The sequence below is a fragment of the Shinella sp. 20P9.1.1 genome, assembly GCF_057798995.1.
The window spans coordinates 1-57,671 of the sequence record NZ_JBYOLC010000019.1; the positions used below are offsets into that span (position 1 = coordinate 1).

Consider the following 57,671-nt stretch of genomic DNA (forward strand, 5'->3'; position numbering starts at 1 on the left):
GACCGAGGCCGCCGCAAGTGCGGCGGCCATGGCCAGCGGCCAGCCGGTCGGCAGCGGCGGCGTCTGGCGGGCTGCCCCGCCAGCCGCCGTTGCCGAAACCGGATCGCCCATGGTCTTTGCCATCGTCATTCGGTGGACCACTCCGCAATGGTGGAAACAGGCGCGCCGAGGATCGGCGCCAGCCACTTGTCCTCGATGCCCTTGAGCGAGCCGTCGGCGCGCATGTCGGCGAGGATCGCGTCAGTAGGCGCGACGTTCTTCGAGCCCTTCGGGAACAGGATCGCCACATCGCCGCCGACCGGATAACGGCCGAAAACCTTCAGCGCGCCGTTCGAGGCCGTTGCGCGGGGCAACGCCGTTTCGGTATCGGCGAGCGCGGCGTCGATCTGGTTGGCCATCAGCGCCGCCCACATGTCGTCGTTGGACTGGAAGATGCGCAGGTCCCCGGTGAGCTTCAGCTTCTCGCGCACGAACTTCTCCTGCACCGAGCCGAGCAGCACGCCGATGCGCTTGGCACCCAGCGTTTCGGCGGTGACGTCGCTGCCGGCCTTGGCGATCACGCCGGTATCGGTGAAGCGATAGCTGCCGGAGAAATCGACGGATTTCTTGCGCTCCTCGGTCGGGAACAGGTCCCAGATCGACATGTCGAAATCGGTCCCCTTGCCCGTCACCAGCGACTCGAAGGAGGCGTTCTTGACGACGATCTTGCCGAGGCCGCCGCGATTGGCGATTTCCGCGCCGAGGCAATAGAGATAGCCGCCGTCGATGGTTTCGGGCGTATTGCCCTGGTAGGCCTGCGGCGACGGCAGCGGCACGGCGATGGTCAGCACGCCCTCCTGCGCCGGCGTCAAAGCGTGTTTGGCGGCGTCGGCGTGCAATTCGCAACGGCCGAAAGCGCCGTCTGCCGCCATGGCCGGAACCGCGGCAAACAGAACCACGGAGGCCAGCAGCGTCTTGATGGATACCTTGCTCATTATTCGTTCTCCCCTCAGGATCGAGCGTTCATTCTGGTATCGATGCGCCGAACCCGGACGTCCGGATTCGGCATGGCAAATGCGTCAAACAAGCGACGCCACGACCGTCGGCACGCCGTTTTCCGGCGTGGAGGCGAAATCGCCGATGGAATATTCCGCGCCGAGGACCTCGACCACGCGCAGCCGCTCGTCGCCGGCCGCAATCGTCGCGCCGAGCGAGACGCTGCCGCGGCCGACCTTGCGTTCGGTCAGCTTGTAATCCTTGATCGTGTTGCGGCTGATGATGTCGAAGGACTGGAAGCCAGCCCCGTTGACCTCCGGCACCGCCCGCACCTGGTAATGCGGGAAGAGCTGCAGATCGGCCCAGGCCTCGCGGCTGACGGACGGGTCGAAATCGACGGCGATGTCGAACATCACGTCGTCGTAAAGAGAGGTCCGGCCGCGCATGCCGGTTTCCGTCTCTTCCATTTCGATACGGGCGAAATGCTTGGGATAGCCCCACAATTCCCGCCCGCCGGCGACGGTGGTGTGCTTGTCCTCGTATTCGAAATAATAGGTGCCGCCGACATGCTCGCCGTAGCGGATCGGCAGGATGATCGCCGCATCGAAATAGGTGCGGCCGGAATTGTTGCCGAAATCGGCGATCGACACGACGAAGCGGTCATCGGCCAGTTCGAAGGGCAGCGGCTCCAGCAGCCGTTCCATCTGTGTGCGCTCGCCGCGGCAATAGACCGAAAGCGTCTTCAGGCCGGGGCAGGCATAGGTGACGTTTCCCGGTCCGAAGCGCAGGAAATTCCAGAATTGTAGCGGGTCGTATGGTTTCATTTCGCTCACCGTCGTTCAGAACCTTGTTGCACTGACATTTCAGATCAATTTTTTACGACTGTCAAGCGCAACGCTCGCCGCAGAATTTAAGTTACCGCTCAAAGAATTGTTTTTGTTGAAATATTTTATGGCCCTTCCGATAACCCACTTGGGAGGCGGCGTTGAGACAGTCCCTCAACACCGCATCTGTTGCGGCTAAAATCGCTTGACGGACCCGAAAGCTTCGCTATCAAATTCACTTGAATGAATTTTCACATTAATATTTTCATTCGCTATCGTCTCTTCGTACAAGGCCGAGGACAGCCATGACCCGCATTCCGCTCCACAATGCCAACAACATGCCGCTCCAGGCGCCGCTGATCCCGGATCCCTTCGTGCCCTATGAGTGCCCGGGCAACCGCAGCCTCAACGCCATCTGCCAGGGCGATCCGGCAATCCTCGGCCAATATCTGGAGAACACGCCGTTCACGCTCGCCGGCGACCGGTTCCTGGTCTACGTCTCCGACTTCACCAATTGCCGGAAGGCCCCCTTCATGGATGCCGGCATCGTCATCCCGGTGCGTTTCGGCGACCGCGAGGGCGGCTATTTCCTCTTCGAATACGAGGACAATGACGCCGCCATCGCCGCCGGCCGCGATCTCTGGGGCTATCCGAAAAAATTCGGCACGATAGAACTGACCGAACGCGCGGGCGGCGCGACGGCAAGCGTCGTCCGCCATGGCATCCCGCTGATTACCATCGACTGCACCTTCGACGGCACGCAGGCCGAGCCGCTGAAGACCACGCCGCATCTCAACATCCACATCCAGCCGGCGCCCGACGGAAAAATCCTCAACAAGCGGGTGATCGCCCGCGATACCTCACCGGATTTCCAGATGACCTCCTGCCATTGGGGCTCGGCCGCGGTCTCGCTCGGCGCGCTCGCCACCGACCCACTCTCGCCGCTCGGCCCGGTGCAGGTTCTGGCCGCCAATTATGTGATCGGCGATTTCTTCGCCACCGAAGAGAACGGCTGGGGCAAGACCATCGCCGACCTGGTCACGAACGGCGTTCCGGCGGGAGGCGCTTGATATGACCGAAGTCGCGACGAAGGGCGAACTGCTTCTGGTCGGCTGCGGCAATATGGGGCGGGCAATCTTGCAAGGCTGGCTCGCGGCCGGTTTCATCCGCCCGGACGATGTGCATGTAGTCGAGCCGGCGGAGGCGCTGCGCGCCGAAGCCGACGCGCTCGGCGTGAGGACCTATGCATCGGCCGAGGCGCTGGATGCCGGGTTCAGGCCGGCGACCGTCGTTCTGGCGGTGAAGCCGCAGGTCATGGCGGCGGTGCTGCCGGCCTACCGGTCCCATGTGACGGAAAGCGTCGTCGTCAGCATCGCCGCCGGCATTCCGGTTTCAGTGCTGGAGACCGGCCTTGGCGCCGTGGCGGCGGTGCGGGCGATGCCGAACACACCGGCCGCGATCGGCAAGGGCTCCACGGTCATCTTCGCCAATGAACGCGTGAGCCATGAGCAGGCCGAACGGGTGGCAAGGCTCCTTTCCGCCGGCGGCGCGGTGCATTCCGTCGAGCGCGAAGCGCTGATCGACGCGGCCACCGCCCTGTCCGGCTCGGGTCCCGCCTATGTCTTCCACTTCATCGAGGGCCTCGCCGAGGCGGGTACGCAGCTCGGCCTGCCGCCGCAAACCGCCTTGGCCCTTGCAAGGGAAACCGTCTTCGGCGCCGGCGCGCTGGCGATGGCGACCGACACGCCCCCTGCCGAACTGCGCCGCCAGGTCACCAGCCCCGGCGGCACCACCGAAGCAGCGCTCCGCGTGCTCATGGAAAACGATGCCCTGAAAGATCTACTCGGCCTCGCGGCAACCGCAGCGCATAGTCGGGCTGTCGAGCTTGCTGGCGAGGCATGACGGTGCGTGGCCAACACACGAGCCCAGACTGCGTATCTTCATCGGACTTACACTCGTAGCCCATCAGGAATGCAGGTGCCGTCTTGTATCGAACCAGCGCATCCAATAGCGTTGTCGAACGGCTGCGACACTCCTATCGTTGCAGCATCGGTTAAGCGGGTTGCGACATTTGCTTCCGACCCGACGTCATCACGAGGAGTTTCCTTTTGCGCTACATTCGCCCGAGTTCGTTGGAGGACGCCGTTGGTCTGCTGGCCGAGGCGTCAGGCAAGGCCGCGATCCTGGCCGGCGGGAGCGATTTGCTGGTAAGAATGAAAGGCGGTTTTATCGAGCCTGACCTTATCATCGATATCAAAGCCATAGACGCCCTGGGACGCATCGTCGAAAGCGACGAAGGTTTCGCCATCGGCGCCGCGGTGCCTTGCGCAGTCCTCGGTGAGAATACAGCCCTCCGGCGCGCTTGGCCCGGCGTCGTGGAAGGAGCCAGGCTGATCGGTTCCAAGCAGGTGCAGGGACGTTGCACCATCGTCGGAAACCTCTGCAACGCGTCTCCGGCGGCGGACAGCGTGCCGGCGCTGGTGGCGGCCGGCGCCAAGGCTGTGATCAGAGGTCCGGCCGGTTCCCGCACGGTTGCCGTCGAAATGGTGCCGGTCGCTCCCGGCAAAACATCGCTTGCGCCCGGCGAGATCATCGAAGCCATTCTGCTCGACAAGCGCCGGCCATATTCCGGCGACGCCTATCAACGGTTCACCCCGCGCACCGAGATGGACATCGCCGTCGTCAGTGCCGCGGTCAATCTCACCCTCGATGATCGGGGCGTCGTCGTGTCGGCACGCGTCGCGCTCGGCGCCGCGGCACCGACGGTGCTTCTGGTCGAAGAGGCGGCCAATATCCTTGTTGGCTCCCGCGTCGACGGCAGCACGCTGGACCGCCTTGTCGAGGCCTGTTCCGGCGCCTGTCGCCCCATAGACGACAAGCGAGGCACTGTGGAATTCCGAAAGAAAGTCGCGGGCGTGCTGGCCAAGCGGGTCGCGCTGACCGCCTATCAACGTGCAGGACAAGAGTGATGGCAGGTATTGCAGTTTCGACGACAATCAATGGCGATCATGCCGAGTTCCTCTGTCACGCCGACGAGACGCTGCTTGACGTGCTGCGCGAACGCCTGGGGCTCATGGGGGTGAAGGAAGGTTGCGGTACGGGCGACTGCGGCGCCTGCAGCATCATCCTCGACGACCGCCTGGTCTGCTCCTGTCTGGTGCTCGGCGCCGAGGCGGAAGGCCGCCAGATCGCCACCGTCGAGGGCATGGCAGAGGGCGACAAGCTTCATCCTTTGCAGCAGAAGTTCCTCGAGCATGCCGCTTTGCAATGCGGCATCTGTACCCCCGGCTTTCTCATCGCGGCCAAGGATCTGCTGGCCAAGAATCCAGATCCGACCGAAGAGGAAATACGCTTCGGCCTTGCCGGAAATCTCTGTCGTTGCACCGGTTACGACAAAATCGTGCGCGCCGTTCAGGACGCCGCCAGCGTTATGAGAGGAGCATGACCATGACTTTCGATCCCAGCCACGCGGCACGCAGCTTCTCTTCCGTCGGCACGCGCCCCATCCGGCCTGATGGCGTCGACAAGGTGACGGGGCGTGCACGCTACGGTGCCGATTTCAACATGCCCGGCCAGTTGATCGGGCGGATTCTGCGCAGCCCGCACGCCCACGCTGTCATTCGCAAGATCGACACGTCGAAGGCCGAGCAACTTCCCGGCGTAAAGGCCGTGGTGACGGCGGCGGATTTGCCCGACCTCACCAACGGCGACGCGGCGATGTATGACATTCTCGACAACTGCATGGCGCGCAGGAAGGCGCTCTACGACGGGCATGCCGTCGCTGCCGTCGCGGCGATCGATGCACACACCGCCAGGCAGGCGCTCAAGCTCATCGAGGTCGAGTACGAACTCCTGCCGCACGTTACCGACGTCGACCAGGCCTTCGCTGCCGATGCTCCACTCATCAACGAGACGATCTTCACGACGGGCGTCGATCCGAAGCCGGATCGCGCTTCGAACGTTTCGATGCGCAGCCAGTTCGGGCATGGCGACGTCGATGCCGGCATGGCAAGGGCCGATTTCGTGGTCGAGCGGACGTTCAAGACCGAACAGACCCATCAGGGCTATATCGAGCCTCATGCGTGTGTGGCCAATGTCAGCTCGGACGGCACGGCGGATCTGTGGGTCTGCACGCAGGGCCACTTCGTCTATCGCCAGCATTGCGCACAATTGCTCGGCCTGGAAGCCTCCAGGCTGCGCGTGACGTCGTCTGAAATCGGCGGCGGGTTCGGCGGCAAGACGCATGTCTGGGCTGAACCGGTCGCGCTCGCGCTGTCGCGCAAGGCCGGCAGGCCGGTCAAGCTGGTCATGACGCGTGACGAGGTCTTTCGCGCAACCGGCCCGACCAGTGCCACGTCGATCGACGTGAAAATCGGCGCGCTGAAGGACGGAACGATCATCGCCGCCGATGCCACGCTTCGCTATTCGTGCGGCCCCTATGCCGGATCGTGGGCCGAGGTCGGCGCCATGACCGCCTTTGCCTGCTACAAGCTCGAGAATGTCAGGACCGTCGGCTACGAGGTGCTGGTGAATCGGCCGAAGACTGCGGCGTATCGCGCACCTTCCGCGCCGATGGCGGCGTTTGCCGTGGAAAGCGCCATCGATGAACTCGCCAAGATGCTCCGCATGGATGCCGTGGACTTCCGTATCAAGAACGCCGCACAAGAGGGGACCAAGGCCTCTTACGGTCCGGTCTATGGCCCGATCGGCATCGGCCCGACATTGGAGGCCGTGAAAAACCATCCGCACATGAAGGCGCCGCTCGGCAAGAACCAGGGGCGTGGCATGGCATGCGGCTTCTGGTTCAACTTCGGGGGCCAGACATGCACCGATCTGAATATCGGGATGGATGGCACGGTTTCACTGGCTGTCGGCACGGTGGATGTGGGTGGTTCGCGCGCGTCGCTATCCTTGGTGGCCGCAGAGGAACTCGGGATCGACTACGCGCAGGTCAGAGCGGTGATCGCCGATACATCAAGCCTCGGCTACAACGACATGACCGATGGCAGTCGCGGCACTTTCTCATCCTCGATGGCCACCATCTCCGCCGCGCGCAACGCAATCAAAATTCTCCGCGCGCGTGCGGCACAGATGTGGGACATTCCCGTCGATGACGTGACTTGGGAAAAGGGCCATGCCGTCGCCAAGGGCGAGACGCACGGAAATCTTCCGAAACTGTCTTTGAAGGAGATTGCGGCCGCATCCGGCACCACGGGTGGCCCGATTGCCGGTCATAGCGAGATCGTGGCCGACGGCGCGGGCGTGTCCTTCGCGACCCATATCTGCGACATCGAGGTCGATCCCGAAACCGGGGCCACCAAGGTCATACGCTACACCGTGGTGCAGGACGCCGGCAAAGCCGTGCATCCGACCTATGTCGAGGGTCAGTACCAAGGCGGCGCCGCGCAGGGCATCGGCTGGGCGCTCAACGAAGAATATATCTACGGCAAGGATGGCCGGCTGCAGAATGCAGGTTTCCTCGACTATCGCATTCCCGTGTGTTCGGACCTGCCCATGATAGACACGCAGATTCTGGAAATCCCCAACCCCAATCACCCCTATGGGGTGCGCGGCGTCGGGGAAACCTCCATCGTTCCCCCGCTTGCGGCCGTGGCCAATGCGGTGTCCAATGCGGTGGGCGTGCGGATGCAGCATATCCCCATGTCGCCGCCGCGGATCCTGGCGGCGCTCGAAGCATAAGGAGGCCCGATGGTCGAGGTGACGCTCTGGGGTGCGCTCGCCGCAGCGGCCGAGGGCAACAGCAAGATCGAGGTCGAGGCAAAAAACATCAGGGAACTGTTCAAGAGGTTGAGCGAACGGTTCCCTGGGCTCGCGCCGCTGATGGATCGCGGGATTGCAGTTGCGATAGACGGGACGATCTATCGCGACACATGGTCGAAGGAACTGCCGGCGGGCGCGGAAATCTATCTTTTGCCCAGGCTGGCGGGCGGGTAGTGCTGACAATAAGATCGCCGCGTCGAGGTTAAGTTGGACATCATAGCCTCAATGTCGTGGTGTCATCGCCCTCGACGCTTTGCTTAGCTCGGCGCATTTTGGGCGATTGGAAGACACATCATCACGGCTGCAGTTTCTTCAGATACGCGAATCCTCATATGCTTATTCACGAAGGCGACACCAGAACCCACGCGATCGACGTGATGCTAGCCTCCATTCTGTCACTCGTGGCAGGCAGCGTTAACAGCGCAGGCTTCATGGCGTATCACTTCTTCTCCGCCAATATGACCGGCAACATCTCGATGGCGTCCGAACTGTTGGCTGTTTCCCAGTTCGATGCGGCGATCAGCTTTCTCACCATCGTCGTGATGTTCATATTGGGCGCTTTCACTGCCTCCGTCTTGATCGAGGTCGGCAAGAGGCGGCAACGTCGCAATATCTACGCCCTGACATTGATCGTTGAAGCCGCAATCCTGGTACTCGTCGGACTAAGCACGGTCGGGACGACGGCGCTGTCGAATGGCACGGTGCTCGTAGGGCTCCTGAGCTTCACGATGGGCATGCAAAACGCCGCATCGACAAGGATCTCGGGCAGTCGTGTGCGAACGACCCACGTCTCGGGCGTGGCAACCGACATCGGTGTGGGTCTTGCCATGCTTGCAAGCGGCGAGGCGAATGAGAAAGCGGCGGTCCTGCGCCGTTTAAGCCTCCATCTCGCCACCGTTGCCGCTTTTGCGATTGGGGGCGTTTTCGGGGTGATCGGATATCAGCACTTTGGAAGCGCAACATTCGCTCTGCTTGCTGCACCGCTAATCGCCTTGAGCACGCTATACCTCAGATAGCGAGGCGAAATTCAGCTTATTGAAGGCCGAAACGACCGTAGTCGCGGTTACCTTTGGAATCTATCGCAAGGGGCGGCTGGCCTCGCGGACGCGCTCGACCCACGCCTTCATTCCTCGCTCGTCGTATCCAGCGCCTTGAACCTCTTCCCGGTCAGCGTCTTCCCCGGCCGACACTTGCCGCGAAGTTAGAGCGGCGAGAGCGGAAAACGAACTGCCATCAGTCAACCTTCCGCCGGGACCGAGCATCTCCGACAAGCCTCCTGATCATGGCTACCGGCCCGGTCTCTACAAGTCCCGGCAGCCTCTAGCCCTTGGCAGAGACCATATTGCCATAGACATAGGCTTCCTGATGCCAGGCCAGCGCCTCGAAGTGCTGGTCGACCAGGTGCGCCGATCCGTGCTCTGTCTCGAGAAACATGCCGGCGATTTTGGCGCGGACGCTCGCAGGCTCACGGTCAGCGGCCATTCGGCAGGCGCGCACCTGGCGTCTTTTCTCGCGGCGACAGGCCCGCAGGAGACGGCGAGGTCATCCCTTCCCTCTATCAGTGGGCTTATGCTCGCCAGCGGCATCTACGATCTATCTGGAATTCCAGACAGTTTTCTGCGGGACGAAGCCCAGATGACGGCGGCGGAAGCACCTACCTGGTCGCCTCTGATGTCAAACAAGCTTGCTTGCCCTCAACGGATCATCGCGTTCGGCTCAGAGGAAACTTACCCATTCCACAAGCAGGCGGCGGCCCTGCATACGCAGCTCCATGCTCAGGACAGCGCCTCCGAACTCCTTCCAGTGCCGAGCCTGAAACATACGAGCGTCGTGCTGGATCTGGCAGATCCCGCCGGCTATTTGGGCGGCCGCGTCGCGAACATGATCTCATCGCTTTGATGATTGAAAGCTTTTGTCTGAGATCAACGCTTTATAGCCAGCCTCTTCTATGATTTCGGTGACATGAAGCGAGAGGGTGGGCCTGGTGCGGCGGAAAATGGACGATGGGGCGTATGATCCAATTCAATACGGCATCGCCCTATGTGAATGCGCGCGGCCGGCTACGGAAGTGTCTGAAAGCAAGGGGTGCGTGACGGCGTCGTAGCTGAACCCTCTAGTGGCGGGTCGCCTCCTTTTCGCGGTAGCTGGCAAGCATGAAGAACACCAAGACGGCGAGGATGCCGATCACGCCGGCGGCGGTCGACAGCAATACCGAGTGGGTCGCGCTGAAGGCATCTTTCCCAGCATCGATCAACGTCGCCGCCCGTTCGACGCCAAGCCGATGGGCGACGAGATAGGTGTCGCCAATCGAGCGTGTGGCCTGCTCGGCCTCGTCCAAGGCCAGGCCCTCGGGGACTGCGATGGCATGACGATACGCTGCCGACATGAAGACGCCGAACAAGGAAATCCCCAGGCCGGTGCCGAGTTCATAGCTCGTTGCCTCGAGTGATCCAGCCGCACCACCCTTGCTGGCCTCCACCGAGCCCATGATCGCGATGGACGATGCGGTGAGGCCGATGCTGAGCATCAACCCCAGCACAGCCAGTAATACCGGAACGATCAGTCCCGGATCATGAAAATCGCTTACCGCAAGAAACCCGAGCGCGATTGCCGAGACGAGCAGCGAGAGGCTGGCCACGAGGCGCAGGCCAAAGAGGTTCGACAGATAACCCGCGACCGGCCCACCCACCGCTGCGGCCGCCATGATGGGAATCATGAAGACGCCTGCCTGAAACGGCGTCTTGTCCAGAACATATTGCAATTCCTGCGCCAGCGTCAGTTCGACGCCCGCCAGCGCCCCGCTCGCAACGACGGCAATGATCATCCCCGCCGCAATAGCCGGGCGGGAGAACAGCGACAGGTCAAGCATCGGCTCGCGGGCGTGCAACTGCTTGCGCGCAAAGAGCGCCAGCATCGCAACGCCGAAGGCGAGGACAAGGAGGACGGCGGAAAGCGGTTGTTTGGCTCCTACCCCGGCCTTGAGACTATAAACGACCGAAATCATGCCGGCGATCAGCAGGAGTGCCTGGCCGATCGCCCATTTTCCCGGGCTCGTAAGCTCGTCGCGCGGCAGAAGCAGAAAGCAGGCGGGCGCAACGACCAGCATCACCGGTACATTGATCAGGAAGACCGATCCCCACCAGAAATGCTCAAGCAAGCCCCCACCGATCAACGGGCCGACGGCAGCACCGGCCGCGCCGACCGTGCCCCAGAGGCCAAGCGCCATGGCACGCTCGCCCTCATCCTCGAAGGCGCGGCGGATGATGCCTAGAACGCAAGGCATGATCATCGACCCGCCCACTGCCAACAGCATGCGGGCCGCGATCAACATGGCTGCGTTCGGCGCGAAGGCGGCAAGTGTGGATGCCGTGCCGAAGAGAACCAGACCGATCAGCAGGATGCGACGCTGACCTATCCGGTCGGCCAGCGTGCCCATCGGCACGAGAAGGCCCGCCATCAGCAGCGGATAGATATCGATGATCCACAGAACCTGCGTACTGGAAGCACCTAATGCCTGGGTCAGCGTCGGCACGGCGACATGCAGGATCGTCATGTCGAGCACGACCGGCAGGAAGGCGAGCATGACGGCTATCAGCACCAGCCAGCGTCTCGGATCGGCGGGGGTAAAGAACATGGCTCACCTGAAATACATTGCAGGCACCGATATAAATACATACGTATGGATTTCAATATGAAAATCCTATGCGATCGGATGGAAATGGGCCGGAAACCGACAATCACCCGCCAGCAGTTGCTGGATCTCGCCGAAGAGATCGTCCGCACCGAAGGCGCCAAGGCGCTTACGATCGACGCGCTGGCCCGAGCCGGAGGGATATCGAAAGGCGGGGTGCAATATTCCTTTGCATCGAAGGATGATCTGGTGCGCGCGTTGATCGAGCGGTGGACGAGCCAGTTCGACGCGATGCTGGATACGGACGCGACATCGAGCACCACCGACCTGATCCGCAGCTATATCCGTGCCATGCGCGCCTCGCAGCCGGCGATGAACGCCAAGATGGCGGGCCTGATGAGTACCTATCTCCAGGACCCCGACAATATGCGGGAGACGCGCCAGTGGTACCTGGGAATCTTCGAGCGGATCGGCGCGGCGTCGTCGGACGCACAGGCAGCAAGGGTAGCGTTTCTGGCAGTCGAAGGGCTGTTTCTCCTGCGCATTGTCGGCATCGATGAGGACGGCACTTGGGCCGGCTTCCTGGACGACATCGAAGCCGTGCTGGACAGGCTGCTGGACCTCACTGCAGGATGAGCGCGGCAAGAGACAGGATCAGGGCCGGGGTCATCACCACGACGCCGATCTTCAGAGAGCTCCAGGCGCCAATGCGCAGTCCTTCGCGACGCATCGCCGGCACGACGGACTTGCCCATATAGACGAGAACTGGCCCGCCGCCTGCCCCTCCTTGGCACTCGACCAGAGCCGCGCCAGCAGGTAGCCGATCAGGAAGAACTTCACCGCACCCAAATACCAGAAGGACTGGAATGCATCGGCCGTGCCGGTCTTCTGAGACAGTCATTACGGCTGTCGTAGCGCAAGGGAAAACAGCAATACAAAGTTGGCCGCACCATCACCATCGATGTCATGCCATGTCAACGTTATGTCACCTATGCCGGCAGCCTTCCTCTATCCGTAGCAAGGAAGAGGCGTGCCCCATAGGAAGCACTCCCCCAAAAATAGTCTATACACGTAGATATCTTCAATACTCTTGTACGGATTTGAATACCCAAACTCCCGTTATAACTCGGCAAATTTCAGGCCGATGCGACTTTCGAGCTCGAGCGTCTCCTCATTCAATCACTACCAGAACATGGTCGCCGCCATCCAGCAGCAAACGTATCAGGTCGCCGGCGTAGGGCAACGGCGCGCCGTCCAACGTCGCGGAGGGCGGGCTGTCTGGCAGATCCGAAGCCCTCCTGACGTGGATGTCGTAGCGCGTATCCCCCATTCTGACCGTCACCTTGACCTGCGGCCATGATGCCGGCAGGCAGGGTTCCATCACGAGCACTCCGCCTTCCCGGCGCAGGCCGAGGATGCCCTCGATGCCGGCACGGTACATCCAGGCGGCGGAGCCCGTGTACCATGTCCAGCCGCCGCGCCCGATATGCGGCGCGACCGAATAGACGTCGGCGGCGACCACATAGGGCTCGACCTTGTAGCGTTCTGCCGCCTCGGCTGTGTTTGCGTGATTGATCGGATTCAGCAGGGCGAAGAGATCGTGTGCCTTATCGCCCTCCCCCAGCCGGGCGAAAGCGAGGATCGCCCACATGGCGGCGTGGCTGTACTGGCCGCCGTTTTCGCGCAGGCCCGGCGGATAGCCCTTGATGTAGCCCGGATCACGCGGGGTCGCATCGAAAGGCGGCGTGAAGAGGAGCGCGAGGCCGTCCTCTTTGCGGATCAGATGGTGCTCCAGCGACGCCATGGCGGCGGCGGCGCGGGCGGGATCGGCAGCGCCGGACAGGACCGCCCAGGATTGGGCGATGCTGTCGATCCGGCATTCGTCATTATCCTTCGATCCCAGCCATGAGCCGTCATCGAAGGTGGCGCGCCGGTACCAGGCCCCGTCCCAGATTTCCCCTTCAATGGAGGCCTTGAGCGTCTGCGCATGTGCCTTCCAGCGCGCGGCGCGCTCTGGGTCGCGGCTCTCGGCAAGCGGCGCGAACAGGTCGATCGTACGGATCAGCAGCCAGCCGAGCCAGACGCTTTCGCCCTCGCCTCCCTCGCCCACCCGGTTCATGCCGTCGTTCCAGTCGCCGGTGCCCATCAACGGCAGGCCATGCCGGCCGGTGAGCGCGACAGCCTGGTCAAGGCCGCGGGCGCAATGCTCGAAGAGAGAGGCCGTCTCGCCGGAGGGCGTCGGCTGGAAGAAGGCATCGTGTTCTCCCTCGGCGAGGACCGGCCCGTCCAGGAACGGGATGGCTTCATCGAGGATCGGCGCGTCGCCAGCCGTTCCGATATAGGTCGCGGTGGCGAAGGCGAGCCACACGCGGTCGTCGGAAATCCGCGTGCGAACACCCGCGCCGGAATGGGGCAGCCACCAATGCTGCATGTCGCCTTCGGCAAACTGCCGCCCGGCGGCGCGCAGAATGTGCCCCCGCGTCTCCTCCGGCCGGGCGAAGGCCAAAGCCATGCCGTCCTGCAACTGATCGCGGAAGCCATAGGCGCCGCTGGCCTGGTAGAAGGCCGAGCGCGCCCAGATGCGGCAGGCAAGCGTCTGGTAGAGCAGCCAGCCGTTCAGCATGATATCCGTCGCCCGGTCCGGCGTCGTGACCTGCACGGTCTGCAACAGCGTCTGCCAATGTGCGTTCACGTCGGCAAGAACCGCATCGAGATCGGCGGCGCGGTAGCGGGTGATCAGCGCGCCGGCCACCTCGGCCGAAGCGGCCTCACCAAGGAAGGAGGCGAGCTCGATGCTTTCGCCCGGGTCGAGCGCGATCGTGCATTGCAATGCGGCACATGGATCGAGACCCGCGCCGACCTTGGCGCCGAGCGGCATTCTTCTTGTAAGCGCCGCCGGTCGCGCGGAGCTGCCGCCCCGCCCGAGGAATTCCGCGCGGTCGGCGGTCCATGCGGTCTGACGGCCGCCGAGATCGGCGAAGGCGACGCGGCCGGGGAAACCCATGGCCGACCGATTGCGGGCGAAGATCGCGCCCGTCCCGGCATCGAGGGATGTGGCGATGAACGGCGCGTTTGCACCGCGCAGGGTGCCGAGCACCCACTCGGCATAGCTCGTGACCGACAGGCGGCGCGGCCGCGACGAATGGTTGGTCAGCGTCAACCGCGAAATGCGGATCGGATCGGCGAGCGGCACATAGGAGAGCAATTCGCTTTCGATCCCATGCGCCCGATGCCCGAAACGGCTGTAGCCGAAGCCGTGGCGCGCGATATACCGTCCGTTATCCCGGATCGGCTGGGCCGTCGGGCTCCAGAGCTCCAGTGTCTCCTCGTCGCGGATGTAAAGCGCCTCGCCGGAGGGATCGCCGACCGGGTCGTTCGACCATTGCGTGATCTGGTTCTCGCGGCTGTTTTCCGCCCAGCTATAGGCGCTGCCATCGCTCGACACCTGAAAGCCGAAGGCGGGATTGGCGATGACGTTGATCCAGGGCATCGGGGTCGTCGCGCCGTTTTCCAGCACGGTCACATATTCCGTGCCATTCCTGTCGAAGCCTCCCAGCCCGTTGAAGAATTCCAGATCCACCGGTGACGAGACCATCTCGGCCGGGGGCTTCGACGGAAAGCGCGGCGGCAGCGGAGCCAGGCGCTCGATGCCGGCGGAAAGGCGCGCCAGCTGATCGGCGATGAGGCCGCGATGGGCGGACAGCACGACGCGCGCGGTGGCGTTCAGCAGGTTTTTCGTCTCCTGCTTCAGGAAATCGGCGCGCAGCACATGCACCGCGCCCTGCGCCGGCATGTCGCCAAAACGCGGGCGGGACTGGCTGGAGCGCACGGCGGCTTCAACGGCGTTCTGCAAGTCCTGCACATAGGAGGCGGCACGTTCGTTGACGATCACCAGATCGACGGCGAGCCGCTTGATGCGCCAGTATTCGTGTGCGCGCAGCATCTGGCGCAACTGGGGAAGATCTTCGGTATCCTCGATGCGCAGGAGCACGATTGGCAGGTCGCCGGAAATGCCGTAGGGCCACAGGCCCGACTGCGGCCCGGCACCAGCGAGGATGGCATCCGAGGCGGGACGGAAGCGCGCGTCGGCATAGAGGATCGGCGCGGCAAGGCGCTGGAAGTCCGCCGCCTCCTCCAGATCCATGTCGAGATGGTGAAGCTGCACCTGCGCCTGGGTCCAGGCGAGCGTCTTCGCCCGCTCGAAGGCGCTCCTGTCGTGATGCTTGTCGATGCGTTCGAGGAGTTCGTCCCGCGAGCCGGCGACGACCGTCCAGAAGGCGATGCGCGCCACCTTGCCGGGAAGCACCCGCACGCTGCGGCGTAGCGCGAAGATCGGATCGAGCACGGTTCCCGCGGTGTTGGACAGCGCCTGCCCGTCATGGATAGCGGCGGCGGTGGCGATGGTGCGGCCGCGCCCAAGGAAACGGGCACGATCGGATTCGTATTGCGGATCGGCGATCGCATCGCCCTCGACCACGGCAAAGTGGGCGGCCCATATCTCGGCCTCCGAAGGCGCCCGGCGGCGGCGCGTGGCGATGAGCGCGCCGTATTCGGCCAAATGCTCGGTCTCGACGAACATCTTGGCGAAGGCGGGATGCGCGTTGTCGGTGGCCGGGGTGGCGAGCACCAGTTCGGCATAGGAGGTCAGTTCGATCTCGCGTGCCCGCCGCCCGCTGTTGGTGAGGCAGATGCGGCGCACCTCGCCGTCGTCCTCGCCGGAGACGATGACATCCATCTCCGTCGTCAGCGTCTCGTCATGGCGGATATATTGTGCGTGGTCCTCGCCGAAGACCACCGAGGCCTCGGCCCTGTCGCCCGCCGCCGGGAGGCTGGGCGAGAAGACCGTACCGGTCTGCATGTCCCTAAGAAAGATGAAGGCGCCGCAATCGTCGCGGGTCGCATCCTCGCGCCAGCGCGTAACGGCGATATCGCGCCAGCGGCTGTAGCCACCGCCCGAGGCCGTCAGCATGACCGCATAGCGCCCGTTGGACAGGAGATGCGTGACCGGCGCGCCGGCAACGGGCAGCGCCAGCCGGCGCACCGACGGCGCCGGGTTCAGCGAAATGCCGGCGGATGCCTTGACCTCCTCGGCGCGCGGACGGGCGATCGCCACGTCGCGCGGCATGCGCTCCGACAGCAGAAGCTCGCTGGCCATGATCATCGGCTCGCGGTGGAACCGCGCCCGCATGCGCCCGTCCTGCAGGAGGACGGCGATAGCGACGATAGTCATGCCCTGATGATGGGCCATGTAGCTGCGGATGATCTCGACGCGCGCGTCTTCGGGCAGGCGGGCGCGGGTGAAGTCCAGCGCCTCGTAGAAACCGTGCACGCCGCGTGCGCCGAGGGATTCGAGATGCCGGTAGTTTTCGAGCGCGGCATGGGGATCGACCATGGCGGCCAAGCCGGTGGCGTAGGGGGCGATGACCATGTTGCCCGACAGCCCGCGCTTGAGGCCGAGCCCCGGCACGCCGAAATTGGAATATTGATAGGTGAACTCGATATCGCGCGCATTGAAGGCGGATTCCGATATGCCCCAGGGCACATGCCGAGACCGGCCATAGGCCTCCTGCCGCGCCACGATCAGCCGGTTCGTGTCGTCGAGCAGGCTTCCCGCCGGTGCGCGCATCACGAGCGACGGCATGAGATATTCGAACATCGAGCCCGACCAGGAGATCAGCGCCGAGCCGCTGCCGAGCGGCGTCGCCGCCCGGCCGAGGCGGAACCAATGGCGCGTGCTGACATCGCCCTTTGCGATGGCGAAGAAGCTCGCAAGCCGGGCTTCCGAAGCAAGAAGGTCGTAGCAGTTCGGGTCGAGCCCGTTGTCGGCGAGCGAATAGCCGATCGACAACAGTTTCCTGTCGGGATCGAACAGGAAGGCGAAATCCATGTCGAGCGCCATGGTGCGGGCCGTGTCCGCAAGCGTTTGCAGCCGGGCTCGCACGGAGGCGGCATCGTCGCGGAAGACCTGCCGGTCGCGCGCGGACTGCGTGACGGATCGCCCGAGCGCCCCGATCCAGAAGGTCAGATCGGTGGCCTTACCGCCATCGGCAGGTCCTGCCTGCTCGGCCAGTTTCAAGGCCTTGTCCAGAAGCCGCGTCAATGCGGGTGTTGCAGCCTCTATGGATTGCGGGCCGCGAACGAGGGTTTCCGCCTCGTCAAGAATGGCTGCCAGGCTGGCACCGGGATTGCCGGCCGTCTCGCCAAGGGCCATGCGGGCGAGCGCCAGCGTATCGCCGAAGCCCTCGCCGTCTTCCGCTGGCGGCATCCCGGCCCACTCTTCGCAGGCATTCGCCAGCGCGATCAGATGGCCGGCGAGATTGCCGCTGTCGACGGAGGAGACATAGGGCGGAGCAAGGGTCCTCAGATCGCGCGTATCGTACCAATTGAAGAAATGTCCGTTGAACCGGTCGAGCCGCTTGAGCGTCGAAAAAGTCGCTTCCAGCCGTTCGAGCGCTTCAAGGGTTCCCACCCAGCCGAAGTCGCGCGCGGCGACCGTCGAGAGAAGATAGAGGCCGATATTGGTCGGCGAGGTGCGGTGGGCGATGGCGGGCAGCGGGGTTTCCTGGAAATTGTCCGGTGGCAGCATGTTTTCCAGCGGCGTGACGAAGGTTTCGAAGAACCGCCATGTGCGCCGCGCCACCAGCCGGAGTTCCACCGCATCGGCATCCGAAAGCGCCCTGCCCGGCCGCGCCGTCGGCGACCGGCTGACCCAGAGCGCAACGGCGGGCGCGGCCGACCAGAGGAGTGCCAGCAGCAGCGCCAGAGGCCAGGCGGCCGGCGAAAACGTGACGGCAGCGGTGAGAAGGACCAGCGCGGTCGCCGTGCCGCCCGCCATGTCGCGGTAGAAGCCGGCAAGCGTCAGCCGTGTCCGATTGCCGGATGTCGCGGCGGTCGTCCATTCCAGCAGTTTCCGACGCGTCACCAGCAGTCGGCCGGCAGTTCTGAACACGGCATCGCAATTGCGCCACGCCTGATCGGGCAGGAAGGAAAGGCCAAGCGCGGCCTGCATCGCGGCAAGCTTGATGTCGCCGGCAAGCCTGACGGCATGGCTGCTCCATTGCAGGCCGCTGCGGCGCGGCAGGATGGCGAAGGCCACCGGCAGGAAAGCGGGAAGGACGATGCAGGACGCGACCAGCAGCGCCGCGGTCACGCCCGCCTGCAACGGCATCGCGCAACAGGCCACGAGCGCCGCGAATGTCGACGGCGCGATGAGGGTGCGGCGCAGATTGTCCAGCATCTTCCAGCGGCCGAGGGCGGGAAGTGCCCGCCGCCCGAAGATCCACGGCAGCAGCTGCCAGTCACCGCGCGTCCAGCGGTGCTGGCGCCGGGCGGCGACGTCGTAACGCGACGGAAAATCGTCGACCACCTCGACATCGGAGGCAAGCCCCGCCCGCGCGAACGTGCCCTCGAAAAGGTCGTGGCTGAGAAGGGTATTCTCGGGTATGCGCCCGGCCAGCGCCGCCTCGAAGGCATCGACGTCATAGATGCCCTTGCCGGTATAGGAACCCTCGCCGAACAGGTCCTGATAGACGTCGGAAACGGCCGCCGCATAGGGGTCCATGCCGCCGGGCGCGGAAAAGACCCGTTGGTAGAGCGAGCCTTCGCGACCGATGGGAAGCGACGGGGTGACGCGCGGCTGGATGATCGCATAGCCGTCGACGACCCGCTGCTGCACGGTATCGAAACGCGGCCGGTTGAGGGGATGCGCCATCTTGCCGATCAGCCGCAGGACCGTGTCGCGCGGCAGTTTCGTATCCGCGTCGAGGGTGATGACATAGCGCACGTCCGGCGGGACAGACGGCGGCTTTCCGCCGAGCGCCATAAAGCTGGTGTCGGTGGCGCCGCGCAGCAGGCGGTTGAGTTCGTGCAGCTTGCCGCGCTTGCGCTCCCAGCCCATCCAGAGGGTCTCGCCGGCATTGAACCGGCGCTTGCGGTGCAAAAGCAGGAAGCGGTCGCCGGAAGGACCCGGCCCGTGCCGGTGATTGAGGTCGGCAATGGTCTCGACGGCGAGCGCCAAAAGCGCGCCATCGCCCTCGACGGTCTCCTGTGAGGCATCCTTTCCGTCGGTCAGCAAAGCGAAGCTCAGGTCGCCGCCCGCGCCCGAGAGATGATGGACCTCCAGCCGCTCGATCTGCTCCAGCAGGTCGGCACGATTGCTCAGGAGCGTCGGCACGACGACCAGCGTGCGTGACGACGATGGGACGCCCTGCGCGAGTTCCAGTCCCGGCAGACCGGTCGCGCCGTGGCTCCAGCTCACGAAGCGGTTGACGAGCGCCGTCGCGATATCGCTTGCCGGCAACAGCGCCAGCACCGCGAAGACGATCAAGCCGGGCGCCGAGAGACCGGCGATGGACAGCAGCCATAGCGCAAGCGCCAGAAGCATCGCCGTCACGAGCCCGATCGCCCCGACATAACCGGCAATGCCCGTGCGCGCCGCCAGCCGCCCGGCGATCAGATGCCGGGGCGGGCGGAACCCGATCGTGCGCTCGAAGGCCGGCCGCCCTTCCGCGATCAGATGGTAGCCCGGATCGCCGATACGTTCGGCCTGCGAGGTGGTGTCGCCCGTGACCGGTGCCGCCCGTGCCGCTTTCACCGCCTGCCCTGCAATGTCGAGTTCCGACAGGTCCGAGCCGCGGGCGAGGTCTTCGATGGCGCTGCGATAGAGGTTGCGCGTGGCAAAATCCATGCGGGCGAAGCTGCCATCGGACGACAGGCGGGCGTCGACGAGGCTGACCTTTTCAAAGAGATCGGCCCAGTCGACATCGCTGATCAGCCGCATGCTGGTGATGATGTTCCTGATCGTGACATTCGACGCGCCCTGGCGCTGCTGGGCATGCCGCACCACGGCATCCACCGAGCTGTCCTGCCTTGCCAGCCGCGCCTCCAGCCAGCCATGCGCCGGCGTCGTGCTGGGGTCCTGGTCGCGCAGCCGTTTGGCAAGCTGGGCCGCGAAGAGCTCGGGCAGGGGGTCGGCGGAGACCTTTTCAAGCGCGCTGCCGCGACCCTCGTTCGCCAATAGCCGGTCGGCCAGCGCATCCGCCTCGGCACGCATGCGGCGCCCGGCGGTAATCTGGTCGGCAAGCCTGCGCAGGTTCTCGACGAGCACGATGCGCAGAGTGATCGCCACGGCCCACAACTCGCCGATCGTCAGCGGCTGAACCTTCTGATAGGCGGCGATGAAGCGGACGAGCGTCTCTGGATCGAAATGGCTGTCGGTGTGCGCGACGAAGGCCCAGGCAATGCCGAAGACGCGTGGATATCCGGCGAAGGGCCCCTCGGCGAGTTTTGGCAGCTGCCTGTAATAGTTGGGCGGCAGGTCGTCATGGATCTCGCGGATCTGCTCCTCGACCAGATGGTAATTGTCCAGCAGCCATTCGGCCGCCGGCACGACGCCGCGCTCGTTCTCCACCTCCAGGGCGCTGGCACGATAGGCGGCAAGCAGGACCGCCGCGTTGCTCTTCAGGCGCTTGTGCAGCGACTGGACGGACGGCGGCCGCTTCGTTACCGGCTGGGCAAGCGCAAGCGTTGCCGCGTGCTGCTCAAGCCGTTCGATGCCGAACAGTTCCTCCCGTACCGGCACGGGATCGTTCCACGGCCCGCCCGGCGTGCGGCGGAAACCGAAGCCGGACGACGGACGGTCGCCGTCGCCTTTCCCGTCCGCAACCGCTTGCGGCTCCGGCGGCGGTTTGGAACCCGCCTCGGGGTGGAGGATTTGTTCGGCCACGGTTCTTTCGACAACAGCGGTTTCCGAGTTGCCGATGCCTTCCACGCCACGCTCTTGGCCTCTGGCCATAATCATTCCTTTGCCCGGATGCGGCCAGGCAGCCGGCCGGGCGAAACCGGCAATCGTTCTGGGGATGTGAAGGGTCGCCGAAGCTCTGCTCCGGTGTTCGGCGCTCTCAGCCGAAATCGGCGCGCGTCAGGACGTAGGCCGGCTTGCGGGCGGCGGAATAAGCGCGGCGGGCGGCATTGTAGACGGAGACGCGGGCATCGTCGAAAGCCCTGAGATAACCGGCTTCGGATGTCACTCCCGGGAATAGGTCCGACCCGGCGAAGAACGGAATCTCGAACATGCCATCATGACCAATGAAGCGGATACGCTTGCCAGCCTCTTCATAGCTTCGGCTTTGGTTTGGAAAACTGAGACTCATGACAACTCCTTGCGATATGTGAATTGCGCGCCTCTCCGACACGGAGATTTCGACCCCGATCTGCGAGAAGCTTCGCCATGTCAAAAAAATAAAAAACTACGAATCGCCGTTAAAAACGGCATATTCTTCTGAAATCGAGAGAAAAACAAAGCTCGTAATTGCAAATTTCCATCGAAATTGCGCACACTTGGAGCTCTAAATTTAAAATCACTATAGCACAGAAATGCGAATGCTGGCTTGTATTTTTAAATAAAAAAATATCTCTGGATTTCATCTATGGTTTCGCTTCCAATCGAAGCACCAAGGCGAAAACAAATCCGTATGGATTTTCATTAACTTAGCAAGATGACCGCGTCACCGGACCGCAACAGTCTCAACGGATGCCACCAAACGAACGCAATTGATTCCTTGCTAATAAAGAGGAGGCAGCTCACTGTGATTGTTCCAGCAGCCATCTTACGGGCGCTGCTGTTTAAGGGTTGATTGCCCTGGCCCCAATGCGAGGAGGACATCATGTCTTCCATCTTCCGCCAGCAGAACAAGCATCGTTTCGCCGACCTCATCGGATACGCTCTCTCCGCCGCAAGTCTTGCGATGATACTCTATATCCTGATCGAGGGATGGGTATGGTGATCCTTGTCTTCAAAGGCGCCTTGACCGATGCAAACCGCCAGCGAACCGCTTTGCCGCAAATCCTCAAGGACGCAAACTATGAGACCCGGAACCTTCCCGCCAAGTCTGGCGTAGAGAATAGAGAAGCCCGTCATCTGGTTCGCCTGATACAAGGGGCGATGATCTGCACCGATAGATATCCTCTTTCGCAGGCATCCCTGCACAAGAACCGCAACAACGGTCTCGACGTCTGGGAAAATGAGGGCGGATCGGCGAACCCAAATCGCCTGGAATAGGCGCCTGCTTATGCGGGTCTTCACGCACATATCCCCGCCAGAACCCGGCAGATCGCTTGTTCCAGGTTCGGCTCAAATTGGAAATCAACGGAAATGACCGAAAGAACCACAGAAACCGAAATTACTTTCATGCACCCGTTCAACCTAAATTCCCTGGTTGAACCGCTGGAAGCCGGCACCTACCGTCTCGTCGTGGACGAGGAGTTGATCGAAGGCCTGAGCTTCGCGTCTTACCGGCGAGTGGGTACCCACCTTGAGATTCCCGCAATCGCGGTGAAGATTGCCAAGCGGCAGTTCTTGCAGGTGTCGGCGGCGGAAATTGATGAGGCATTGGCGCGCGATGTTGAAATCCCGAAGTCCGGCGCACCCGCCACCCCATAAATCGCCGGCCGTTATGACGGCGAACTCTTTCACCAGATGCCAGCCGCTCCAGCAACCCAGTCGCCAAACAGGCGCTCCGCCACGAACACTCGAGATCGACATCTGCTAGGGCGACTGCTCTGCGATGACAGGGGCCGCAGCCTGCTACTTTCCGAGACGCAGAACCACGGTTGTCTTTATCGTTATTACGCGTCGCCCCCTAACGAGGCAGACGTCAAGGGCATCCGGTAGCGGCTATCTTCAAACACGATCGAGCCGATCATTAAACAGCAGCTTCACGGCCTTCTGAACGACAAACTGCAACTATACACGGTGGTGCGAGTATCGTTGTGATGCAAAGCCACTCCTTCTCTTACATCGAAGACCGAGCGAACAGACGGCAGAAACTTTCTTTAAAAATGCAGGGCAGACGAATACTCTATTCGCTCCGCGACCGCTTTCCCGCCCGCAAAACTACAAGCCAATCTTCAACATCCGACGCATTCGACAATGCAGGAACCACCACTCGTCGCAAATCGGCTTCGGGCTCCGACCGTAGCTTAGCTCCGGTCGAGGGATCGTACCATTCGATGGTCCCAGCCGGTGCGGTAAGAACCGACGGATCAAGGTCGATCGCGGCGGCACCGTCGATGTAAGCGACCGCGAAGGTTCCGTCGCCCGCAACGGCCGTTATGGCGGTAGCGGATGCCGCACCTTCGACACGACGCACGAACCGCCCGTCGTCGGGCTTCAGCTTCCACCAGTCGAAGCGTGCGAACAGGCTCGCCATATGGCCGATGCTCTCAGCCCCCCGGCTGGCAAGCGCCTCACGCCACCCCGCGGGCGTGTCGTAGAGCGCGGGCCCGCCGAAATGCCAGACAGGATTGTTGCCGAAGACCTGGCCGCTCGCGCCCGACAGGAGGGCGCCATAGGCGATCTTGCGGATCTCGGCCGCCTCCACCCCATGCTCGCCTTCGTAGCGCGCTTCGATCAGGAAGAAGGGCCGATGCGGGCCGGCGCGGTAGCGTGCCTGCACGGCGGTGGCGACGTCCTCGTAGGTATAGACCGTATCGAGCGCGAGCCATCCGGCACCGGGCCAATAGGCGGCGGTCGCCGTGTCGCGGTTGCCGTGCACAGTCTGCATCGCACCGGGAGCGCCCTCCGCGATGCCCGCTGCCAGAGCCTCAACCAGCGCGCGGTCCGGCGGGTCATAGTCGCCGCCCTGCACCCAGACGATGTTGGGAAAGCGGGCATAGCGTTTGCCGACATAGCGCCCGTAGGCGCGCAGCGCATCGGGACCGGCGGCCGCCATCTCACCATACCAGCCCTGCGATCCGCCATTCGCGCCGGCATAGGCGGGCGCCAGCAGGACCAGCATGCCGGCCCGGAATGCGGCGTCGAGCACATGTTCGGCATCGGAGAAATAGCGGTCGTTCGGTTGCGTAAAATCGCCGGGCACCAGGAACGGGGGGATATCAGCGGCATTGTTCGGCGCGTTGCGGGCGAATTCATGCTCGATCAGCGAGACCAGGATGGTGTTGAAGCCGCGCGCCTTGCGATCGGCGATGTAGAGATCCGCATCTTCCGCCGGCAGGTCCGAGATCAGCGACCAGGCCGCATCGCCGGTGATGAGGAAGGGCTTTCCGGCCGCGTCCTCCAGATAGGTGCCTGCGGCGGCGATGCGCAGCGGAAAGCGTACCTCGGCGCTGGCGGGCGCGGCAGGGCCGGCCAGCAAGGCAAGCAGCACGAGGCAGAGCCGCATGGAAAAGGCAATGGTTCGCATCGTATCCGCTCCTTTGGCCGGCACCGCGGTTCAAAGCCGCTCCCGAACGCCCCGCAGCCAATTCTTCAGGGGCCGTGGCAGGAAGGTGCGCAGGCCGGCCCGCAGGCCGCGCGGCATCGACCAACCGTCCAGCGCAAGGGGGGCCGCGAGCGGCGGCGGGTTTGCCGCGATATCGCGCAGCACCGCAGCATACTGCGCCGCCATGCGCTCCACCGTGAAGGCACCCGCGACCTTGCGGCGCGCGCCGAGCGAAAGGCCGTGAAGCTGCGCGCGGTCCTTGTCCAGGGCGCGGACGATGGCGGCGGCCCTCGCCGTGTCGCCGACCGGAAAGAGCAGCCCGTCGCGTCCATTCTCCACGATCATATCCGTGACGCCGCGAAGCGCCGAGGCGACAGGCACGCATCCGGCGGCCATGGCCTCCACCAGTGCCATCGGCAGGCCCTCGTAACGGGACGGCATGAGGAAGATGTCGTGGGCCGCCAGCAACGCTGGCACGGCATCCGCCGCGACGGCCCCGGCATAGACGACGCGCGGCGTCACCCCCGGCATGGCGGCCTTCAGCCGCTTGAGATCCGGTCCGTCTCCGGCGATCGTCAATGTCGACGACGCAGGCAGCCGCTTCAGGATATCGGGCAGCCACAGGACCCCTTTCGAGGCATCCTCGATCCGCCCGAGGAACAAGAGGCGAAGCCCTTGCCCGACCGGCCGCGGCGGCCGGTCGGTTGCGGGAAAGGCCTCCAGGGAAACGGCGTTCGCAATGACGAAGGTGCGCCCGGCGGGGAAATGATGGCGTTTTACGAGGTCGTCGCGGCAGCGCTGCGAGACGCAGACCGTCGCATGCACATAGGGCCGGATCGCCGCCGCCGCCGCATAGGTTCCCGGCGTGATGTTGTGCACGACCATAAGGCGCAGGAGATAGGGGGGAAGATAGCGCACGATATTGGTCTGCACACGGTCGCTGAGCACGTTGACGACGACGCCGTCGAAGCCGCCGGCCAGGATTGCCCGCTCCATCAGGCGGGCGGTGCTCTTGCCATCGTCCGAAGCGGTTGCCTCGACGAGCGTGCCGAACGCGGCTTCCCGCTCCATTCCGGCGGGAAGGCCTTGCCCGGCGGGCGTCAGGCCGAGCCAGCAAAGCTCGATGCCATCAGGCGCCAGGCCGGCGCGCAGGTGCCGGAACACGGTATAGGTGCCGCCGAGATGCGGCAGGACGAAATAGGCGATCTTCATGGGCGGCCCTCTGCCTCCCTTGTCCAACCGGATGCGCCGTCGCGGAAGCTGGGCCTTGGAGGGCGCAAGCGGCCCTTCGCAGGAGGCGGTCGGTTCCCTACCGCTTTCGGCGGATGCCTGGTCGCCGAATATCCGCGTTTTCCGCACCGCGTCACGGCGCGATAGTGCGGCCGCTTTGGCAATCCCTTCAGATCCCAATCGACAGCGGTGGACATTCCATGAAGATCGCCTTGCTCGGGCAGTTCGGGTCCGGAAACTCGGGAAATGACGGCTCGCTGGAAGCGATGCTCGTCTTCCTGCGCCGTGCGTGCCCCGATGCGGCCCTGCTGTGCATCTGCTCCAATCCCGTGGCGATCGGCGAGCGCTTCGCGCTTGAGGTGACCGGCCTTCGCGGCGCGGCCTTCGTCCACCCGTTTCTGCGCTGGTTCGATGGGAGGCTAGGGCGGATCCATGGGCGGCTCGCCAGCCTCGTGTCGATCCTGCGGGTGCTCGGCGGCGTGGACGTGATGGTCATCCCCGGGACGGGCATCCTCGACGACTTCCAGGAAACGCCGTTCGGCTGGCCGTTCATCATCTATTGGTGGTGCCTTGCCGCGCGGCTGCGCGGCGCCCGCATCGCCTTCGTCAGCATCGGCGCCGGCCCGATCCGTGGCGCGCTCAGCCGATGGTTCCTCACATCCGCGGCGCGAATGGCCAGCTACCGCTCCTACCGCGACGACTTTTCCCTCCGGTACGTCCAGGGTCTGGGCATCGATACCGCTTCGGACCACCGCTTCCCCGACCTCGCCTTCGGATTGCGCGAGCCCGTCCGCTCCGACGACAAGCTGCGCCGGCAAAAACCCGCGACGATCGGCATCGGCGTCATGCGCTATCGGGGTTGGGAGCGCGACCATGCGAACGGCGACGATATATACCGCACCTATGTGGACAAGATCGCGGCGATCGCCCGCCGGCTGCTCGACGACGGACATGACGTGCGCCTCTTCATGGGCGATACATCCGACGAGCAGGCTCTTGACGACATCCTTGCCGCCCTCCTGGAAAACGGGGCCCACGGCCACCTTTCGGTTGCCCGCACCATCTCGCTGCATGCGGTCATGGATGAGATCCTGAAGGTCGATCTCGCCATCGTCTCGCGCTTTCACAACCTGCTCTGCACCCTCAAGCTCGACCGGCCGGCGCTGTCGCTCGGCTATGCGGAAAAGAACGACGAACTCATGACCGAATTCGGCCGGGCCGATTTCTGCCACCACATCGAGAGCTTCGACGCCGGGCAAGTCCTGCTGCAGGTGGACACCGTGCTCGCCGACCTTGCCGCCGCCGAAAACGCAATTGCCCGGCGCAACGCGGCGATCCGCTCGGAGCTTGTCCGGCAGCAGGATCTGCTTCTCGCACAGGTGCTGGTCGCTCGCCGCGCGAAAACCCTACCCCTTGCACAGGATGCCCTACGCTGAATGGACAAGTGGCCACCGTCCCCCATGCGCCTATCCTCGTTGCAACCGGCGGAGTGAAGCCCATGCCCCAGAAACCAGAAGCCCCCAGCCCTTTCCGGAAAGCGTGAGCAGCATGGTCCGACGCGCTTATGTTATGGCATCGCTGGAGCAGTATTTCGCGCTCCTCATCAATTTCACGGTGCTGGTGATCATGGCCCGCATCCTGACGCCGGGCGAAATCGGCGAGGCGGTGACGGGTCTGGCAATCGCCGTCGTCGCCTTCTCCGCCCGCGAATTCGTCACGCCGGAATTCCTCATCCAGCGCAACACCGTCGATGCCGAGGCGCTGCGCACCGCGCTGACGCTTCAGGTCGCCGTCAGCGCGGTGATCGCGGCCGCCCTCGTCGCCCTGTCGGGCCTCGTCGCCCGCTTCTATGCCGCGCCGGACCTCTCCTTCTTCCTTTTGCTCGCAGCGGCGGCGGGGCTCGCCGAGTCCCTCGCCCAGCCCGTCATCGCCCTGCTCCGGCGCGAGATGGGTTTTGGCGCACTCGCCTGCATCCGCACGGCGGTTTCGCTGACGACCGCGCTTGCCACGATCGCGCTCGCCATCCTCGGCTTCGGTCCCGTCAGTTTCGCATGGGGCATGCTTGCGGGGTCGCTCACGCTCGCGGTGCTGGCCGTTGCCTGTTCGCCGTTCCCCGCAGCGGCGATCTTCCGCCCCGGCCTTGCGCGCTGGCGCGAGGTGCTGGCCTTCGGCCTGTTCAAGGGGGCCGCACTCGTGGTGGAGCGCATCCACGAGACCGTGCCGCAGCTGATCCTCGGCCGCATCGCCTCGATGACATCGGTCGCGCTCTACAACCGATCGAATGCCCTGTGCGGCATACCCGACCGCATCATCATGTCGGCCTTCCACAGCATGGCCTTTCCGGCGCTGGCAAGCCGCGTGCGGGAGGGGCGCGACATCGAGAAGACCTATCTCGGCGTGCTCGCCTATCTGTCGGTTCTTTACTGGCCGGGTGCGGCGCTGATCTCGCTTCTCGCGCCGTCGATCGTGGGCATCGTGCTCGGCCCGCAATGGGCGCAGGCCGTGCCGGTCGTGCGCATTCTGGCGCTTGCCGCCGTCTTCTGGCTGCCCGTCATCGTGACGGGGCCGCTTCTCCTGGCGCTCGGCCGGAACCGGGACGCGTTCCTCGCAAGCCTTGTCTCGCGCTGCTTTGCCGCCGGCATCCTTTGCGCCGCCAGCCTCTACGGTGTGATGGCAATGGCGCTCAGCCAGTTCGTCTCGCTTCCCCTCCAGATGCTGGTCGCGCTCGTCTTCGTGCATCGCCACGTTCGCTTTTCCCTGCTTGGCCTTCTCACGGCGCTGATGCCGAGCGCCGTCGTCACCGGTTTCTCGCTGGCAGGGCCGGTCGTGCTGCTGGCACTGCCCGGACATCCAGACGCGGGCCTGCCTGGCTTTTGCGCCGCGATCCTCCTTGCCGGCGTCGGCTGGCTGATCGGGCTGCTCGCCACGCGCCACCCGTTCCTCGTCGAACTGCATATCCTGCTCGCCGCCGGCCGCGACCATGCCCGCCGCCTGCGCCGGTTTCTCGTTGCATCGGGAGCCTGAGCCATGCCGAGCGTCGATGTCGTCATTCCGAACTACAATTACGGTCGCTATCTCGAAGCCTGTGTGAAAAGCGTGCTCTCGCAGGACATGCACGATGTACGCGTCCTGATCGTCGACAATGCCTCGACGGACGACAGCGTCGCGGTCGCCGAGCGGCTTGCCTTTTGCGACCCGCGGGTGGAGCTGCTGCTGCGGTCGGAAAATCTCGGACCGCATGCCTCCTTCAATGCGGGGATCGACTGGGCGCGGGCCGATTACTTTCTCCTGCTCTTCGCCGACGATTTCCTGGTGCCGGGCGCGCTGCGCCGGGCGACATCCGTCATGGAACGGGACCGCGGCATCGCCTTCTCCTACGGCCGCGACGTGGCGATCCGGGGCGACGTGCCGATCCCCGACATCGAAGCGCAGCCCGGAGACCCGCCGGTCACGCTGATGACGGGGCGGGCCTTCATCGAGCGTTTCTGCCGCCTCGGCGTCTTCCAGATTCCCGGACCGTCCATCGTCGTGCGCACGAGCGTGCAGAAACGCGCCGGCCACTATCGGCCGGCCCTGCCGCACAGCGATGACTACGAACTCTGGCTGCGGCTTGCCCTGCACGGAACCGTCGCTGAACTGGATTGCATCCAGGCCGGCATCCGCTCCCACGACGCGAACCGGTCGACGGACCTGTGGGCGCACCAGATCCTGCACATCCGCCATACGGCGGATGCGGCCGAGAGTTTCTTCTACCATGAGGGACGGTGGCTCGACGGGGCGGAGACGTTGCGCCGCCGCGCCCGGCGCGGCATTGCCGAGCGCGCCTACTGGTCGGCGGTGTCACATGCGCTGCGGGGAAACAGGCAGGCGTGGAAGCTGCTGATGCTCGCCTTCCGCATGGCGCCGGCCACCGCCGTGCTGCCGCCGCTCGGCTATCTGCTGCACCGGCCCGATACGGTGCCGCGCATGCGCTCCCTTCTCTCCAAGGTCCTGCGATAGACCTCAGCGCGCTGCAACGTCGCCTTCATCAAGGACAAGGCTCACCCGCAGGATGTCGCCGGCGCGCACCGGGTCGGTCTGGCCGACCGTGACTTCGCTGTACTTTCCATCCATCATCCGCACGGCGGAGAAGCGGTAGGCCGCCTGTCGCGTTCCGTCCTTCTTATCAAAGGCGATGCCAGCCTCGGCCATCGCCTGCAGGCTGTAGGTCATCTTGCGGCGAAGACGCAGGATATCGATGTTCAATTCGCGAAGCTCCGCCGCCACCTCGCCGCGGCGCTGCCCGCGCAGCGACTTGAGACGGCCATCGATCACCGTCAGGTTCTGTCGGGCGCGGGCGAGGAAGGAGCCGAATTCCAGCACGTCGCGGTTGGTCGCCGATATCTCCCGCTGCTTGTCACGCAGCTGCGTCTTCGGCGTCAAACCGCGCTCCACCATGCTCTGGGCGAGCTTCACGTCCTCGTCCAGCAAGGTGAGTTCGCCATCGCGCAGCTTGCCGCTCTTCTCCAGCGTGTCGATTTCGTCGAGATAGCCGACCTTCTGCTGCTCCAGGCTTTTGAGCTCGGCGTCGAGCGTCGCGCGGCGAAGCTCGAACAGCGTGCGCTCGGCGTCCACGACCTGGCGGACGATGCGCGGGTCCGGGGTGCCGATCTCCTCACTCGGCAGATAGGTGAAGGGCTGGCCGTTCAGCTCCGCCTCGAGGCGAACCCGTTTCACGTCCTGCCCGAGAAGCTGCACGCCGAGATCGGCATAATCCTGCCGCAGTCCGGCAAGCCGCACGCCGGCATTGTCGCCCTGCGCCAGCACCTCCTTCTGCCCGCCGCCCAGCGCGAAAAGCTCGAGCGCGATCATGCCGGGACGGAACTCGTAGCGCCCGGGCTTCTGGACTTCGCCCACGACGAAGACCGGCGCATAGGCTTCCACGACGACCGCGACCGACAGGTTGGCGATATGCTCCTTCAGCCCGGCATCGATGGCTTGTCGAACCTCGTCGACGCCCTTGCCTGTTACGGCGACGTTGCCGAGCAGCGGATAGCCGATCGTACCGTCCGTGCCGATGGGAAAGGACCCGCTCAATCCCGGATCGCCATAGACCGTGACGCGCAACACGTCGCCGCTGGCCACCGTGTAGCCCTGGTTCTGGGCGCTTGCCGGCGCAACCGAAGCCGCCAGGAGCAGGAGGCAGGCAAAAACGGCTGGGCGTAGAATACGCCGTTGGGCCAGATGATTGGCTTGGATGCGTGCCATGGTGCTTTTACCTTACATCCCGACGATAGAGGGCCTGTCGACAGGCGTTTCCATACGTTTCCTGACCTCGGACGCCGGGCCGGGATAGTCGGCGATGAAGGGACGACGTTCCGGCATTCCAAGATCGTGCGGGACGACGGCACGGCTTTCGCCCGGATGGGGACGGCGCTGGAAGCTGGCGCGCAATTCGAGAAGCAGCGCCGCAACCGCACCGGCCGCGAGGCCGAACACCAGCCCGCCTATGAGCCAGGCGGAGGCGCTTGGGCTGGATGGCGATCCGGACGGCACCGCGCGCGAGATGATGCGCGCCTCCGCCATCGCGATGCCGTCCTGCTCGATCGTCTGCTTGTAGCGCGTGAGATAGCTCTCGTAGATCGCCCGGTTTGCACTGGCCTCGCGGTCGAGCTGGTCGGCCTGCACGATCGCCTCGTTGGCGTTCGACATCTCCGCCTGCAACTGTTTCAAGCTCGCCTCGAGACCGGTCTTCTGGCGTCGCGTGATCTCGATTTCCGTGCGCAGGCTATCGACGATCTGTTCTACCTCCGCGCCGATCTGCGCCTGGATCGTCTCCAGCTGCGAGGTCAGTTCCGGAATTTGCGGGTTCTTGACCGCGCCGCTTTCGCTGATCGCGGCAAGCTGGCGCTTGAGACGGGCTTCCTCGGTACGCAACTGCTGGATCGCCGCTGAATTCAGCACCTCCGGAAGGGCAAGGCCGGTTTTTCCATCCGACATGTCGACGGCCGTCGCGAGACGCGCGACCGATCCCGCAAGCTGGGCCCTCAGCCGTGCCAGCTCGGTGTTCAGGCCGGCGATCTGCTGGGACAGCAGGGTCGTGCCGTTCGACTTGGCGATACCGGAGTTCTCGCGGAACAAAGTCGCCGCATGTTCCGAGCGCTCCAGTTCGCTGCGCAGGCTGACGAGGCGCGTTCCGAGCCAGTCGCTGACCCGCCGCGTCGCCGTCGTCTGCACATCGACCTGATAGTTGATATAGGCCTCAGCATAGGCATTGGCGACCGCGGCGGTAAATTCGGGCTCCATGCCGCTGAAGGCGACATAGATCGTGTAGGAACGGCCGTCATTGGTGACGCGGACGCCAGAGATGAGGCTGTCGAGAAGGACACGCCGATCGGTGCCGGCACGGTTCATACGGTCGGACAGCGCCGCCTGGCCGGCCCCGTTTTCCGTCGTCAGGCCAAAACCCTTGGCGGCATCGATACCCTCCGCCTGCAGATCGGCCAGAACCCTCTCGGCCATGGAGCGGGAGCTGATGATATCGACCTCGGTGCGCAGCACCGGGCTTTCCTGCGGCAGCGGCGAAACGACGGATTCCGTCGGCAAGGCCTGGAACTTGCGCATGTCCAGTGCCAGCACCGCCTCGGCACCGTAGCGCGACGGCTGGTCGAGATAGCCGATGGCCGCAATCGCTACACCCGCGACAAGACAGGCCAGAATGGGCCACCGGCGTTCGACAATGACGGTAAGGACCCGGGGAAGGACGAACTCCTCCGGGGCGGCCGGTTTCTCTGACCAGATCATGACTGAATTCCTGTTGTGGGAGCCGGGTCACGCCCGGCTGTTCTGATAGATCTCGTCGGACATGATCTCGCTGACCTTGCAGGCGACCTCCGTGCGGTTGGTCGCGCCGAGCTTCTTCATGATGTTGCGGATGTGAACCTTCACCGTGCTTTCACAGAGGTTGAGTTCGCGGGCGATGATCTTGTTCGCCTTGCCGCGGCGCAGCGCCTCGGCGACCGCGGCCTGGCGCACCGTGAACGCGGATCGGCCGCAGACCTTTTGCGGATAGCTGCCGAGAAGGCCGCGCATCGCAAGCACGCTGCTGGCCGGCACGAACTGCCCGCCGGCAATGGCAAGCCCGATCGCCTCGATGCAGATATCGATATCGACGGAACTTGGGATGAAGCCGTGGACGCCGAGGTCGATGACCTCGAGAACATGGTCGAGCGTTTGGTTGTCGGACAGCACCACCACCGGCACCGGCTCCAGCGTCGTCAGGAGCTGCGTGATTTCATCCCTGAGATCGGGCTCGGAGACATTCCTGCTGCCGATGTTGACGAGGCTGGCGCGAAGGGTGCCGAGGTTGGCCTTGCCCTGCTGCCAGGCGGCAAGCCCTGAAAAGGTGAAGACGCTGATACCGATGCGATGCGAATGCAGGCTGTTGGCGAGACATTCCCGGTCGAGATTCCGCTTGTCGAAGATCGCGACATAGTCGCTTGCGGCATATTGCTGAGGCTGCTGCCGGTCGATGTACTCCCTGGACTCGGCGCGCGGGTCGCTGGCGACCGAATTCCTTGTCCGGAAAATATCGATCGACTCTTCGTTGAAATCCGCTTCGTCGTCTCTCGCCATGGTACCCCTCACTAATTTCCTGGTCAGAATTACGAGTCTGGGTCTGCGTCGATCCGTGCTGTCTGCCCTATGCGAGGGCCATCTTGCGCACCGTGAAAGCCTCCGCGAAAAGCGAGGGCGATCGGCACTCCATGCCGCGCATGCGGGCTAATCCCCGGAAGACATCCGCGTGGAACCAGTCCTTGGACCGTTGCGTCGCAAAATGCTCCATGAGCAGATCGATCTTGCGATCGATGACACCCGGGGGCAGAGGCACGTAGGCATTGCGCTCCGTGATGTCTCCATCCCATTTCGGGATTTCATATTCTAGGACGAAGTGGTCCCGGAATATATTCGTTGTGAGCTTATTGAGCTCCCGATGATCCTGATGGGCATCGCGGCGGCTGTGGGTGAAAATGACGTCCGGCTCGACCCTATCACGCAATGCCAGCATGAAAGTCTTTATCTCCCGGCTCTGGCTGGGAAAGTAGCTGTCCTCGAAGCCGCAGACCTCTACGGTGGTGGAAGCCGCGCCTGCGAGGAAAGCGGCGGCAGCCTGGCGCGTCTCGGCAGCCCGCTCCTGGGACGCGCTCATAACGCACCAATGGACCTCCAGTTCCACGCCGGCCGCGATCAGGCCAAGGATCGTGCCGCCCGCGCCGATCTCGATATCGTCGGCATGCGCGCCGAGGCAGAGGATCCGCAACCGATGCCCGGCGGAAGCAAGGGGCAGCGTCTTCATGGCCGGCCGACCCTGCGCAGCCTGGATATGCGCTCTCCCTCCGTCTGGCGGACCCACGGCATCTCGCCGCGCTCGACCATTTCCTCCAGCATCTGCCAGTCGCGCAGCGTGTCCATGGAGCGCCAGAAGCCCTCGTGCTTGTAGGCCATCAGCATGTCGTCCTTGATCAGCCGCTCGAAGGGTTCGAGCACCAGCTCCTCGCCCTCGAGCATGTAGTCGAAGATCTCGTTGCGCATCAGGAAATAGCCGCCGTTGATCCAGATCTCCGACGTGTCCGACGAGCGGAATTCCCGCACCCGTCCCGCATCGTCGATATCGGCGAGGTGATAGGTGAGCGGCGGCCGGACCGCGAGGAAACAGGCGAGCTTGCCGCTCGCCTCGAAGCGGGCGACCATGTCGTCGAGGTCGACGTCGGTCAGGCCGTCGCTGTAATTGGCCAGGAAGATGCGCTCCCCCCGCACCTGTTCCCGCACGGCCCACAGCCGTTCGCCGATATTGCGCCAGATGCCGGTATCGATCAGCGCGATGCGCCAATGCTCCTGCGCCTCGCCGAGCAGCTCGACCCGCCCCTCGCCGGAGACGATGCAATCCGAGAACGTCTGCGGCCGGCAGTTCAGGAAGAAGTCCTTGATGACATTGGCCTTGTAGCCAAGGCAGAGCGTGAAGTCGTCGTGGCCGTAGGAGGCGTAGTACTGCATGACATGCCGCAGGATCGGCTGCGCGCCGAGCGGGATCATGGGCTTGGGCACGGCTTCCGAATATTCGCGGATGCGCGTTCCCCGCCCGCCGCAGAAGAGCACGACCTTCATGACAAATCCTCCAGCGGATCGAGGATGGCGACCTCGGGAATGGGAACGACGAACTTGGCACCCCATTCGCCGACATGGCGCATCTGGGCGACGATCTCGGCCTTGAGGTTCCAGGGCAGGATCAGGATGTAATCCGGCCGGTGGCGATCGATCGCCTCGACGGGCAGGATTGGAATGTGCATGCCCGGCGTGAACCGGCCGTGCTTGTAGGGATTGCGGTCGACGGTGAAATCGAGGAAATCCGTGCCGATCCCGCAATAGTTCAAAAGCGTGTTGCCCTTGCCGGGCGCGCCGTAGCCGCAGATGCTCGCCCCCCTCTCCTTCACGCTGATGAGGAAATAGAGGAGGTTGCGCTTGGCTTGGCGGGCGCGCGCGGCAAACGACGTATAGGCCTCCACGCCATGCAGACCGGACCGGCGTTCCCGTTCCAGGAGCGCCGCGACATCAGGGCTGATCACGCCCGAGCGGCCGGCATGGCCGAGATAGACACGCAGCGACCCGCCGTGGGTCGGCAGTTCCTCGACGTCGAAGATCTCCAGGCCGTGCAGCCGGGCGGCGACCTGCACCGTGAACAGGGAAAAATACGAGAAGTGCTCGTGGTAGATGGTATCGAACTGGTTCTGCGCGATCAGCGTCGCGACATGGGGGAACTCCAGCGTCACGACACCCTCGGGCTTGAGGATGCGCTTCATGCCGCCGACGAAATCATTGAGGTCGGGGACCTGCGCCAGCACGTTGTTGGCGACGATCAGGTCGGCCTTCTGGCCGGCTGCCGCCATGTCGCCGGCAATTCGCTTGCCGAAGAAGGCGGTCTTCGTCGGGATGTTGCGGGCAATCGCCACCTCGGCGACATTGATCGCCGGCTCGATACCGAGCACGGGAATTCCCCGCGCCACAAAATGCTGCAGGAGATAGCCGTCATTGCTGGCGATCTCGACCACGAAGCTGTGTGCGTGGAGGGCAAAGCGATCGATCATGCGGTCGCAATAGCGCTCCGCATGCGCCACCCAGCTCGTGGAGTAGGAGGAGAAGTAGGCATACTCCTCAAAGATGCTCTCCCGGCTGACATATTCCTCCAGCTGCACCAGCAAACATTCCTCACACACGCGCACATGCAATGGATAATATGCCTCCATCAGGCCGAGTTCGCTTTCCTGGCGAAAGCTTTCGCACGGCGGCGACATGCCGAGATCGACGACGGTGTGCTTCAAGGTTCTGCCGCACAGCCGGCAGGCCGGCCTGAGCGACAGGCTGTGAGATTGCGAAAGTGAATGGCTGGCCTGAAAACTCATGGCAACGCCTCCAAGGAGATACTCGGTCCAGACCGAAGGAGGAGGCGATCGAAGATAGCCTATCCGTAAAGGGACCGTTTCTCGACGTGGGTGCCAGATTAGGCGCGGAATACGAAGCCTGCCATACTACTTTGCGAACACCGAACCTGTCCGAAAGGCGTAGCACTATGAAACGCGCGTAAGCGAACGTTCACCATCCTACCGCCCGGGCCTTTGCAATACGCCGGAAACCGCACTTGGCAGACGGGTTGCATCCGTCAGGATCGGGGGAAGGCAGGAAAGGACAAACCGATGCTGTTCAGCAGGACCGATCTCGACGGCGTGTGGCTGATCGAAGCGTCGCCGATAACAGACGAGCGGGGCTCCTTCGCCAGGACCTTCTGTATCGACGAAATGGAAGCGCTGGCCCTCGAACATCGTTTCGTCCAGCACAGCCTTTCCCGTTCGGTCAAGAAGCACACGCTTCGCGGCCTGCATTTCCAGCGCGCACCGCACCAGGAGGTCAAGCTGGTGTCCTGCCTGAAGGGGGCGATCTGGGACGTGGCCGTCGATCTGCGCCCGCAATCGCGCAGCTATTGCCGCTGGACGGCGGCGGAACTCAGCGCCGACAACATGCGCCAGCTCTATATTCCGGAAGGCTTCGCCCACGGCTTCCTGTCGCTGACTGAGGATGCCGTCGTCGGCTACCTCATATCCGCGCGTTACGAGCCGGCGGCCGCGGCCGGTGTGCGCCATGACGATCCCGCCCTTGCGATAGACTGGCCGGCAAAACCGGCCGTGATGTCGGAAAAGGATGGGAACTGGCCGCTCCTTGCGGAATCCGACCATTATGCCTGAGCGTCACCCAGCAGCCCGCACTCCTCAAGCCGCGTGGCGGCGGCGGCAATAGCCGAGAACGGCAAACCAGAGCGGCAGGCGATATCGAGCAGGGAATGGCTACCGTCGGCAAGGTTCAGCACCCAGAGATAGGCCATGGTGATATCGGGCGTCGTCTTGTGGCCGCCCGTCGCCGAATAGAGCGCCCGCCGCCCGAGCTGCGGCTCCCCCTTCGGCGAGAGATTTAAGGGTACCCGGTCGGTTTCAATTACATCGATGATGTCCATGATCATGCGAAAGGAGGAGGCAAGATGCTCCGGCCGCACGAAATCGAGATTATCCGCCGAGGTATGGTATTCGGGAAAGGTTCCGAAGGCGCTGCGCTGGAGCAGGCCGACCGGCAGGTCGAAGCCCGGCGAGCAGAATTGCCGCTCGTCATAGCCGAAGGGGCTGAAATCGAGCATCGTCACCGTCCGGCCGTCACACCGCACGGCCTCCATGGCTCGGTCGATCATCGCATTACCGCGGCGGCTGCGCTTATAGACCGGTCCGCCGCCGTCGCCGACGCAGGAGACGACGAGGCCGTGATCGATGCGCGAAAGCCGCTCTTCGTTGCCGGCAAGCCAGCAGAGCGCGCCGATCGTGCCCGGCGCGAAGAGGAAACGGTAGCCGAACCGGTTGCGGCGCCGGCCAAGCGCCCTGGCGACGAGCGCGAGCACCGCAAGGCCGGAGCAATTGTCGTTGGCGAGCGACGGGTGGCAGATATGGGCGGTCAGCAGCACCTCGCGCTCGGTTTCTCCCGGCAGGAAGGCCTCGCCATAGCTGAGCGCGCCGGCGGCGAGCGTGGTGTCGATGAAGACGTCGTAGTCCCCTTCCTCCAGTGCCAGATAGTCGCGATGCGTCATGCAGATGCCCCAGCTCCGGCTGTAGTAGCTGGTCCGGTAGGGAATGAGGTCCGGCTGGTCCGGCAGCGTATGGATATGGCTGCGAAGCTCGGAAAGCGGCATGCGGCGCGCCACCGGCTCGCTGTAGCCGACGAGATGCAGGTTGGATACGGCAAGATCGACCACGACCTTGCCATTCGCCGCGCGGACATAGGCGTCGCGCACCGTCCACTCCTGCGGCACCGTCCAGTCGAAGACCTCCGTGCCCGTAGGCACCTCGCGGACCGCGAGGTCGATATGATCCGACAGGATCGCGAGCGTGCGGCGCACGCCCTCGCCCGTGATGCTGCGGCCGATCGGAAAGAGCCGGGAGACGAGCGCATGGAGTTCGTCGCCGATATCGGCCGCGCCGTCCACCGATGGGGAAATCCGGGCCGCCTCGTTCATTGCCATCCCTCAGGCGCGCGCCGCCAGCATGTCCGCCGGGGCCTTGGCCACCGGCCGCCACCTGAGGTGCCGGTCGATCGTGTTGCTGGCGAGAAGCGCGCGAATATGGCCGATGCGCTGATAGCGCGGGCCTTCGAATTCCTGAAGCGTGAGGCCGGCGCCGCGATAGGCGTCATGGAGCTGCTCGGCCCCGGCCAACACGTCCCATTTCGGGCGGAAGGCCGGGAGGGTCCGCGCGATCTTGCCGAAATCGACGCGGTAGGAGCGCGAATCCGGCCCGGCCTCGCTGGCATATTCCAGCCGGCAGCCCGGTACGGTACGCGCCACCACGTCGGCGATGTCGCGGACCTGATAGTTGTGTTCCGTCCTGCCGACATTGAACGCTTCGGCAAAGACTGCTTCCGCGGGCGCTTCGAGGGCTGCCAGGAAGGCGCCGGAAATATCCTCGACATGGACGATCGGCCGCCAGGGCGTGCCGTCCGACTTCAAGAGGATGACGCCCCGCGTGACAGCCCAGGCGACAAGATTGTTCAGCACGATGTCGAAGCGCAGCATAGGCGACAGGCCGTAGGCCGTCGCTGGCCGCAGAAATACCGGGCAGAAGCCGGCATCCGCAAGCCCGGCAATATCGGCCTCCGCCATCACCTTGGAGCGGCCATAAGCCGACACGGGATTGAGCGGCGCGTTCTCGGCAACGAGGTCCTCACCGGCGAGACCGTAGTTACTGCAGGAGGAGGCGAAGAGGAAGCGAGCGACGCCCGCCTCCTTGGCCGCCCGCGCGACGCGCACGCTGCCCTTGTGGTTGATGTCGTAGGTGACGTCGGGATCGAGATTGCTCAGCGGGTCGTTCGACAGCGCCGCGAGATGGATGACGGCATCGAAGCCTTCGAGATCCTGGGGCGTGATGTCCCTGACATCTTTCAGGATTGAGGGAACCTCGGTCATCGGCCCGCCCGGCGCATAGGCGCAGCGCCGATAAAGCTTGCTGTCGTAACCGTGCACCTCATGCCCAGCCCGAAGGAGGATCGGCACCATCACGGCGCCGATATAACCCTGGTGTCCCGTCACAAGCACCTTCATGTCCGCATCTCCCGGCTTCGTTGCTGAAAGAGATGCTACGGCGCGGCAGGGCGGACCACGATTGACGACAAAGACGGCGGCACTTACCCGAAAGGCGTATCGACAGCCCGCCCTACCGCTTTCGGACAGGTCAGGCGGTCTTCGCCTTCGCCACCGGCTCGCCGGTGCAAGGCTCGGGCGCGGTGTTGTAGCGGCGGAAGACGACGCCGGAGGGGCGTCCGACCAGGTAGGTCTCGATGCCGTGGTCGAGGGCGAGGCGATAGACGCCGAGCGCGCCGTCGAAAGCTTCCACTGTCTGGTCGATCTCGTCGTTGCCGTGCGTGTAGCTCACCACCAGCGACGGCGCGAGCACGCCACGTCGGATGGTTTCCTGCAACAGGAGCGTCCGGAACGCCTGCGAGGGCAAGCCGGTCCTGTCCTTGGTGAAATAGGACAGGCAGGCGGGATGGCCGGTGACACCGACGAAGCGCTGGAGGCCGTGCCGGGCAATCGCCTGCTCGATGCCGGCCTTGAGCCTCAGTCCCTGAGTACGAAGATGCGGGATCACCGGCTCCTGCGCATAGACATGCATGGTCGCGATCGCCGCCGCCATCGCATGGGTTTCAGCGCCGTGGGTGGTCGACAATAGGAAGACGCGCGGCCTCTCGGTCTGTTCGATGCCGCCGAGCGCCATGAATTCGCGCTTGCCGGCGAGCGCCGAGATGGCGAAGCCGTTGCCGAGCGCCTTGCCGAAGCAGGAGAGATCCGGCCGCAGCCCGTAATAGTCCTGCGCGCCGCCGCGCGCCCAGCGGAAGCCGGTGATCATCTCGTCGAGAATGAACAGCGCGCCGTTACGGTGGCAAAGCGCCTGCAGATCCTGCAGATAGCCCTCTGCCGGCTCGTCGCCGCGCGAGGCCTCGAGAATGAGGGCGGCGATCCTGCCCGGATGACGGGCGAACAGATCGCGCGCGTCGTCGAGGTCGTTGTAGCGGAAGCCGAGCGTCAGGTCGCGGACGGCCTCGGGAATGCCCGCATTCATCTCGGTCGTGCCAATGAACCAGTCGTCGGTAGAAAAAAACGGATGATCCCGGCAGCGCGCGACAAGGTCCCTGCCCGTCGCCGCCCGCGCAAGACGCACCGCCGCCGAGGTCGCATCCGAGCCGTCCTTGCAGAACTTGACCATGTCGGCGCCCGGAACCATCTGCAGGAAGGTCGCGGCGCATTCGATCTCGATGCGCGCGGGCCGCGTGAAGTTGCAGCCGAATTCCAGCTGGCGCGCCACGGCCTCCACGACATGACGATAGGCGTGGCCGAGACCGACCGCACGGTTGCCCATGCCGTATTCGATATAGGCATTGCCGTCGACGTCCCACACGTGACAGCCGTAGCCGTTGACGATGAAGCCCGGCGACAGGACCGGATACTGGTCGTCGCCCTTGGCATAGGTATGCGCGCCGCCCGGGATGATCTGGTGCGCGCGCCGGCGAAGCCGGTCCGAATTCTCGAAGTCCTGAATGAAGGCGTCCATCGCAATCTCCTCTGCGTTCCGGCCCTTTCGGGCACTATCGGCCCCTCCGCGGCAGGCGCATCGGCGCTCTTGGTGGATGGGGTACGACCGATAGGCGTAGGGGGTCAGTCGTAGAGGTCGTTGAGCTTGAAGATCACTTCCGTCCGGTTGCGGACCTTGAGCTTCTTCATGATGTTGCGGATGTGAACCTTGACCGTGCTCTCGCGCAGGTCGAGCTCGTAAGCGATGATCTTGTTGGCCTTGCCGAGCTTGAGCATCGCGATGACGTCCTCTTCGCGGCAGGTGAAGATTTCGGCCCGCTTGCGCTCCTGCTGGTCGGCGGCCGATATCAGCCTGCGCAGTTCGGGCAAGCTCTCGGTGGAGATGAAAACGCCGCCCGAAAGTGCAAGCGAGATCGCCTTCACGCAGACTGAAATGCCCACGGCCGAGGGAATGAACCCTCTGACGCCGAGATCGAGCGCCGTCATGACCTGTCGCAGGTCATGGTTGTCGGAAAGGATGATGACCGGCAGATCCGGGAACCGCGAAACGAGCATGCGGAGGTCGTTTTCGATGCGCGGCTCGGTGCAGTCGCGGCTGCCGACATTGATCAGCACGCCGCTCGATGCCTCGGCATATTTCGACATCCAGGCTTCGATGGAGTTGAAGAGCACGATCGTCATGTCGAGACCGTGCGAGACAAGACTTTGGGAAAGACACTCGCGATCAAGTGTCCGTTCGTCGATCATGTCCAGTATCCGCGTATTTGCCAAAGCAGACTTTGCCGGATTGACGGGCTTGAAAGCTGGCAGCCGCGCGATCCCGTTCAAGACCCTCCCGCGGCTCAACCCGTTTATTCCTCTGACCTCGACCACAGCAGGAGCCCCTAGAATTAACGGTTAACAACAGGAAACCTTATTTCCGTCACAACGAATAATTCCGCATAAAATACTTCACATCGTGGTGTCGTTTGTAGAGATGTCCAAAACAACAGCCATTTTTTTATCGATACTTTTTTGCAATCGTAAATCTATATCAAAAAATTTGCCCGCGAACAGACTCGGAAAATACGTACAGCCGAGGGTATGCAATCATGACAGGGATGCCTATACTGTGCCAGAACCCGCACATGCATATTGACCGCTCAAAATGTGTGCAGAATCCCTGAGATTGCATCCATGACTTCGAGCCATCCCTTTTCGCGCGCTTCGTCGGGTTTTGATAATAGCTCCGGCAGCGCTGTCGGTCGCGTCATTGCGATCGGCGCGTCGGCAGGCGGGCTCGATGCCTGCCGCGCCCTTCTCGAGGCCATGCCGTCGGGCGGCGGCAACATTTTCATCCTCGTCCAGCATCTCGATCCTGTTCATGAGAGCCTGCTGGCCGAACTCCTCTCCAGCCACACGACCATGACGGTCGTGCAGGCCGAGGACGGCCGACGACTGGAGCCGGATCACCTCTTCATCATTCCGCCCGGCTGCTACATCGCGGTGCAGGACGACACGATCCGCCTCACCGTGCCGCCCGTCCGCCATGGCATGCGCATGCCCTATGATTTCCTCCTGAGCTCGCTCGCCGCGGAGTACGGCGCGCGCGCGACGGCCGTCGTCTTGTCCGGCACCGGGACCGATGGAAGCATCGGCATCCGGCTTATCCGCGAGGCGGGCGGCCGGGTCTATGTGCAGGATCCCGATGAAGCCGACTATGACGGGATGCCAAAGAGCGCGATCGATTCAGGAATGGCCGAACATGTCATGCCGCTCGCGGCCATCGCGCAGGCCCTGCACAGGCCGCCGTCCGCAACTGGCGATGCCGGCCCGCTCTCGAAACAGGCGATCGTGGACAGGATCCTGACCATGCTGCGCGTATCGGCAGGCAAGGATTTCGCCCTCTACAAGCAGGGAACCCTCCATCGCCGGCTGGAACGGCGTATGGCCATGGCCGGCATCGCCTCCTCCGACACGGGCCGCTATCTCAGCTTTCTCGAGGAAAATCCGCTGGAACTGTCTCAGCTTGCGGCAGATATCCTGATCAACGTCACGAACTTCTTCCGCGACCCCGAGGTCTTCGAGCGGTTGCGCACGAAAATCGTGCCGGACCTCGTCGCGAACCATCCGTCCGGGCGCACGCTGCGCTTGTGGGTCGCGGGATGCAGCACCGGCGAGGAAGCCTATTCGTTGGGCATGCTCGTCCAGGAATGTATTTCGCAAACCAGGCGCGATATCCGGATGCAGATCTTCGCATCCGATGCGGATGAGGAAGCGGTCGCGTTTGCGCGCGACGGCGTCTATCCGCTGACGATCAAGACGGACGTGTTGCCCGAGCGACTACAACGCTTCTTCACCCAGGAAGAGCACGGCTACCGGATTGCCTCGGAGCTTCGGTCGTCGATCATCTTCGCGGTCCAGAACGTGCTCGGCGATCCGCCCTTCTCCAATATCGATCTCATCTCGTGCCGCAACCTCCTGATCTACCTCGGGCCGGAGGCGCAGGCGAAGGTCATCGGGCTTTTCCATTTCGCTCTCAACGACAACGGTATCCTGCTGCTGGGCAATACGGAAACGGTGGGAGCGGCAACCAACCGCTTCGACGTGATCGACAAGTCCGCGCGAATCTTCCGCCGCAAGGGCCAGCGCGGCCGCTACGGCTTTGCCGTCAATGCATCGGAAAATGTCCGGGTGCCGGCGCAGCAAGGGCAAGTCCCAGGACGCCAGGCCGCGCTCGCCGAGCTCAGCCGCCGGACGATCCTGGACGGCTACGCCCCGGCCACGGTGCTGATCAACCGGAAATACGAATATCTTTATTCGCTCGGTCCCGTGCAGCGCTACCTGCGCATCGCGCCCGGCTATCCGACGCAGGACCTCTTCACGATGACGCCGCGCAGCGTGCACACCAAGCTCCGCTCGGCGCTCCACCGCGCCCAGCAGGAGAAGGTCCGCACCGTGGCGATCGGTCTCTACCACGATGCAGCCGATACCCTGTCGCGCTACGAGATCGCGGTGCAGCCGGTCACGAGCGAAGGCGAGGAGCTGTTTCTCGTCAGCTTCCTCGACGTCGCCCAGCCCACCCAAGCGGGCGATCCCCCGGAGCCCAGCCAGGACGACCGGTCGGGCACGCTGGAGCGGGAGTTGGCAGCCACCCGCACGGAACTCCAGGCCGCCATCCGGGACCTGGAGAATGCAGCGGAAGAGCAAAAGACGATCAATGCGGAGACGCTGTCACTCAACGAGGAATATCAATCCGCCAACGAGGAGCTGCTGACCTCCAAGGAAGAGCTTCAATCGCTGAACGAGGAGCTGACCGCGCTCAACGCCCAGCTTCAGGAGGCGCTGGAACGTCAGCGCGCGACGGCGAACGATCTCGAGAACGTGCTGTACAGCACCGATGTCGCCACGATCTTCCTCGATCCGGGATTGAACATCCGCTATTTCACACCGGCGACCCGCTCGATCTTCAACGTCATCATGGGCGATATCGGCAGGCCGCTGGCGGACCTCAATGCGCGCGTGCCCGATCCGACGCTGCTCGGCGACGCCGCCGCCGTCCTGAAAGGCAGCACCACCAAGGAGCGGGAAGTCAGGACCGGGAACGGCACCTGGTACATGCGCCGCGTCATGCCCTACCGAACCCAGGAGGGCGGCACGGAGGGCGTGGTCATCACCTTTGCCGACGTGTCCACCCAGCACCGTGCCCATGAAGCGCTCGACCGGGCGAAACGGGCAGCCGAACGCGCCAATGCCGCAAAATCCCGCTTCCTCGCCACGGCAAGCCACGATCTGCGCCAGCCCCTGCAATCGCTGGTGCTGCTCCAGGGCCTGCTGGAGAAATCGGTGGACGGCGAGAAGCCCCAGAAGCTGGTCAGGAGCTTCCGCGATACGCTCGGCTCGATGTCCGAAATGCTCAATGCCCTCCTCGATATCAACCAGATAGAGGCGGGCACGGTCTATCCGCGCATCGTGACGTGCAAAGTCAATGATGTGCTGCAACGCCTGAACGACGAGTTCGGCTACAGCGCCTTGGAGAAAGGCCTTTCTCTCCGCTTCGTGCCGTCCAGTCTGCTGGTGCGGACCGATCCGAGCCTTCTGGAACAGATGGTTCGAAACCTTCTGGCGAATGCGCTCAAATACACGCGAGAAGGCAAGATCCTGCTCGGCTGCCGACGGCACAAGGATGCGCTCACCATCGAGGTCTGGGATAGTGGCGTCGGCATCGCAACCCACGAACTCCAGGCTATTTTCGACGAATACCATCAAGCGACCAATGACGGGGCCGAGGCCGAACTCGGCCTTGGCCTCGGCCTGTCCATCGTCAAACGCCTCAGCGCATTGCTCGGACACCGGATCCAGGTCCGCTCGGTCCCCGGCAAAGGTTCGGTTTTCTCGATCCATGTGGCGCTTGGCAAGGAGGATCCTCAGCAGGACCGGGCGCCGATCGAGAAAAACCCGGAGGTGGCGCCAGTGCGCGGCACCGTGCTCGTCGTGGAGGACGACCAGAAGATCCGCAACCTGATCGAGATCGCGCTGCGTGACGAACAGCATCTGGTCTATGCCGCGGACAATGGCACGGCCGCGATCGACCTAGTGTCCGGCGGCGGCGTGGTCCCCACGCTCATCCTCGCCGACTACAACCTCCCAAATGACACCAACGGCATCGATGTCACCAGGGAGCTTCGCGCGATCCTCGGTCGCAACATCCCCGCGATCATCCTGACGGGCGACATCACAGCGGAGACGCTGCGCATCCTCTCGGCCGAGGATTGCCTGCACATACCCAAGCCCGTGAGCCTCGCCGATCTCTTGAGGGCAATCCAGCTCCTGCTGCACACCAGCAAGATCGAGCCTGAAGGCGCGCGCCAGGAGCCGCAGGCATTGCTATCCGCCGAGCCGGCGATCTTCATCATCGACGACGACCCCGCGATCCGCGAAGCCTTGCAGGAGACCTTCGAGGCCGACGGGCGCCGGGTGCAGGCGTTTTCCGACGGTGAGACCTTTCTCGCCACCTTTGACGACACCTCACTCGGATGCCTCGTCATGGACGTCAAGTTGCCGGGAATAAGCGGCCTGGACGTGCTGCTAACCCTGCGCAGACGCGGGGTCAGGCTGCCCATCGTCATGATCACGGGCGCCGGCGATGTCGCGACGGCCGTCCTGGCGATGAAGGCGGGCGCATCCGATTTCATCGAGAAACCGATCGGGCCGTCCGATCTGCTGGCGAGCGTTTCGAACGCGCTGGCGCGCAACCATAACACGGGCATGCAGGACACGCGGCAGCGGGAGGCAAGGGCGCGGCTGGCGCGCCTGACGGGACGCCAGCGGGAAATCCTCGACCGTGTTCTTGCCGGCCAGCCCAGCAAGGTGATCGCGCAGGATCTTGATGTCAGCCAACGCACGGTAGAAGCGCATCGGGCCGCGATCATGCGGCGGATGCAGGTCGGCTCCCTGCCGGCGCTCGCGCGGCTGGTGGTGCTGGCGGAAAGCGATCAAGCAGACGTTCAGGGATAATCCTGCTGCCCGGTCGGCTTGCGGTCGCTATCCCGCCAGCGATGATACAGGTCCCGGATTCCCGTGCGAAGCTCGGTCTCGTGCGACCACCCGAGTGCGCGCAGACGGGAACTGTCCAAGAGCTTGCGGGGCGTGCCGTCCGGCTTGAAGGCGTCAAAGACGATATGGCCGCGAAAATCGACGATATCGGCGATCAGGAAGGCGAGCTCGCCGATGGAGATCTCCTCCCCCGAGCCGACATTGATCGGTTTGGGGCTCTCATATTCCTTCATCAGGAACACGCAGGCGTCGGCAAGATCATCGACATGCAGGAATTCCCGTTTCGGCGTGCCCGTTCCCCAGACGACGACGCTGTCGCGATGCGTGACCCTTGCATCATGCATCTTGCGGATCAGGGCCGGGATGACATGGGAATGGTCTAGGTCGAAATTGTCGTTCTGCCCGTAGAGGTTCGTCGGCATGACGGAGATGAAGCGGCAACCGTGCTGCTCCGCATAGGCGGCGGCGAGCTTGATCCCGGCGATTTTGGCGAGCGCGTAGGCTTCGTTGGTCGGCTCCAGGCTGCCCGTCAGCAGGGCGTCCTCATGGATGGGCTGGTCGGCATGCTTGGGATAGATGCAGCTCGATCCCAGGCACATCAGCTTCTCGACACCGAGTTCCGACGCGGTCTTGATGACATTGACGAGGATCAGCATGTTTTCGGACAGGAATTCCGCCGGATAGCGCGCATTCGCTCCGATGCCGCCGACCCGCGCGGCGGCGATGAAGATCGCCTCCGGCCGCGCCTTGCGCATCCAGTTTTCCGTATCGAACTGGCGCGTCAGATCCACCTCCCCGTGCGATATCGTCTGTATGTCACAACGCTCCCGTTTCAGCCGGCGCAGCAGCGCCGAACCGACCATGCCCGAATGTCCGGCGACCCAGACGCGCTTGCCGCGCAGGTCGTACGATATCGTGGCCTTTTCAGCCGTGGAGATCATTGCGGCCTTCCTCCCTCGTGATGACGCGCAGGTCCGATTCCACCATTTCCGAGATGAGGTCCTCGAAGGATACGGTCTGGCGCCAGCCGAGCCGGTCCCGCGCCTTGCGCGCGTCGCCCAGCAGAATGTCCACCTCCGCCGGTCGGAAATAGCGCGGATCGATCTGGATCAGCGCGCGGCCGCTCTTGCGCTCGTAGCCGATCTCGTCGACGCCCGTACCGTCCCATTCGATGGACTTGCCGACGACCTCGAAGGCGCGCTCGACGAATTCCCGGACGGTATGGGCCTCGCCCGTGGCGAGCACATAGTCGTCCGGCACCTCCTGCTGGAGGATCCGCCACATGCCCTCGACATAATCGCGCGCATGCCCCCAGTCGCGCCGGGCGTCGAGATTGCCGAGATAGAGCTTGTCCTGAAGTCCCCATTCGATCGCCGCGACGGCCCGCGTGATCTTGCGCGTGACGAAGGTTTCCCCCCGCCGCGGGCTTTCGTGGTTGAAGAGGATGCCGTTGGAGGCGTGGAAGCCGTAGGCCTCGCGATAGTTGACCGTCATCCAGTAGGCATAGAGCTTGGCGGCGGCGTAGGGGCTGCGCGGATGGAAGGGCGTTTCCTCCCGCTGCGGCGTCTCGCCGATGCCGCCGAACAGTTCCGAGGTCGACGCCTGGTAGAAACGGCAGCGATCGCCCACCTTCAGGAGACGCATAGCCTCCAGCAGTCGCAACGTGCCGAGCGCGTCGGTATTGGCGGTATATTCCGGCGTCTCGAAGCTCACCTGCACATGGCTCTGGGCGCCGAGATTGTAGATCTCGTCCGGGCAGACCTCCTGGATCACCCGGCAGAGGTTCGTGCCATCCGTCAAGTCGCCGAAATGCATGTGGAACCGCACATCCGGCGAACGCGGATCGACATAGAGGTGGTCGACGCGGGCGGTGTTGAAGGATGACGAGCGCCGCTTGAGGCCATGCACCCGGTATCCCTTGGCGAGCAGCAGCTCCGTCAGGTAGGAGCCATCCTGGCCCGTCACGCCGATGATCAAGGCAGTTTTCTCAGACATGGGTCCGCTTTCGCACGAGGAGACGCCGGGCACGACGCTTCGTACCCCGTCGGCCCGAGAGTTAGCGATGGGAGGAGCCGACCGGCAAGGTGGCCGTTCGGGGGACGGGAGGCGATCCGCCGCCGGCCGGCTGGGCGACGCCGTCGTCCCCTACGCCGAAGGTCCATGCCGTTCGGGCGGAAGGCGTAGGCAGGGTGGTGAGGCGGCATTCCTCCTAGCGCCTTTGGAGAGCTTGCCGCCCGCCCGCCGGCTGGCAGGATCGCACGTTGAAGACCAACGATGCGGGGCGGCTCCATGAGGACGATCTTCGTCAACCGGTATTTCCATCCCGACCAGTCGGCGACGAGCCGCATGGTGGCGGCGCTGGCCTTCGGCCTCGCCCGGCAGGGCGGCGCGGTCACGGTCCTTGCCAGCCGCGCCTTCCATGACTGCCGCGACGCCCCGCTCGCCGGCCGCGAAACCTGTTCCGGCGTGGAGGTCGTGCGGCTTTCCACCTCGCGTTTCGGCCGCGGCACCCTGCCCGGCCGCGCCGCCGATTACCTGTCCTTCCATCTTGCGGCTTTTGGCTGGCTCTCCCGGAACATTCGGCCCGGCGATGTCGTCGTCGTGTGTACCGACCCTCCGCTGATCTCGCTTTCCTGCGCGCTGCCGATCCGGCTGCGCGGCGGACGGATGGTCAACTGGATCATGGATCTGTTTCCTGAAACCGCCGTCGAGCTCGGGTTCCTCGGCAAGGCGCCGTTTCTCGGGCGGCTTGCCGCGTGGTTGCGCGACCGGTCGATCGCACGGTCGCGGCTGACCGTCTGCCCGACGGAGCGGATGGCGGATTATCTGCTGGCGCGGGGCGTTCCGGCGGAACGCATGCGCGTGCTGCATCACTGGTCCGACGCCGCCGAGATCCACCCCATCCCAAAGGACGACAACCACCTGCGCACCGACTGGGGCTATTCGGGCAAGTTCGTCGTCGGCTATTCCGGCAATTTCGGCCGCGCCCACGAATTCGCCACGCTGATCGAGGCGGCAACGCTCTTGAAGGACCACCCGAACATCCGCTTCCTCATGGTCGGAGGCGGCTACAAGCTTCAATCGGTCAAAAGCGCGGTGCAGGAGCGCGGGCTTACCAACGTCGTCTTCAAACCGCTGCAACCGGCAAGGAACCTTGCCGAAAGCCTCGGCGTGCCGGACGTGCACGTCGTCTCCCTGCTGCCCTGTCTCGAACACTGCATCATCCCGAGCAAGTTCTACGGCATCCTCGCCGCCGGCAAGCCCACGCTTTTCATCGGCGATCCCAAAGGCAGCGTCGCGACGGTCGTTACCGCCGAGCAATGCGGCGTGACCATCGAGATCGGGCAAGCGGAGACGCTTGCCCGCACGGTATCGAATCTCGCCGCCGCTCCCGAACGGGTCGCGGCGATGGGGGTGGCCGCAAGGGCGGTGCTCGAAGCCGACTATGCCTATGACCGTGCGCTCGCCACCTGGAGCACCCTTCTCGCCGAGCTTGCCGAACGCGACCGCGTTCCCTCAGGCGCCGTTCTGCTGGAGCAACGACCGTCATGAGCAATACCGTCGTCGTCAGCCAGCTCGGCGCCCGCATGCACTACGCCGTCGCCCGAATCCTGGCGAAGGAAGGAAGGCTCGGCCATTTCTTCACCGATATCTGCGGCACGAAGAGCTGGCCCGCGCTGCTGCGCAAGCTGCCCCCCACCCTGCTGCCGCGTCCGGTGCAGCGGCTGGTCGGGCGGGTTCCGAGCGGCGTGCCGCCGGAACTGATCACGGATTTTCCGCTTTTCGGCGTGCGTTCCGCCATCCGTCGCCTGCGCATCGAGGATGCCGCAGAAGAGACGTCTCACGCCGTCTGGGCCGGCAGCCGGTTCTCGACGCTCGTCGCCGCACACGGCTTCCACAACGCCGCCGGCCTCTATGCCTATAGCGGCGATGCCCTGGAGCAGATGCGGGCAGCCAAGCGGCAGGGCCTGTGGGTCGCCGTCGAGCAGATGATCGCGCCGCGCACCGTCGTGGAGAGCATTCTCGCCGAGGAAATGCGGCACTTTCCGGAATGGGCCGGCCCGCCGTTGCCGAATCCCCACGCCGGGATTTTCGCGGACCGAGAGCGCGCCGAATGGGCATTGGCCGACTGCATCGTCTGCCCGTCCGAATTCGTGCGCGACCATGTCGTCGCGGAAGGCGGGCCGGCGGAGCGTTGCGTCGTCGTCCCCTACGGCGTCGATGCGAAGGACCGCTCCGGCGCGACGCTGCGCGCACCGGGTCCGCTGCGCATCTTGACGATCGGCGAGATCGGCCTGCGCAAGGGCTCGCCCTATGTGCTGCAGGCCGCCGAACGCCTCGGCACCGCCGTTCGCATGCGTATGGCCGGCCCCGACCGGCTTCCACCGTCGGTCCATCGGCGGCTGAGCCGCTCGATCGAGCTTCGGGGCATCGTGCCGCGCGCGGCCATTGCCGAGGAATACCGCTGGGCGGATGTCTTCCTGCTGCCGTCGCTCTGCGAGGGATCGGCGACCGTCGTTTATGAAGCACTGGCCTCGGGACTTCCGGTCATCACCACCTACAGCACGGGAAGCGTCGTGCGCGACGGCGTGGAAGGCCTGATCGTGCCGGAGCGCGATCCGCAGGCGATCGTCGATGCGGTGCGCTACCTTGCCGAAAACGAATACCTGCGCGCGACCATGGCGGCGAATGCCCGGCTTCGGGCCAGGGAATACACCGTCGACAAATATGGCGCCCGCCTGCTCGGCGTTCTCTCGGGGCTGCATGGATCCCCCCCATGAAGATCGTCCACGTCATCACCTCGATCGATCCGGACAGCGGCGGGCCGCAGGCCGTGGTCATGCGGCTCGCCGCCGCACAGGCGAACCTTGGCCACGATGTCCGCGTGGTGAGCCAGGCCGACGACCGCACACTCGCCCGCGTCGCCCGGCTCGGCGCGGCGATCCCCGGTTTTGCGCAGGTCGTCTGGCACATCCTGCCGCCGCCGGGCGTCGTCGAGGCCATGCTGTGCCTCAAGGCACGCCCGTTCCTGACGCGGATTCTCGCCGACACCCAGCATGTGCATCTGCACGGCGTGTGGGAACCGATCCTCGCCTGCGCGGCGGCCATCGCCGCGCGCAGCGGCGTGCCCTATTGCGTCTGCCCCGCCGGCATGCTGGACACCTGGAGCCTTGCGCAAAAGCCCTGGAAAAAGCGCCTCGCGCTGGCCTTGGGCTGCCGCCGGATGCTCGACGGCGCGGCCTTCCTCCATGCGCTCAACCACGACGAGGTGAAGCTGATGCGCCCGCTTCACCTGAAGGCGCCGGCCGAGATCATCCCCAACGGCATCTTCGTCGAGGAATTCGAACGCCTTCCGTCCACCGCGGATTTTCCCGCGCTGATCGGCCTGCCGGTGGAGCGGCGCTTCGTGCTCTTCCTGTCGCGGCTGCACTACAAGAAGGGGCTCGATCTTCTGGCGAACGCCTTCCAGCTGGTGGCACGGCAATGCCCCGACGTCGATCTCGTCGTCGCGGGGCCGGATGGCGGCGCGGAGGACGATTTCCGCGATCTCGTGCGCCGCTTCGGCCTCGAAAGGCGGGTCTTCATGGTCGGGCCGATCTATGGCGAGACCAAGCTGCAGGCCTTTGTGGCCGCCGCCTGCTTCTGCCTGCCCAGCCGGCAGGAAGGGTTCAGCATCGCCATCACCGAGGCGCTTGCCTGCGGCACGCCCGTCGTCATCAGCGATGCGTGCCATTTTCCGGAAGTCGCGACCGCCGGCGCGGGCGCGGTCGTAAGCCTCGATCCGATGGACATCGCCACGGCCATGATCGATGTGCTTCTGCATCCTCTCGCAGCCACGGCCATGGGATATAACGGCCGCCGGCTGGTGTTCGAGAACTACACCTGGCCGCGCATCGCCCATCTGACGGTCGGCCTCTACGAGGCCTATCGGCCGGCGACGGCGAGCATCAGCCTGACCGCCGCCAACGATAGCTGCCCCTGAACCCGTCAGGTGTCGCCCGACCTTCGGCTGGCGACGGCACGCGCCGGATTGCCGGCATAGACCGTCCAGGGCTCCAGCGCCTTGACCGCCACGCCACGCGCGCCGAGCACCGCGCCCTCGCCCACCTCCGTTCCCGGCCCGACGAAGGCTTCCGCCGCGACCCAGGCCTTGCGGCGCAGCACGATCGGCCGCGCCACCAGCGGGAAGGATGCCTGCTGGATATCATGCGTGCCGGTGCACAGATGCGCGCGCTGCGAGACGATTGCCAGAGCTTCGAGCGTCACCGGCGCCACATTGTAGCAGATCACGCCCGGCCCCATCGAGGCGTTGCGTCCCATCACGAGATTGCCCGGCCACCAGATGAGGGTGCTGCCATGCACGATGGCGGTCGGATCGAGTTTCGCACCGAACAGGCGCAGCAGGAGGTTTCGCCAGGGATGGAAGGGCGACGGCGTCCAGGCTGCAAGGCACCGCCAGGTGATGAGCCAGGCGAGCCGCATCAGCCGGAACCGCAGCGCGAAGGTCGGACCGCCAAGCAGCGGCGTCGCCAGGCCGGCGGCATTGAAAGCGGGATCGTCATAGCGCGATTTCATGGATGGACGAGCCTCCCTGGCGCAAGCGGATCGGCATGGGCGCCCGGCTCGCGCCTGACGGGGACGACCGCAAGCGCCAGCGACGGCACGAGGAACAGCACCATATGCACCCAGGCCATGATCACCCAGTCGGTCTGGTGCGAAACGACATGCATCGCCGGCACGACGGACAGCATATAGACGAGCTGGCCCGCCGCCTGCCCTTCCTTGGCACTGGCCCAGAGCCGCGCCAGCAGATAGGCGATCAGGAAAAACTTCACCGCGCCGAAATACCAGAAGGACTGGAACGCGTCGGCCATGCCGGTCTCCGTCGTCCCGGTGAGCGCGTTATAGTCGCGCGCCATGGGCGGCGTCTTCAGCATCAGGGAGCGCTTTGCCGCCTCGCCGACCAGCTGGGAGGGCACATAGTTGAACACCAGCCGGTTCCAGTGGAACTTGCCGTAGTCGAATTCCAGCGAGGTCGCGGCATGGTCGATGCGCAGGATCGCATTGCGCACTTCCAGCCCGCCCTCCTGCAAGGTCGCCCGGAAATTCGCGGAGACGTCGATCTGGCCGATGTCCTGCCAGATCGGGCCGGAATTCGCCCGCGTGATCGCCCGGTAGTCGCCCATGCTGTTCATGAGGAAGGTCCCCAGCAGCACGCCGGCAAGCGCGATCGTCCGCGGCGCCAGCCATCCCCTATGGAACCAGAAGGCGACGGCGAAGATCGCCACGAGCTCGATGGCTTCCGCCCGCTTGCCGGTGACGACGATGCGGTCGAGATAGAAGACGAGATCGAAGGCGACGATGGAGAAGGCGAAGAGCGACGTCCGCCTCGCGAGGCAGAGAACGCCGAGCGCGAGTCCATAGGTCATGAGCCGCGCGACGAAAAGGTAGATCACCGGCACACCGCTCATCTGCACGCCCACGACCATGTCGCCCGGCAGGCGGCTCAGCTTGAAATAGAAATAGGCGCCGATGACCGACAGCACGGCGGAGACGATCAGCAGGCGCCGTTCGCCGAAATTTCGGCGCAGGAAGGCGACCGGCTTTTGCGTGGAGGACCAACCGAGCCAGGCCGCCGCAAGGCACAGGATCGTGAACGCCGCCATCCGCTCATAGGCGCCGCGCGGCAGGAACCGGTCGTCCATCAGGCCGGGCAACTGGGGCAGGAGAAAGCTCACGGCCATGACGCCGATGAGGAAGGGAAGCTGGTAGATCCGCCCCGGCGCCAGCATGCCCCACAGCAAGAGGAGCGCGACCGTCAGGCAGAGGAGGCAGGTCAACAGCAGGTTCACGGGCGGGCCTCCTTTCCGAAAGCGGGTGCGCGAAAAGATCAACCGCCGGAAGGGGAAGCCTCGTGTCTCCCCGCTCCCGACGGCGGTCGCAGGAAGGCAAGTGCCGCCCGCGACGAACGATCAGACCGGCAAGCCTTCCTCGCGGCGGCGCAGCTCCTCGGTCTTGATGACGATCATGTATTCGTAGGCCGCAAGCAGCCGGCAGTAATGGTAGCCTTCCTTCCCGTCGAGGAAGCCGCCGCGCAGCAAATACATGTAGAGGAAGCGGGCGGCCGGCCGGAACGGCAGGCGCATGGACAGTTCCTTCAGCGCCCGCCGGCGCACCTCCGGCACGCCGCTCAGGACGTCGCGCCACGGCACGCGCTTCTCGCGCAGGCTGATCACCGTCTCGCGCGCCTCCGACGAGGAGTAGCGGTTGTGCTTGTCGTACCAGGCGTTCATGCCCTTGTTGAAGCTGTAGTGGATGAAATGCGCGTCAAGCCGCCCTTCCGGGCCTTCGGTCAGGCAGCGCGAATGGGCGTCGCGCTCGTAGCGCACGCGATCGGGCCGCACCAGCCGCGTGATCCAGGTCGGGTAGAGACTGCTGTGCTTGATCCAGCGCCCCATGAACATGTTCTTGTAGCGGATGCGGAAGGCACTTTCGGGCCGCGTGTGATCGCGGGCGATCGCCAGCATCTCGTCGCGCAGGTCCGGCGGCGTCACCTCGTCGGCATCGGGTGTATAGACCCAGGCGTATTTGTACTCGATCTCCTTCAGCCCGTAGGTGCGCTGGTGCGATTCCGTGTCGTGCACCCGCTGGTAGACGCGCGCGCCAGCAGCCCGCGCGATCTCGACCGTCGCGTCGGTGGAATAGGAATCGAGCACCACGATATCGTCGCACCAGTCCAGCGAGGCAAGGCAGGCGGGAAGGTTCTTCTCCTCGTTCAACGTCATGATCAGCACGGAAATCGACATCGCGGTCCTCCCTACACCTGCAGCTTGACGGACGGACGTGCAGCCCGATGGCCCCGCCGGTGCGTGGCGCTTTCAACGGCAAGCACGAAGGCGCTGTGAACGGCCGCGACGAGCAGCAGGCCGACCACCATCACCGGCGCCGGCACGTCGAACAGCAGCCCGAGATAGCCGATGCCGCCGCACAGGAAGGAAATGAGGACGATGACGTAGCTGGTGGCCGCCGGCGAGAGGCCGGCATCGATCAGCAGATGGTGCAGGTGCCGGCGATCCGCCGACATGGGGCTGCGATGATCGAGCAGGCGGCGCACCATGAGGCTCAACGTATCGATCACCGGGAGGATCACCAGCCAGAGCAGGGAGGGGAAAGGCAGGCCCTCTGCGCCATCCGACAGGCGCAGGATCAGATAGGCGATGATCGCGCCCAGCGCCGTGCTGCCGGCATCGCCGAGATAGACGGAGGCGCGGGCGCGCCAGGGGCTGCGCAGGTTGAAGAGGAGGAAGCCGCCGACCGCCGCCAGCAGTGCGGCAACCGGAAAGACCAGCCCGTCCTCGCCGGCATGCAGCACCAGGAGAAGAATCCAGACGAGCGTGGCCGCAGCACTGCCGCCGGCAAGGCCGTCGACGCCGTCAACCATGTTCCAGGCGTTGATCAGCCCGACGACGAAGGCGACGGAGACGACGAGGAGGACCGCATGGCCGCCGAAGCCCGCGACCGGCAGCATGTCGCCGAGCGAAATCTGCCCCAGGCCTTCCGCGGCGATCAGCGCCACGGCGATCAGCACCTGGGCGGCGAACCGGAAGCGCGCGGGCAGGGCAAAGCGATCGTCGACGACCCCGAGCGTGACGACGAGCAGCGTCGCCGACCAGAAGCCCGGTCCGACATCCATCGCGTTCGCGGTGAGCAGGCTTACGCCGGAAAAGGCCAGGAAGATGGCGATCCCGCCGCACAGCGGAACGGCGCCCTCATGGATCTTCCGGTGGTCCGGCAGATCGAGGAGATGAAGCGGCACCGACAGCCAGCGCAACAGGACGACGAAAAAGGCGCTCAGCGCGAGAGACGCCGAACTTTCGAGCAGCAAGAAGATCATTAGACGCCCCTGCAATCGCGCCGATGCCCTTACCGTCAGCGGTCAGGTTGCATGGGCGACGATGCAAGCATAGCGTTTGATTCGCCGCTCCGACCATTTGGGCAAAAGGCTCAAGCGACTGGCGCGAAAGGCGAATTTCATCGGACTGCTCACCCTCGTCTACCCCCTTTCCACCCCCCTCTCCTCCCTTTGGCCGAAGGTGGCAACGTGGCTTTCGGTACACGAAAAGGTTACCGTCATCCTCCTCGCGCAGAGCGCCCAATAGCGGCAACCAGAGTTCGGCATGATTTACGACCATTGCGTCATCGGCGGCGGTATCGTGGGCCTGGCAACGGCCATGCGGCTGCTCGAAACCTATCCCGGCAGCAGCCTCCTCCTCCTCGAAAAGGAAGACGCGCTCGGCCGGCACCAGACCGGCCACAACAGCGGCGTCATCCATGCCGGCATCTACTATCCGCCCGGCAGCCTGAAGGCGGAGCTATGCCGCAAGGGCGCGCAAGCCACCAAGGCGTTCTGCGCGGAAAACGGCATCCGCTTCGAGGTCTGCGGCAAGCTGCTCGTCGCCACGTCCGATCTTGAGATGCAGCGCATGGATGCCCTCTACGAACGCTCCAAGCAGAACACGATCGAGGTTCATCGCATCGGCGAGGGAGAGTTGAAGGAGCGGGAGCCGAACATCCGCGGCCGCGGCGCGCTCTTCGTCCCGTCCACCGGAATCGTCAGCTATGCGGAGGTCTGCCAGGCCATGGGGCGGCGCGTCGCGGCGCTCGGCGGCGAGATCCGCCTCTCGACGCGCGTCACCGGCCTTCGCGAAACGGTCGATACCGTCGACATCGCGACAGACGGTGATAGTTGGCAGGCGAAAAAGCTGGTGGCCTGCGCCGGGCTGCAATCGGACCGGCTGGCGCTCCTTGCCGGCCTTGCGATCGAGCATCGCATCGTCCCCTTCCGCGGCGAATATTACCGCCTGCCGGCGGACAAGAACGAAATCGTCCGCCACCTCATCTACCCGATCCCCGACCCCGACCTGCCCTTCCTCGGCGTTCACCTGACGCGTATGATCGACGGCAGCGTGACGGTGGGCCCGAACGCCGTGATCGGCTTTGCCCGCGAGGGCTATCCCCGGCTCTCCGTCAATCTGTCCGACATGGCCGACTATGCCCGGTTTCCCGGCTTCTGGAAAACCGTCCTCGCCCACCGCAAATCCGCCATGACCGAGCTCAGAAACTCGCTCTGGAAACGCGGCTACCTAGAGGAATGCCGGAAATACTGCCCAAGCCTCACCCTTTCCGACCTTCTGCCGCACGAGGCAGGCATCCGCGCCCAGGCCGTCCACCGCGACGGCACCCTCATCCACGATTTCCTCTTCGCCCAAACCGACCGCATGCTCCACGTCTGCAACGCGCCTTCCCCCGCGGCCACGTCGGCG

44 protein-coding genes and 2 pseudogenes (1 of these 46 running past the window's edge) are annotated in these 57,671 nt (G+C 64.3%); 22 read left to right on the forward strand and 24 right to left on the reverse strand.

Annotation, left to right across the window (positions count from 1 at the left end):
* Positions 1-125: 125 nt before the first annotated feature.
* Both AC27VQ_RS23695 and AC27VQ_RS23700 read right to left on the reverse strand, forming a co-directional pair.
* Positions 126-974 (reverse strand): ABC transporter substrate-binding protein, encoded by an 849-nt coding sequence (locus AC27VQ_RS23695; protein WP_488718249.1) that lies wholly within the window; start codon positions 972-974, stop codon positions 126-128.
* Positions 975-1,058: 84 nt separating this feature from the next.
* Positions 1,059-1,799 (reverse strand): acetoacetate decarboxylase family protein, encoded by a 741-nt coding sequence (locus AC27VQ_RS23700; protein ID WP_313531457.1) that lies wholly within the window; start codon positions 1,797-1,799, stop codon positions 1,059-1,061.
* 305 nt (positions 1,800-2,104) lie between these two features.
* Here AC27VQ_RS23700 and AC27VQ_RS23705 point away from each other — a divergent pair, with 305 nt between their 5' ends.
* The 10 genes and pseudogenes from AC27VQ_RS23705 to AC27VQ_RS23750 form a co-directional block, all read left to right on the forward strand.
* Positions 2,105-2,869: an acetoacetate decarboxylase family protein gene (locus tag AC27VQ_RS23705; protein WP_488718250.1), complete on the forward strand. Its 765-nt coding sequence runs from the start codon at positions 2,105-2,107 to the stop codon at positions 2,867-2,869.
* 1 nt (position 2,870) lies between these two features.
* Positions 2,871-3,701, forward strand: coding sequence for a pyrroline-5-carboxylate reductase (proC, locus tag AC27VQ_RS23710; RefSeq protein WP_488718251.1), 831 nt, complete (start codon positions 2,871-2,873; stop codon positions 3,699-3,701).
* 206 nt (positions 3,702-3,907) lie between these two features.
* On the forward strand, positions 3,908-4,768 hold the full coding sequence (locus tag AC27VQ_RS23715; protein WP_488718252.1) for an FAD binding domain-containing protein: 861 nt from the start codon (positions 3,908-3,910) through the stop codon (positions 4,766-4,768).
* Complete coding sequence (locus AC27VQ_RS23720; RefSeq protein WP_488718253.1) at positions 4,768-5,244, forward strand: (2Fe-2S)-binding protein; 477 nt, start codon at positions 4,768-4,770, stop codon at positions 5,242-5,244. Before AC27VQ_RS23715 ends, AC27VQ_RS23720 begins: the two co-directional genes overlap by 1 nt.
* A gap of 2 nt (positions 5,245-5,246) precedes the next feature.
* A complete protein-coding gene (locus AC27VQ_RS23725; RefSeq protein ID WP_488718254.1) occupies positions 5,247-7,499 on the forward strand; it encodes a xanthine dehydrogenase family protein molybdopterin-binding subunit in 2,253 nt (750 codons plus the stop codon).
* Positions 7,500-7,508: 9 nt separating this feature from the next.
* Positions 7,509-7,754: a MoaD/ThiS family protein gene (locus AC27VQ_RS23730; protein ID WP_488718255.1), complete on the forward strand. Its 246-nt coding sequence runs from the start codon at positions 7,509-7,511 to the stop codon at positions 7,752-7,754.
* A 158-nt stretch (positions 7,755-7,912) separates the two neighbouring features.
* Positions 7,913-8,596 carry a YoaK family protein gene (locus AC27VQ_RS23735; protein ID WP_488718256.1) on the forward strand — a complete coding sequence of 228 codons (684 nt, stop codon included), beginning with the start codon at positions 7,913-7,915 and terminating at the stop codon, positions 8,594-8,596.
* 397 nt (positions 8,597-8,993) lie between these two features.
* Positions 8,994-9,131, forward strand: a pseudogene (locus AC27VQ_RS23740) (alpha/beta hydrolase); the annotation flags it as partial.
* An 18-nt stretch (positions 9,132-9,149) separates the two neighbouring features.
* Positions 9,150-9,479 (forward strand): hypothetical protein, encoded by a 330-nt coding sequence (locus AC27VQ_RS23745; protein WP_488718296.1) that lies wholly within the window; start codon positions 9,150-9,152, stop codon positions 9,477-9,479.
* Between the two features lie 80 nt (positions 9,480-9,559).
* A pseudogene (locus AC27VQ_RS23750) lies at positions 9,560-9,673 on the forward strand (ClbS/DfsB family four-helix bundle protein); the annotation flags it as partial.
* 20 nt (positions 9,674-9,693) lie between these two features.
* Here the strand turns inward: AC27VQ_RS23750 and AC27VQ_RS23755 are convergent.
* Entirely contained in the window at positions 9,694-11,214 is a 1,521-nt protein-coding gene (locus AC27VQ_RS23755) for an MFS transporter (protein ID WP_488718257.1), read from the reverse strand.
* A gap of 45 nt (positions 11,215-11,259) precedes the next feature.
* Between AC27VQ_RS23755 and AC27VQ_RS23760 the strand changes: the two genes are divergently transcribed.
* Positions 11,260-11,847, forward strand: a complete 588-nt coding sequence (locus AC27VQ_RS23760; protein ID WP_488718258.1) for a TetR/AcrR family transcriptional regulator — start codon at positions 11,260-11,262, stop codon at positions 11,845-11,847.
* On the opposite strand, the gene AC27VQ_RS23765 is transcribed toward AC27VQ_RS23760, so the two are convergent.
* The 3 genes from AC27VQ_RS23765 to AC27VQ_RS23775 form a co-directional block, all read right to left on the reverse strand.
* The gene (locus tag AC27VQ_RS23765) at positions 11,834-11,965 is read right to left on the reverse strand and encodes a hypothetical protein (protein ID WP_488718259.1); all 132 of its coding nucleotides are present in this window, start codon (positions 11,963-11,965) and stop codon (positions 11,834-11,836) included. The two genes, AC27VQ_RS23760 and AC27VQ_RS23765, sit on opposite strands and share 14 nt — an antisense overlap.
* Positions 11,966-12,382: 417 nt before the next feature.
* The gene (locus AC27VQ_RS23770; RefSeq protein ID WP_488718260.1) at positions 12,383-21,004 is read right to left on the reverse strand and encodes a GH36-type glycosyl hydrolase domain-containing protein; all 8,622 of its coding nucleotides are present in this window, start codon (positions 21,002-21,004) and stop codon (positions 12,383-12,385) included.
* A 106-nt stretch (positions 21,005-21,110) separates the two neighbouring features.
* Positions 21,111-21,362 (reverse strand): DUF1488 family protein, encoded by a 252-nt coding sequence (locus tag AC27VQ_RS23775; RefSeq protein WP_313532573.1) that lies wholly within the window; start codon positions 21,360-21,362, stop codon positions 21,111-21,113.
* A 626-nt stretch (positions 21,363-21,988) separates the two neighbouring features.
* Here AC27VQ_RS23775 and AC27VQ_RS23780 point away from each other — a divergent pair.
* Positions 21,989-22,270, forward strand: a complete 282-nt coding sequence (locus AC27VQ_RS23780) for a hypothetical protein (RefSeq protein WP_488718261.1) — start codon at positions 21,989-21,991, stop codon at positions 22,268-22,270.
* A 93-nt stretch (positions 22,271-22,363) separates the two neighbouring features.
* The gene (locus AC27VQ_RS23785; RefSeq protein WP_313532575.1) at positions 22,364-22,651 is read left to right on the forward strand and encodes a hypothetical protein; all 288 of its coding nucleotides are present in this window, start codon (positions 22,364-22,366) and stop codon (positions 22,649-22,651) included.
* Positions 22,652-23,069: 418 nt separating this feature from the next.
* Here AC27VQ_RS23785 and AC27VQ_RS23790 read toward each other — a convergent pair whose 3' ends face one another.
* Both AC27VQ_RS23790 and AC27VQ_RS23795 read right to left on the reverse strand, forming a co-directional pair.
* Positions 23,070-24,413, reverse strand: coding sequence for a glycoside hydrolase family 140 protein (locus tag AC27VQ_RS23790; protein ID WP_488718262.1), 1,344 nt, complete (start codon positions 24,411-24,413; stop codon positions 23,070-23,072).
* A 30-nt stretch (positions 24,414-24,443) separates the two neighbouring features.
* Positions 24,444-25,643, reverse strand: coding sequence for a glycosyltransferase family 4 protein (locus AC27VQ_RS23795; protein WP_488718263.1), 1,200 nt, complete (start codon positions 25,641-25,643; stop codon positions 24,444-24,446).
* Between the two features lie 218 nt (positions 25,644-25,861).
* Here AC27VQ_RS23795 and AC27VQ_RS23800 point away from each other — a divergent pair, with 218 nt between their 5' ends.
* The 3 genes from AC27VQ_RS23800 to AC27VQ_RS23810 all read left to right on the forward strand — a co-directional run bounded on the left by AC27VQ_RS23800 (position 25,862) and on the right by AC27VQ_RS23810 (position 29,660).
* Entirely contained in the window at positions 25,862-27,097 is a 1,236-nt protein-coding gene (locus AC27VQ_RS23800) for a polysaccharide pyruvyl transferase family protein (RefSeq protein ID WP_488718264.1), read from the forward strand.
* A gap of 112 nt (positions 27,098-27,209) precedes the next feature.
* The gene (locus AC27VQ_RS23805) at positions 27,210-28,685 is read left to right on the forward strand and encodes an oligosaccharide flippase family protein (protein WP_488718265.1); all 1,476 of its coding nucleotides are present in this window, start codon (positions 27,210-27,212) and stop codon (positions 28,683-28,685) included.
* 3 nt (positions 28,686-28,688) lie between these two features.
* The gene (locus AC27VQ_RS23810; protein ID WP_488718266.1) at positions 28,689-29,660 is read left to right on the forward strand and encodes a glycosyltransferase family 2 protein; all 972 of its coding nucleotides are present in this window, start codon (positions 28,689-28,691) and stop codon (positions 29,658-29,660) included.
* Positions 29,661-29,663: 3 nt separating this feature from the next.
* Here the strand turns inward: AC27VQ_RS23810 and AC27VQ_RS23815 are convergent, their stop codons facing one another.
* The 6 genes from AC27VQ_RS23815 to AC27VQ_RS23840 all read right to left on the reverse strand — a co-directional run bounded on the left by AC27VQ_RS23815 (position 29,664) and on the right by AC27VQ_RS23840 (position 36,097).
* On the reverse strand, positions 29,664-30,908 hold the full coding sequence (locus AC27VQ_RS23815) for a polysaccharide biosynthesis/export family protein (RefSeq protein WP_488718267.1): 1,245 nt from the start codon (positions 30,906-30,908) through the stop codon (positions 29,664-29,666).
* A gap of 12 nt (positions 30,909-30,920) precedes the next feature.
* Complete coding sequence (locus AC27VQ_RS23820; protein ID WP_488718268.1) at positions 30,921-32,444, reverse strand: GumC family protein; 1,524 nt, start codon at positions 32,442-32,444, stop codon at positions 30,921-30,923.
* Positions 32,445-32,471: 27 nt separating this feature from the next.
* Entirely contained in the window at positions 32,472-33,275 is an 804-nt protein-coding gene (locus AC27VQ_RS23825; protein ID WP_488718269.1) for a helix-turn-helix transcriptional regulator, read from the reverse strand.
* A gap of 67 nt (positions 33,276-33,342) precedes the next feature.
* Positions 33,343-33,996: a PIG-L deacetylase family protein gene (locus AC27VQ_RS23830; RefSeq protein ID WP_488718270.1), complete on the reverse strand. Its 654-nt coding sequence runs from the start codon at positions 33,994-33,996 to the stop codon at positions 33,343-33,345.
* Positions 33,993-34,805 carry a glucose-1-phosphate cytidylyltransferase gene (locus AC27VQ_RS23835; RefSeq protein ID WP_488718271.1) on the reverse strand — a complete coding sequence of 271 codons (813 nt, stop codon included), beginning with the start codon at positions 34,803-34,805 and terminating at the stop codon, positions 33,993-33,995. The genes AC27VQ_RS23830 and AC27VQ_RS23835 overlap by 4 nt, the downstream gene beginning before the upstream one ends.
* Positions 34,802-36,097 carry a methyltransferase domain-containing protein gene (locus AC27VQ_RS23840; protein WP_421590706.1) on the reverse strand — a complete coding sequence of 432 codons (1,296 nt, stop codon included), beginning with the start codon at positions 36,095-36,097 and terminating at the stop codon, positions 34,802-34,804. Before AC27VQ_RS23840 ends, AC27VQ_RS23835 begins: the two co-directional genes overlap by 4 nt.
* 291 nt (positions 36,098-36,388) lie before the next feature.
* On the opposite strand from AC27VQ_RS23840, the gene rfbC reads away from it, so the two are divergent.
* The gene (rfbC, locus tag AC27VQ_RS23845; protein ID WP_421590704.1) at positions 36,389-36,934 is read left to right on the forward strand and encodes a dTDP-4-dehydrorhamnose 3,5-epimerase; all 546 of its coding nucleotides are present in this window, start codon (positions 36,389-36,391) and stop codon (positions 36,932-36,934) included.
* Here the strand turns inward: rfbC and AC27VQ_RS23850 are convergent.
* From AC27VQ_RS23850 to AC27VQ_RS23865, 4 genes are all read right to left on the reverse strand, one after another.
* A complete protein-coding gene (locus AC27VQ_RS23850; protein WP_488718272.1) occupies positions 36,925-38,244 on the reverse strand; it encodes a DUF4910 domain-containing protein in 1,320 nt (439 codons plus the stop codon). The two genes, rfbC and AC27VQ_RS23850, sit on opposite strands and share 10 nt — an antisense overlap.
* Before the next feature lie 9 nt (positions 38,245-38,253).
* Entirely contained in the window at positions 38,254-39,324 is a 1,071-nt protein-coding gene (locus tag AC27VQ_RS23855) for an NAD-dependent epimerase/dehydratase family protein (RefSeq protein WP_488718273.1), read from the reverse strand.
* Positions 39,325-39,454: 130 nt separating this feature from the next.
* Positions 39,455-40,831, reverse strand: coding sequence for a glutamate-1-semialdehyde 2,1-aminomutase (locus tag AC27VQ_RS23860; protein WP_488718274.1), 1,377 nt, complete (start codon positions 40,829-40,831; stop codon positions 39,455-39,457).
* A gap of 104 nt (positions 40,832-40,935) precedes the next feature.
* The gene (locus tag AC27VQ_RS23865; protein WP_488718275.1) at positions 40,936-41,559 is read right to left on the reverse strand and encodes a LuxR C-terminal-related transcriptional regulator; all 624 of its coding nucleotides are present in this window, start codon (positions 41,557-41,559) and stop codon (positions 40,936-40,938) included.
* A gap of 429 nt (positions 41,560-41,988) precedes the next feature.
* On the opposite strand from AC27VQ_RS23865, the gene AC27VQ_RS23870 reads away from it, so the two are divergent.
* Positions 41,989-46,308 carry a chemotaxis protein CheB gene (locus AC27VQ_RS23870; protein ID WP_488718276.1) on the forward strand — a complete coding sequence of 1,440 codons (4,320 nt, stop codon included), beginning with the start codon at positions 41,989-41,991 and terminating at the stop codon, positions 46,306-46,308.
* Here AC27VQ_RS23870 and AC27VQ_RS23875 read toward each other — a convergent pair.
* Both AC27VQ_RS23875 and gmd read right to left on the reverse strand, forming a co-directional pair.
* Positions 46,299-47,288, reverse strand: coding sequence for a GDP-L-fucose synthase family protein (locus tag AC27VQ_RS23875; RefSeq protein ID WP_421590697.1), 990 nt, complete (start codon positions 47,286-47,288; stop codon positions 46,299-46,301). The genes AC27VQ_RS23870 and AC27VQ_RS23875 overlap by 10 nt on opposite strands.
* A complete protein-coding gene (gene gmd / locus AC27VQ_RS23880) occupies positions 47,272-48,342 on the reverse strand; it encodes a GDP-mannose 4,6-dehydratase (RefSeq protein WP_488718277.1) in 1,071 nt (356 codons plus the stop codon). Before gmd ends, AC27VQ_RS23875 begins: the two co-directional genes overlap by 17 nt.
* Positions 48,343-48,636: 294 nt before the next feature.
* On the opposite strand from gmd, the gene AC27VQ_RS23885 reads away from it, so the two are divergent.
* The 3 genes from AC27VQ_RS23885 to AC27VQ_RS23895 are packed head-to-tail and all read left to right on the forward strand — an operon-like array spanning position 48,637 to position 52,330.
* Complete coding sequence (locus AC27VQ_RS23885) at positions 48,637-49,899, forward strand: glycosyltransferase family 4 protein (RefSeq protein ID WP_488718278.1); 1,263 nt, start codon at positions 48,637-48,639, stop codon at positions 49,897-49,899.
* Positions 49,896-51,128 carry a glycosyltransferase family 4 protein gene (locus tag AC27VQ_RS23890; RefSeq protein ID WP_488718279.1) on the forward strand — a complete coding sequence of 411 codons (1,233 nt, stop codon included), beginning with the start codon at positions 49,896-49,898 and terminating at the stop codon, positions 51,126-51,128. The genes AC27VQ_RS23885 and AC27VQ_RS23890 overlap by 4 nt, the downstream gene beginning before the upstream one ends.
* The gene (locus AC27VQ_RS23895) at positions 51,125-52,330 is read left to right on the forward strand and encodes a glycosyltransferase (RefSeq protein ID WP_488718280.1); all 1,206 of its coding nucleotides are present in this window, start codon (positions 51,125-51,127) and stop codon (positions 52,328-52,330) included. Before AC27VQ_RS23890 ends, AC27VQ_RS23895 begins: the two co-directional genes overlap by 4 nt.
* 5 nt (positions 52,331-52,335) lie before the next feature.
* Here AC27VQ_RS23895 and AC27VQ_RS23900 read toward each other — a convergent pair whose 3' ends face one another.
* From AC27VQ_RS23900 to AC27VQ_RS23915, 4 genes are all read right to left on the reverse strand, one after another.
* Positions 52,336-52,923, reverse strand: coding sequence for a putative colanic acid biosynthesis acetyltransferase (locus AC27VQ_RS23900; RefSeq protein WP_488718281.1), 588 nt, complete (start codon positions 52,921-52,923; stop codon positions 52,336-52,338).
* The gene (locus tag AC27VQ_RS23905) at positions 52,920-54,200 is read right to left on the reverse strand and encodes a hypothetical protein (protein WP_488718282.1); all 1,281 of its coding nucleotides are present in this window, start codon (positions 54,198-54,200) and stop codon (positions 52,920-52,922) included. The genes AC27VQ_RS23900 and AC27VQ_RS23905 overlap by 4 nt, the downstream gene beginning before the upstream one ends.
* 120 nt (positions 54,201-54,320) lie before the next feature.
* The gene (locus tag AC27VQ_RS23910) at positions 54,321-55,154 is read right to left on the reverse strand and encodes a glycosyltransferase family 2 protein (protein WP_488718283.1); all 834 of its coding nucleotides are present in this window, start codon (positions 55,152-55,154) and stop codon (positions 54,321-54,323) included.
* An 11-nt stretch (positions 55,155-55,165) separates the two neighbouring features.
* On the reverse strand, positions 55,166-56,242 hold the full coding sequence (locus AC27VQ_RS23915; RefSeq protein WP_421590688.1) for an MraY family glycosyltransferase: 1,077 nt from the start codon (positions 56,240-56,242) through the stop codon (positions 55,166-55,168).
* Between the two features lie 286 nt (positions 56,243-56,528).
* Between AC27VQ_RS23915 and lhgO the strand changes: the two genes are divergently transcribed.
* Positions 56,529-57,671, forward strand: partial view of an L-2-hydroxyglutarate oxidase gene (gene lhgO / locus AC27VQ_RS23920; RefSeq protein ID WP_488718295.1) — the 5' portion only. It continues 63 nt past the right edge of the window; the window shows 1,143 of its 1,206 coding nt (coding positions 1-1,143); its start codon is at positions 56,529-56,531; the stop codon falls past the right edge of the window.

What these genes read in the sequence shown, in the direction of transcription:
- AC27VQ_RS23875 (WP_421590697.1), bottom strand. Translation starts at nt 47,288, where the DNA reads ATGATCTCCACGGCTGAAAAGGCCACGATATCGTACGACCTGCGCGGC.
- AC27VQ_RS23705 (WP_488718250.1), top strand. Translation starts at nt 2,105, where the DNA reads ATGACCCGCATTCCGCTCCACAATGCCAACAACATGCCGCTCCAGGCG.
- AC27VQ_RS23780 (WP_488718261.1), top strand. Translation starts at nt 21,989, where the DNA reads ATGGTGATCCTTGTCTTCAAAGGCGCCTTGACCGATGCAAACCGCCAG.
- AC27VQ_RS23825 (WP_488718269.1), bottom strand. Translation starts at nt 33,275, where the DNA reads ATGGCGAGAGACGACGAAGCGGATTTCAACGAAGAGTCGATCGATATT.
- AC27VQ_RS23860 (WP_488718274.1), bottom strand. Translation starts at nt 40,831, where the DNA reads ATGGACGCCTTCATTCAGGACTTCGAGAATTCGGACCGGCTTCGCCGG.
- AC27VQ_RS23790 (WP_488718262.1), bottom strand. Translation starts at nt 24,413, where the DNA reads ATGCGAACCATTGCCTTTTCCATGCGGCTCTGCCTCGTGCTGCTTGCC.
- proC (WP_488718251.1), top strand. Translation starts at nt 2,871, where the DNA reads ATGACCGAAGTCGCGACGAAGGGCGAACTGCTTCTGGTCGGCTGCGGC.
- AC27VQ_RS23695 (WP_488718249.1), bottom strand. Translation starts at nt 974, where the DNA reads ATGAGCAAGGTATCCATCAAGACGCTGCTGGCCTCCGTGGTTCTGTTT.
- AC27VQ_RS23865 (WP_488718275.1), bottom strand. Translation starts at nt 41,559, where the DNA reads ATGATCGACGAACGGACACTTGATCGCGAGTGTCTTTCCCAAAGTCTT.
- AC27VQ_RS23840 (WP_421590706.1), bottom strand. Translation starts at nt 36,097, where the DNA reads ATGAGTTTTCAGGCCAGCCATTCACTTTCGCAATCTCACAGCCTGTCG.
- AC27VQ_RS23915 (WP_421590688.1), bottom strand. Translation starts at nt 56,242, where the DNA reads ATGATCTTCTTGCTGCTCGAAAGTTCGGCGTCTCTCGCGCTGAGCGCC.
- AC27VQ_RS23850 (WP_488718272.1), bottom strand. Translation starts at nt 38,244, where the DNA reads ATGAACGAGGCGGCCCGGATTTCCCCATCGGTGGACGGCGCGGCCGAT.
- AC27VQ_RS23800 (WP_488718264.1), top strand. Translation starts at nt 25,862, where the DNA reads ATGAAGATCGCCTTGCTCGGGCAGTTCGGGTCCGGAAACTCGGGAAAT.
- AC27VQ_RS23745 (WP_488718296.1), top strand. Translation starts at nt 9,150, where the DNA reads ATGCTCGCCAGCGGCATCTACGATCTATCTGGAATTCCAGACAGTTTT.
- AC27VQ_RS23770 (WP_488718260.1), bottom strand. Translation starts at nt 21,004, where the DNA reads ATGGCCAGAGGCCAAGAGCGTGGCGTGGAAGGCATCGGCAACTCGGAA.
- AC27VQ_RS23760 (WP_488718258.1), top strand. Translation starts at nt 11,260, where the DNA reads ATGGATTTCAATATGAAAATCCTATGCGATCGGATGGAAATGGGCCGG.
- AC27VQ_RS23910 (WP_488718283.1), bottom strand. Translation starts at nt 55,154, where the DNA reads ATGTCGATTTCCGTGCTGATCATGACGTTGAACGAGGAGAAGAACCTT.
- AC27VQ_RS23830 (WP_488718270.1), bottom strand. Translation starts at nt 33,996, where the DNA reads ATGAAGACGCTGCCCCTTGCTTCCGCCGGGCATCGGTTGCGGATCCTC.
- AC27VQ_RS23835 (WP_488718271.1), bottom strand. Translation starts at nt 34,805, where the DNA reads ATGAAGGTCGTGCTCTTCTGCGGCGGGCGGGGAACGCGCATCCGCGAA.
- AC27VQ_RS23870 (WP_488718276.1), top strand. Translation starts at nt 41,989, where the DNA reads ATGACTTCGAGCCATCCCTTTTCGCGCGCTTCGTCGGGTTTTGATAAT.
- AC27VQ_RS23700 (WP_313531457.1), bottom strand. Translation starts at nt 1,799, where the DNA reads ATGAAACCATACGACCCGCTACAATTCTGGAATTTCCTGCGCTTCGGA.
- AC27VQ_RS23785 (WP_313532575.1), top strand. Translation starts at nt 22,364, where the DNA reads ATGACCGAAAGAACCACAGAAACCGAAATTACTTTCATGCACCCGTTC.
- AC27VQ_RS23900 (WP_488718281.1), bottom strand. Translation starts at nt 52,923, where the DNA reads ATGAAATCGCGCTATGACGATCCCGCTTTCAATGCCGCCGGCCTGGCG.
- AC27VQ_RS23735 (WP_488718256.1), top strand. Translation starts at nt 7,913, where the DNA reads ATGCTTATTCACGAAGGCGACACCAGAACCCACGCGATCGACGTGATG.
- AC27VQ_RS23725 (WP_488718254.1), top strand. Translation starts at nt 5,247, where the DNA reads ATGACTTTCGATCCCAGCCACGCGGCACGCAGCTTCTCTTCCGTCGGC.
- AC27VQ_RS23720 (WP_488718253.1), top strand. Translation starts at nt 4,768, where the DNA reads ATGGCAGGTATTGCAGTTTCGACGACAATCAATGGCGATCATGCCGAG.
- AC27VQ_RS23890 (WP_488718279.1), top strand. Translation starts at nt 49,896, where the DNA reads ATGAGCAATACCGTCGTCGTCAGCCAGCTCGGCGCCCGCATGCACTAC.
- AC27VQ_RS23765 (WP_488718259.1), bottom strand. Translation starts at nt 11,965, where the DNA reads ATGGGCAAGTCCGTCGTGCCGGCGATGCGTCGCGAAGGACTGCGCATT.
- AC27VQ_RS23885 (WP_488718278.1), top strand. Translation starts at nt 48,637, where the DNA reads ATGAGGACGATCTTCGTCAACCGGTATTTCCATCCCGACCAGTCGGCG.
- AC27VQ_RS23730 (WP_488718255.1), top strand. Translation starts at nt 7,509, where the DNA reads ATGGTCGAGGTGACGCTCTGGGGTGCGCTCGCCGCAGCGGCCGAGGGC.
- gmd (WP_488718277.1), bottom strand. Translation starts at nt 48,342, where the DNA reads ATGTCTGAGAAAACTGCCTTGATCATCGGCGTGACGGGCCAGGATGGC.
- AC27VQ_RS23815 (WP_488718267.1), bottom strand. Translation starts at nt 30,908, where the DNA reads ATGGCACGCATCCAAGCCAATCATCTGGCCCAACGGCGTATTCTACGC.
- AC27VQ_RS23820 (WP_488718268.1), bottom strand. Translation starts at nt 32,444, where the DNA reads ATGATCTGGTCAGAGAAACCGGCCGCCCCGGAGGAGTTCGTCCTTCCC.
- AC27VQ_RS23755 (WP_488718257.1), bottom strand. Translation starts at nt 11,214, where the DNA reads ATGTTCTTTACCCCCGCCGATCCGAGACGCTGGCTGGTGCTGATAGCC.
- AC27VQ_RS23855 (WP_488718273.1), bottom strand. Translation starts at nt 39,324, where the DNA reads ATGAAGGTGCTTGTGACGGGACACCAGGGTTATATCGGCGCCGTGATG.
- rfbC (WP_421590704.1), top strand. Translation starts at nt 36,389, where the DNA reads ATGCTGTTCAGCAGGACCGATCTCGACGGCGTGTGGCTGATCGAAGCG.
- AC27VQ_RS23795 (WP_488718263.1), bottom strand. Translation starts at nt 25,643, where the DNA reads ATGAAGATCGCCTATTTCGTCCTGCCGCATCTCGGCGGCACCTATACC.
- AC27VQ_RS23775 (WP_313532573.1), bottom strand. Translation starts at nt 21,362, where the DNA reads ATGAGTCTCAGTTTTCCAAACCAAAGCCGAAGCTATGAAGAGGCTGGC.
- AC27VQ_RS23805 (WP_488718265.1), top strand. Translation starts at nt 27,210, where the DNA reads ATGGTCCGACGCGCTTATGTTATGGCATCGCTGGAGCAGTATTTCGCG.
- AC27VQ_RS23810 (WP_488718266.1), top strand. Translation starts at nt 28,689, where the DNA reads ATGCCGAGCGTCGATGTCGTCATTCCGAACTACAATTACGGTCGCTAT.
- AC27VQ_RS23895 (WP_488718280.1), top strand. Translation starts at nt 51,125, where the DNA reads ATGAAGATCGTCCACGTCATCACCTCGATCGATCCGGACAGCGGCGGG.